This window comes from Pseudomonas frederiksbergensis (genome assembly GCF_000802155.2).
Classification (GTDB): domain Bacteria; phylum Pseudomonadota; class Gammaproteobacteria; order Pseudomonadales; family Pseudomonadaceae; genus Aquipseudomonas; species Aquipseudomonas frederiksbergensis_A.
On record NZ_JQGJ02000010.1, the window covers coordinates 173,015 to 230,685 of the forward strand.

The window sequence follows — 57,671 nt, forward strand, 5'->3', positions numbered from 1 at the left end:
ATGTCGAACATTTCCCCCTCGGCACCGAACTGGCCATCCATGGCGTGCGCTCCCTGGAAGACGACAACGGCATGGGTGTGTTCGAATGTCATATCCAGGCGCCCGGCATCCATGTCACCGCACGACTGAACGTGTTCCGTCCGCCCCATGCTGCCCAGTACCTCAATGAACCCCCTGCAACAGGAACCCAGCCATGACTGAATCCGTACTGGTCACCGGCTCCAGCCGTGGCATCGGCCGCGCCATCGCCTTGCGTTTGGCCCAGGCCGGGCACGACATTGTCTTGCACTGCCGTAGCGGACGCGCCGAGGCCGAAGCCGTCCAGGCAGAAGTCCAGGCCCTGGGCCGCAACGCCCGGGTGCTGCAATTCGACGTGTCCGACCGCGCCGCCTGCAGAGCCGCTCTGGAAGCTGATGTCGAAACCCACGGCGCTTACTACGGTGTGGTGCTCAACGCCGGCCTGACCCGCGACGGCGCCTTCCCGGCGTTGAGTGAAGACGACTGGGACAGCGTGTTGCGCACCAACCTCGACGGTTTCTACAACGTGCTGCACCCGGTGATGATGCCGATGATCCGGCGCCGCGCCGCTGGACGAATCGTCTGCATCACCTCGGTTTCCGGCCTGATCGGCAACCGTGGCCAGGTCAACTACAGCGCCTCGAAAGCGGGCCTCATCGGCGCGGCCAAGGCGTTGGCCATCGAGCTGGGCAAGCGCAAGATCACCGTGAACTGCGTCGCGCCGGGGTTGATCGACACCGCCATGCTCGATGAAAACGTGCCCGTGGAAGAATTGATGAAAATGATCCCCGCCCAGCGCATGGGCACCCCGGAAGAAGTCGCCAGCGCGGTGAACTTCCTGATGTCCGCCGAAGCTGGCTACATCACCCGGCAAGTGCTGGCCGTCAACGGAGGCTTGTGCTGATGAAGCGCGTCGTCGTCACCGGCATGGCCGGCATCACCTCCATCGGCAGCGACTGGGAGACCATCGCCGCCAACTTCGCCGCCAACCACAGCGGCATCCGGCGCATGGATGAGTGGGACCGTTTCACCGAACTGAACACCCGCCTGGCCGGGCCCATCGATGACTTCCAGGTCCCCGCCCACTGGACGCGCAAGCAACTGCGCAGCATGGGCCGGGTCTCGCGCCTTGCCGTCGCCTCGGCGGAACAGGCCCTGGCCGATGCCGGCCTGCTGGGGGACCCGTCGATCAAGGACGGGCGCATGGGCGTCTCCTGCGGCTCGTCCACCGGCAGCACCGATGAGATCAAGGCCTTCGGCAACATGCTGCTCAACAGCGTGGCCGAAGGGTTGAACGCCAACTCCTATGTACGGATGATGCCCCACACCACGGCGGCCAATATCAGCATCTTCTTCGGGCTGACCGGACGACTGATTCCCACGTCCAGCGCCTGTACCAGCGGCAGCCACGGCATCGGCTATGCCTACGAGGCAATCAAGTTCGGCCGCTTGCCGTTGATGCTCGCTGGCGGCGCGGAGGAACTGTGCCCGACCGAAGCGATGGTCTTCGACGCGCTCTACGCCACCAGCCTGAAAAACGATGCGCCGCAGACCAGCCCACGTCCTTACGACAAGGGACGCGATGGCCTGGTGATCGGCGAAGGCGCCGGCATGCTGGTGCTCGAGGAACTGGAGCATGCCCTGGCCCGTGGTGCGCGGATCCACGCCGAGATCGTCGGTTTTGGCAGCAACGCCGACGGCCAGCACGCCACTCGCCCGGAGTTGAGCACCATGCGCCGGGCCATGGAACTGGCCTTGGAAGATGCCGGCCTCGAGCCGTCCGCCATTGGCTACGTCAACGGTCACGGCACGGCCACCGAACAGGGCGACATCGCCGAGACCCTGGCTACCAGCAGCCTGTTCGGCGAGCAGATGCCCATCAGCTCGCAAAAAAGCTTCCTCGGCCACACCCTGGGCGCCTGCGGTGCGCTGGAGTCCTGGTTCAGCATCGAAATGATGAACCGCGAACTGTACGTGCACACCTGCAACCTCGATGAAGTCGACCCCGAATGCGGCAAACTCGATTACTTGCGCAACGAGTTTCGCGCGATGAGCAATGAGTACGTGATGAACAACAACTTTGCCTTCGGTGGGGTCAACACCTCGCTGATCTTCCGCCGCTGGCATTGAACCCGTTAATCCCTTGGTCAAGGAGACCATGATGCCGTTCAAGAAAATCGCCGTGACCGCCGCCCTGCTGCTCGGCACCCTGCCAAGCCTCAGCCAGGCCCGTGATACCGCGCTATTCCTGCCGTTCGACAAAGTGGTCGCCGAAGCCATCCGCACCGGCAAGATCGACGGCAGCGTGAAATTCTACCTGGCCGGCCACAAACCTGCCGGCAACGTCACGGTGGTCAGCCCGGGCGCGGTGACCAACAAGAAAACCAACGCCTTCAACAAGTCCGATGAAGCGGCCTGCGAGTGGGTGCTGCAATCAGCCCTGATCAGCCTGCACGAAGCCGCGAAGAACGCCGGCGCCAACGCCGTCACGAACATCGTCAGCTTCTACAAGCGCAACGAGCGCAAGGACCCGACGACCTACGAATGCCACGCTGGGGCGATCATGGCGGGTGTTGCGTTGAAAGGGGATTTGGCGAAGGTGCAGTAGTCGATTAATCATCAAACCATTGTGGGAGGGAGGCCGGCAATTTCCCTGTGGCGAGGGAGCTGTCTCCCGCTGGGCTGCGCAGCAGTCCCACAACAACCTAGTTGTCCCCTCCTTCGAACTCCCTCTCCAACATCGCCAAAAAGGCCTCCCTGGCCGGATGGCGTCCAGCGTTTTCATTCCAATAAAACAGATTGTCCACTCCCGCCAATTCCGGAAATTCGTACCCTGTCCAACCGGCCCCCTGGCGATACCGCTCATAAATGCCCCTGGGAACGAGCGACACACCAGCCCCGGCACTGACACACCCGACGATAGCGCCATAGCTGGCGATGCTGGTGATCGGCTGCGCCTGCCCCTGGCGCAGCAGCCACTGCTCCAGTGCCAGGCGGTACGGACAACCGACAGGCCACATGAAAATCGCCAGGCCTTGCAAATCCGCCGCACTGCGCAGCGGACCAAGCGAATCGGCAGCAATGAGCACCAGATCCTCACGGTACATCACCGCTCGCTTGAGCCCGGGCCGCTCCACGTCAACCGCGACAATTGCGCCATCGAGCCGGTGATGCGAGATATCGTCCAGCAGCTGAGCCCAGGTCCCGGTGCTCAGCTCCAATGACACCTGCGGGAACTGCGCATGATATCTGGCCAACAACTGGGGCAGGCGCCCGGTGGCGCTGGACTCGATCGCGCCAATGCGCAACGGCCCACTCGGAGCGTTGGAGGGTGCGATTGCTCGGCGAGCCTCTTCCGCCAGGCTGAGGATTCTCGTCGCATATTCCAGGAATATTTGCCCCGCCGGGCTGATTCGCAACCCACGTCCCTCGCGGAAAAACAACGACGTGCCGAGCTCTCGCTCCAACGACTTGAGGCGTGCAGTGATGTTGGACGGAACGCAGTGCAGCGTTTCAGCGGCGCGCGCGACGCTGCCGGTGTCGCAGACCGCTTTCAACATGCGCAGTTGGGACAGTTCCATTGCTCACCCAAAGTGAATGATTGGATGAGTTTAAGTCACTTGTGGTGATAGGCCACGTTTTCGATACTCCGAGGCAGGCACTTGGATGAAGACGCGGCTAATGCTCAACAAAGGTTCGAAACCATCAGCCGTAAAGGTGTCCCTGGCAGCAGCGTTCGTCATTGTGTGCTGGGCCTACTCACCGATTGGTATTCGCATCGGCCTTCAGGCATACGAACCCGGCCACCTGGCGTTGATGAGATTCCTCATCGCCTCGACGTTCATGGCCGCTGTGGCCTTGGCCAAGGGCATTTGCCTGCCTCGATTGAAGGACGTGCCGCTGCTCGCCCTGCTGGGTTTTTTCGCCGTCAGCCTGCATCACATCGCCCTCAACTACGGGCAGCGAGGTGTCAGCGCTGGCGCCGCCAGTGTCCTGGCCCAAACCACGCCGTTGTTCAGTGCGCTACTGGCGCGTTTCGTCTTCAAGAACAGTGTCAATGGTTGGCAGTGGATGTGCGTGTTGTTGGGGTTGGCGGGCGCTGCCGTAGTGGTCGCGGGAGATCGTGGTTTGGGTCAGATAAATGCCCATGGACTGCTGATCCTCCTGGCGGCATTGTCCTGGAGCTTGTATTTCGCCCTGCAAAAACGCCATTGCCATCGCTACGACGGCCTGACCATGGTCTGTTACACCGTCTGGTCGGGAACCGCGCTGTTATTCCTCTTCGCGCCCGGGCTGCTGAACGAGGCGAAACAAGCGCCCACTTCGGTGAATCTGGCCGTGCTGATGCTCGGCATCTTTCCCAGCGCGCTGGCGTACCTCGCCTGGGCATACGTCCTGGCCCACAGCGATGTGAGCCGAGCGTCCATGGCGCTTTACCTGATCCCGCCGACCGCCATGCTGATGGCCTCGATGATCCTGGCCGAACGTCCCTCGGCGATGGTCGTCGTCGGGACGGCCATCGTATTGACCAGCGTCCTTGCACTCAACCTTGCCCCCGCGAGGCAGCTAGCAAAACTCGGAAAGCGGAACACCTAATTTCCGAAACGTCCCACAACAAAGTCCTTGAAGTACGCGATACGGTCACATCCCAACCAAAAGCCGAGAATGCCAAGGATGAATGAAGTGACCAAGAAAGCCGTGATCGTTTTCAGCGGCGGCCAGGATTCCACCACCTGCCTGATCCACGCATTACCCCAGTACGACGAAATCCACTGCATCACCTTCGATTACGGCCAACGCCATCGCGCCGAGATTGAAGTGGCGAAGGACCTCGCCAAGCATTTTGGCGTGACGGCCCATAAAGTCCTGGACACCACGTTATTGAACGAACTGGCGGTCAGCAGCCTGACTCGCGCCAATATTCCGGTTCCCTCGGCGAACAGCAGCAAGGACGGCCCGCCTAATACATTCGTGCCGGGTCGCAATATTCTGTTTCTGACGTTGGCGTCGATCTATGCCTATCAAGTGGGGGCTGAAGCGGTGATCACCGGTGTGTGCGAAACGGATTTTTCAGGGTATCCGGATTGCCGGGACAGTTTTGTAAAAGCCATGAACATCGCGATCGAAACCGGCATGGATTACAAATTGCGCATCGAGACTCCGTTGATGTGGCTGAACAAGGCAGAGACCTGGGCCTTGGCGGATTATCACAACCAGCTGGAACTAGTGATGAACCGTACGCTGACTTGTTATAACGGCGTGGTGGGCAGTGGGTGCGGGGGCTGTGATGCTTGCAGTCTTCGCGCAGGAGGGCTGAAGGCTTTTACTGAAAATAGGGAAAGGGTTAGCAAGACACTAAAAAATAAAATAAATATATAAAAAACACTTAGACCGATGGCCATCAAATTGACGGCCATCCTCTTCAGGCAGGCGAGCCCCGACGATTCATCAAATAATCAACGCCAACTCAACAATCAAGAGGGTTTCGTCATGAAAAGATACAGGCCCGTCACCGGTACCGAGTGCATCATCGCTTCGTTATTGATCGACATAGAAGCACCGCTGGACGTCTTGCACGAAACCGCGTGCCGACCGCATTCGCGCCGCCACCCAGTTTCTTGAAACCTGGCATTCGAAGGGGGGCCTATAGCGAATTGGCTCGTGTGCTGGTGGTTTCATTGCGCGAAGACTGCGATTTGCTGGATGTCGTGGGGCGCCGCTTGCAGTCGCAGGTTGCAACTTGACAAAGAAAAAGGCGCCTTGCGGCGCCCTTCGGAAACGCGGCTCCTATATCAGGGGAACATAGCAGTGTCGTTATACTTGCGAAGAATTACCTAAACTTGATCAGCACAGCTGCAATTATCATCCAGACCAAGCTAAAGATCATAAGTGTAAAATCAACGATCAAAAGACGTTTCAAGCCTGCCGGAAAGATTGCGTAATCGGATGAGTCCAAGTCGCCGAGGCGAATGTGCGTTTTGGGCATCATAATCATCGCCGTGTTTTTCGTTATTTCCATGACAGACCAAATCCAACCGCGCCTCCCCAGACACGGCCCCCAGAGATAAATATAACCACTGTTTTTCAGTGCATCTTTTAAAGCATTCAAACGACAATGACCGAGATACACACAGCATATAACTCCCGCAACTACAAAAAGCGCCCAGCCACCGGCAATAACTAGGGCAAGCCATGGAGGCCAAGTATCGATACTGTTCATGGATGTGTAACCTCATAAAATTTATCGCCTGTATATTCGCCAGCCTTACCGCCGTAAGTTGCCCCCATCCATCCACCCGTACCTACCAATGCTGCGACACAGATAACGCCTCCGACGCCTGTCGAGACGCCAAGAGCCAGGCACATCGAAGCGCCGGCAACTTTGCCGATCCTTCCTCCCACCGCGCCACCCGCAGTGGACAAGCAGAATTTTCCGCTCTCGGTAACCTGACCCGCTCACAAGCCTCCTCTGCCCCCCCATTGCACACAGCCTGAACCGCCAACACCGAAGACACCCCACCAATCCCAATCCCGACATACCCGCCCATCTGCATATATCTCGCAGCACGACTGGTGCTTTCCACATGCGTGGCGTACCCCGGTATCTGCCCCGGCGCACCGCGCGTTGTTTCAGTGGTGCACCAAGCTGCCGCTGGAGATGTCAATGGCTGGAAGTCATCTAAGCTTTACCAATAGCGCTCCGAACTTCGCGGACGAGCTGTCCGTTATTCATCTAGCGTTGATGGATTATTCGAACTGGATCAACACGGCTACGACTGCCATCCAGGCGAGGCCGATATAGATTATCGTCATCTCAATTAATAGGAGGCGTTTCAAATAACGAGGGAAGTTCTCGATATCAACAGGGTCTACCTCCCCGATAGCGATTGATGCTCTAGGCCAAAGCACCATTCCGGCAATTTTTCCTATCTCTAAGAGCGACCAAACCACCCCCCGCCTCCCCAGGCTCGGCCCCCAGAGATAAATATAGTGGCTGTTCTTCAAGGCCTCCTTTATCGCATCCAGATGGCGTTGGCTCAGGTATAGACCGAATACCGCCCCTACAAAGCTCAATAGGATCGGGCCCCCATTCAAAATGAGGAGGCCCCATACAGGCCACCCGCTGATCAAGGCTCTATAACGTCATACAATAACTCACCGATGGCCTCCCCCCTTTGACCGCCCACCGTTGTGCCTGCCCATGAGCCGGCTGCCACCACAGTCGCAATACAAATAACGCCTCCAACACCGGTAGTAACTCCAAGCGCCAAGCAAACAGCGCCACTCGCCGCACAAGCGCCTATCCCCCCAGCTACCCCGCGGAAAGTAGACCCAACAAATTTCCCTCCCTCAGTAAACCTGGCCCGCTCACAAGCTTTCTCTGAACCCCCGTTGCAAACAGCCTGAACCGCCAGTACCGAAGAAACCCCACCAATCCCAATCCCGACATACCCACCCATCTGCATATATTTCGCTGCACGACTGATGCTCTCCACATGCGAGGCATACCCCGGTATCTGCCCCGGCGCGCCAGCCTTGTTCCAGTGATGAACCAGACAACGGCTGGAGACGCCAATGGCTGGAATCATCTAAGCCTTACCAATAGTGCCCCGAGCATTATCCCAATCGACGCAACAAGCATCATCGCCACATAAATGTTCAGAAGTCGTTTCAGATGGAGCGGAAAGTTCTCGATATCGCCAGCGCTTACATCCCCAAGTTGAACGTATGCCCCTGGCCAAGTGACCATTCCGGCAATTTTGTTGACCAGCACCCATCCTCCGAACCGACCCTGTCTCCGCCATGCGGCCCCCCAAGTAGAGACATAACTGCCGTTGCGCAAAGCCTGCATCATAGAGTCCAGATGTCGATGACCTAGGTACAGGTTGAATACGACACAAAAAAAGGCCAGCAGATGCGGACTGCCAACAACAATGACAACAACCCAGGGCGACCAACTATCAATGCGAATCACGGTTGGGTACTCTCAAAAATAATCTCACCTATTGCCTCGCCCCCTATTCCGCCACCAGTCGTCCCTGCCCATGCGCCGGCCGCAACCACCGCCGCAACACAAACAACTCCCCCAATCCCCGTAGAAACACCAAGTGCAAGGCAAACGGGAGCACTCGCCCAAGAAGCAAGCCCCCCTATAGCTATTCCTCCCGTAGTCGATCCAACAAACTTCCCTCCCTCGGTAAACCTGACCCGCTCACAAGCCTCCTCAGAGCCCCCGTTACACACAGCCTGAACCGCCAGCAACGAAGACACCCCACCAATCCCAATCCCGACATACCCGCCCATCTGCATATATTTCGCAGCACGACTGGTGCTTTCCACATGCGAGGCATACCCCGGTATCTGCCCCGGCGCGCCAGCCTTGTTCCAGTGATGAACCAGACTGCGATTCGAAATGCCGAGGGCAGTCTTCAGCTTGGGGTGGTCGCCCAGTGTCGTATGGCCGCGCAGGCGGGTGGAGTTCAGCAAATGAGCATCCAATTGGGCGAGCAGAAGTTTGCGCTCGGTAAAAAACTGCGTTGACTTGAGATGGCCGTGCTGGCGATAGCTGTCCTGATGCAAGCGCTCCATGGCTTGCAGGGTGTCGCGCAGGCTGGTCAGGTGTTTTTCCATCACCACGGCGCTGACACCGAGCCAGGTCGAGGTCTGGCCGGTGAAGCTGGCAATCTCGGCCGCGTAGCGGTGCATGAAGTCGGCTTGTTCGGCTGTCAGGTCTTCGAGCGCAGCATTCACCGTTTCCGCTGCCGCCATCACCTGAGCTTCTTCGCGGGTGCATTGCAGATTGTTCGGGTCGCTCAGCACGATCATCGAACCGGCTTTTACAACATCGCGGTGAGGGTTCAACGCTCGGAATTTGCGCATCACCTGCGGGTCGGGCGCGGGGAATAACGTGGCTTCCAAGGCTTCACGGCTCACGCTTTTAGGGACGACGAAGAAGCCCGGTTCCTGAGGCTCCAGGCGGGTGGATGCTCCGAACGGCAGTTGGCTTGAGGGGGTGAAGCTCGAATGCCGCGGTGCAATCGACGCGTCCACGGCGTGTTGAGAAGCCGGTTGAGCGGCGCGACTGGCTTGCGGTGCAGGGCTTCCGTTCTTGTAGCTGGCCGTGAATACGGAAGGTAGCAGGCGTGCGTTGCAGGGGCAGCCACTTTGGCTTTCCAGCGTACCTGCCATGAGCCGGCCATTGCTGGTCATGTGGGTTATACCGCCGATGATCCGATACGTTTTGCCATCCTTGCCGCACGTTACGCGGTCACCTTCACAGGCATGAAGGAGCCCGCCCAGGCTGAAGCTTGCGTCCCCATCCAGAACCTTCCCACCACAGGTGGTTTGGTCACCTAGCCCAATGTAGTAACCCCGGTTCATTGGATGGCATCCTTCGCCCCATCTGACCGCAGGCCGGCTCCCTGCGCCTGTTCAGTCCCGGGCAGGAAGTCATCCGCCAACGGCACGCCCTCACGGGCAATGAGCAACAACGCGCCTTGTGGCGTATTGATAATTTCATCGCCATTGCTCAGGACGCTGCCCACCAGCGCAACATGACAGTTGCCCTCGCCCGCGCCAGTGACGATCCGCGCAGTGCGGCCATCGGCATACACAACCTGATCGCCCTTGCACGCTGCGCTGACTTGGCGTCCGTCCGCCAACGGCAGTTCAAACGACGCCGAACCTCGCTGGATAACCCCGCCATCGCGAGTCTGGCTGCCTTCGGTGGCGACTCGGTAAATGGCGATCGGTGGATGAACCTGGGCGTACGCCTGTCGTCGGTGGACGATCGCTAACCCGTGTTCGTCGAAACCGGCAAGTTGCTGATCCGTGAAAGGTGAGTCGTCCAGGCGACGAAGATACTCAGCGGATGCTTCGTTGGTATAGGCGAGTTGCAGAGATGCGTGCATTTTTTCAAGGCTCCTACCCAGGGGTCGCTGTTCGCTTGGCCTCTGCCAAGTCGAACGAATTCAGAGCTATGAATAAAACGTTGTGGCGCGGGTAAGCCGCAATTACGAAGAAGAGGCATTTGGAGCGAAAAAGACGTTTCGCACAGGGAAGTATTCGTCTTCCTACATGCTTTGCGGTTCTGCTGCGCGATTTGCTCGAAAACGAGGCACTTACTGATACACCGCCTTCGGAGCAGGCTCGCACCCACATGGGTCTATAGAGTCTGCAAAGGTCATTTGCTTTTCGGATAACAGTCGCATCAGGAACCAATAGGGAACGCCCCAACGGAATGCGTGTTTTCCTAAAGTAAGAGGCGTTTTCCTTGCCGCTTGTCGGGACTGTCATCTTTGACAGTATCGCTGGAGTTCTCGATAGCTTCAGGCTCTCAGTGTCTGAAGCAGCGCCTTCATTTGGACGAGGCGCCGCCACTCATGCTTTTCATGAACACAAGCCGGCCCAAAGTGGATAAGAAACTGCAAAACACCATCGCTTGGTCGGGAACAGCTACAACGGGTTCCCAACCTTGTCCCCAGTTCACAGTGGACCCAGGCACAGTCCTCGTGGATGGCGTGTTGTTCAGGCATGAATCTGCAGATGTGAAGGGCAGATGTCTTCACTATCTGATTGGCGGAGACGGTGAATACCCGGTCTTGCTGGCGCATGGTTTCTCCAACAGGCGGCTTGACTGGAAAATACTGCTGCAGCCATTGGTGCGGGTTGGATTTACGCCCATCGTTCTAGACTACAGTGGGGCTGGCGAAACTGCGGTTTGGGAAAGTGGCGATGGCAAAAAAGACATGATCTGCGAGCTACACGAACTCGTAACTCTTCTAAATATCAAGCAGGTCAATATCGTTGCTCATACAAACACAGGCGACCGGCGAGGCAATTCTGGCGCGCTCGACGAAACGAAATAACGGAGGTCCATGTTCAATCTCCCCCGCCCATGCAGATGCGGTATAGGAACCAAAAGCTGGAGAGGCTAACGAGGCCTGAACGAAGAAGGGCGCCTTTCGGCGCCCTTCTTGAGCGACTCGGCAGGAGGCTCCCATGCTGTCCCGTTCAGGTACTGGCATGCAATTTCAAACCCAACGCTTTTACTGCTTTCAAAATGCTACCAAATTCAGGGTTTTCCTTCGCCCGACAAGGCTCGGTAAAGATTCTCCCTGGACAACCGGGCGTCACGGGCCACTTGCGACATTCCACGAGCCCGCGCAGTGGCCAGCCGGAAAAGGTAGAACTTCGAATAATCTCCGTCATGCGCGCGGTGTAGCTTTTGCGCTACACACGCAAAGCTCTGCATCACCTCAAGCGTCATCCCAACCAAGCCCCTACACCGCCACCCCACCCGTCAACAACGCCACAAACGCCTTCGCCATGGGCGACCGCTGGTCCTTGCGCTGTACCAGCCACACCGCCGAAACCGCCGCCGGATCGAGCAGCGGTCGGTACACCACACCATCGATACGCATCCGCTGATACGACGCCGGCAGTACCGAGACGCCCAGCCCTGCCGCGACCAAACCAATAATGGTCATGGCTTCGCCGGCTTCCTGGGCGAAATGCGGGCTGAAGCCGGCGTCGCGGGCCAGGTTGAGGAGTTGCGCGTAGAGGCCGCTGCCGTAGCTGCGAGGGAAAAACACGAATGGCTCCTGGGCCAAGGCCGAGAGAAACAGGCCGTCTTCGTTGCCTTGGGCCAAGGGATGCTTGGCGCTGAGCACGGCCACCAGCGGTTCGCGGCTGAGTTCGATTTCGGTCAAGGTGTCGGGCAGCGGCAACGGTCGCATAATGCCCACCTCGATCACTTCGTCCATCAACGCGTCCGCGACTTGGGTACTGCTCATTTCTCGGAGGTTCAGGTGAACGGCGGGAAAGCGCTGGCGAAAGGTAAAAATCGCCTGGGGGATCGTGGAGTTGAAAGGCGCCGATGAGGTGAATCCGATCTTCAGCTCACCCAACTCTCCCAATTGCGCACGGCGGGCTACGTCGGCGGCTTTGTCGACCTGGGCCAATACCCGTCGCGCCTCTTCCAGGAACAACCGCCCGGCCTCGCTCAGTTCGACCCGACGGTTGGTGCGATCGAACAGCCGTGCGCCGATCTCTTGTTCCAACGCCTGGATCTGCTGGCTCAAGGGCGGCTGGGAAATGCCCAGCGCCAGCGCGGCGCGGCCGAAGTGCAATTCTTCGGCGACGGCGATGAAGTAGCGCAAATGCCGCAGTTCCATGGGAAAGCCTATAGGTCGTATAACGTCTTAAATAGGTCGAACAATATATTGGATAGAATCATTAGCTGGCTATATGCTTTTTCCCATTGCCTGCCTGGCCGTGCTCCTCCGAGGTCCATCGTGAAAACTGCTGCCGCCCCACTCGCCCATGAAATTCCTCCCCGTGCCCAGGATGATGTCGCCGCCGGATTGAAGGACATCTACATCGAGAAGGGCACGCCGATGTTCATGCGTACGGTGCTGGCGCTGTTCTGCGGAGGCTTTGCGACGTTTGCCCTGCTCTATTGCGTACAACCGATGATGCCGCTGCTGTCCAAGGAGTTTTCCATCAATGCGGCGCAGAGCAGCCTGATCCTTTCGGTGGCGACCGGACTGCTCGCCGTCGGCCTGTTGATCACCGGCCCGATTTCCGACCGAATCGGCCGTAAATCGGTGATGGTCGCGGCACTGTTCGCCGCGTCGGTGTGCACGATCGCCAGCGCGATGATGCCGACCTGGCAAGGCGTATTGCTGCTGCGCGCCTTGGTGGGGTTGTCGCTGAGCGGGTTGGCCGCGGTCGCAATGACCTACCTGAGCGAAGAGATTCACCCCAAGCACATCGGCCTGGCGATGGGCCTGTATATCGCCGGCAATGCCATCGGCGGCATGAGTGGTCGCCTGATCACGGGCGTATTGATCGACTTCGTCAGCTGGCACACAGCGATGTTGGTAATTGGTGGCCTGGCGCTGATCGCGGCGGCAGTGTTCTGGCGGATCCTCCCCGAATCACGCAATTTCCGTCCCCGCTCGCTGCACCCGCGCAGCTTGCTGGACGGGTTCATCATGCACTTTCGCGACGCCGGGTTGCCGTTGCTGTTTCTCGAAGCCTTCGTATTGATGGGCGCGTTCGTGACGCTGTTCAACTACATCGGCTACCGCCTGCTGGCCGCGCCTTATCAGTTGGATCAGGCATTTGTCGGACTGCTTTCGGTGGTTTATCTGTCGGGGATCTACAGTTCGGCGAAAGTCGGTGCCATGGCTGACAAGCTCGGGCGCCGGAAAATGCTCTGGGCAACCATCGCGCTCATGTTGGCGGGGCTTGTCCTGACCCTGTTCACGCCGCTATGGCTGGTGATCATCGGCATGCTGGTGTTCACCTTCGGCTTCTTCGGCGCTCACTCAGTCGCCAGCAGCTGGATTGGCCGGCGTGCGCTCAAGGCAAAGGGGCAGGCTTCGTCGTTGTACTTGTTCAGCTACTACGCCGGTTCGAGTGTCGCCGGTACGGCGGGGGGCGTGGCGTGGCACCTGGGTGGTTGGAACGGAACCGGACTGTTCATCGGCTCGCTGCTGATCATCGCCCTATTGATCGCACTGAAGTTGGCCAAGTTGCCACCACTGGGCGAGATAAAAGCCTGAGATGCGTGGGCCAGTGGCGGGAGCGAGTCGGCTCGCTCCCGCTACGAGTCAGTCGTGGTATTGCGCCGACAACTCATGCACCGCCCGCAGGAATGCACCGGCGTGTTCCGGGTCGACTTCCGGCGTGATGCCATGGCCAAGGTTGAACACATGGCCGCTGCCCTTGCCGTAACTGGCCAGGATGCGCCCGACTTCAGCGCGAATGGCTTCAGGCTTGGCGTAGAGCACCGTTGGGTCCATGTTGCCTTGCAGGGCGACCTTGTGACCGACGCGCTCGCGAGCGTTGCCGATGTCGCAGGTCCAGTCCAGGCCCAGGGCGTCGGCACCGGACTCGGCGATGCTTTCCAGCCACAGCCCGCCGTTCTTGGTGAACAGGATCACCGGGACTTTGCGACCTTCCTGCTCGCGGATCAGGCCACTGACGATCTTGCGCATGTAGGCCAGGGAAAATTCCTGGTACGCCGCCGCCGACAGGTTGCCGCCCCAGGTATCAAAAATCTGCACCGCTTGGGCACCGGCCATGATCTGGCCGTTGAGATAGGACGTGACCGACTGCGCCAGCTTGTCCAACAACAGGTGCATGGCTTGCGGGTTGTCGTAGAGCATCGCCTTGGTCTTGCGGAAGTCCTTCGACGAGCCACCTTCGACCATGTAGGTCGCGAGCGTCCATGGGCTGCCGGAGAAGCCAATCAGCGGCACACGACCGTTGAGTTCACGGCGGATAGTGCTGACCGCGTCCATGACGTAGCCCAGGTCCTTCTGCGGATCGGGAATCGGCAGGGCCTCGATGTCGGCCAGGGTGCTGACGACTTTCTTGAAGCGCGGGCCTTCGCCGGTCTCGAAGTACAGGCCTTGGCCCATGGCGTCGGGGATGGTGAGGATGTCGGAGAACAGGATCGCCGCGTCCAGTTGCGGGTAGCGGTCCAGCGGCTGCATCGTGACTTCGCAGGCGAACTGCGGGTTCATGCACAGGCTCATGAAGTCACCGGCCTTGGCGCGGCTGGCGCGGTACTCCGGCAGATAGCGACCGGCCTGGCGCATCATCCACACGGGGGTGACGTCCACGGGTTGCTTGAGCAGGGCGCGAAGGAAGCGGTCGTTCTTCAGGGCAGTCATGTCGGCATCCGGAAAAAAAGTGCGGGCATTTTCTCAGAGCGCGACGCAAAAGGCACGGCAAGAGCCGTGCCTTTTATCTATCGGGGCAATTTGTCGCGGGGGAACGCAGTCTTCTAACACCTCAATGCAACTGTGGGAGCGGGCGTGCTCCCACCTGTTGGACTGCATTTCAGCTCGGGACCGCGGTCAGACCCCCAGGTAATCCAGGATCCCTTCCGCCGCATTGCGGCCTTCGAAGATCGCCGTCACCACCAGGTCGGAACCGCGGACCATGTCGCCACCGGCGAAGATCTTCGGGTTGCTGGTCTGGTGCTTGTACTGGCCCTGTTCCGGCGCCACGACGCGGCCCTGGCTGTCGGTCTGGATGCTGAATTGCTCGAACCACGGCGCCGGGCTCGGGCGGAAGCCGAAGGCGATGACCACGGCGTCGGCCGGGATGATCTCTTCGGAGCCCGGGATCGGCTCAGGGCTGCGGCGACCGCGGGCATCCGGTTCGCCGAGACGGGTCTCGACCACCTTCACACCTTCGACCTTGTCTTCACCGACGATGGCGATCGGCTGGCGGTTGTAGAGGAATTTAACGCCTTCTTCCTTGGCGTTCTTCACCTCTTTGCGCGAGCCGGGCATGTTCGCTTCGTCACGACGGTAGGCACAGGTCACCGACTTGGCGCCCTGGCGAATCGACGTGCGGTTGCAGTCCATCGCCGTGTCGCCACCGCCGAGCACCACGACCTTTTTACCCTTCATGTCGACGAAATCTTCCGGCGACTTTTCAAAGCCCAGGTTGCGGTTGACGTTGGCAATCAGGAAGTCCAGCGCGTCATAGACGCCCGGCAGGTCCTCGCCGGCAAAGCCGCCCTTCATGTAGGTGTAGGTGCCCATGCCCATGAATACGGCATCGTATTCTTCGAGCAGTTGCTCCATGGTCACGTCCTTGCCCACCTCGGTGTTCAGGCGGAACTCGATGCCCATGCCGGTGAAGACTTCGCGACGATTGCTCAGCACGGTCTTTTCCAGCTTGAACTCGGGGATGCCGAACGTCAGCAGGCCGCCGATCTCGGGGTTCTTGTCGAACACCACCGGGGTCACGCCACCACGTACCAGCACGTCGGCGCAGCCCAGGCCCGCCGGACCCGCGCCGATGATCGCCACGCGCTTACCGGTCGGCTTGACCTTGGACATGTCCGGGCGCCAGCCCATGGCAAACGCGGTGTCGGTGATGTATTTCTCCACCGAACCGATGGTGACCGCGCCGAAACCGTCGTTAAGGGTGCAAGCGCCTTCGCACAGGCGATCCTGCGGGCACACTCGACCGCAGACTTCCGGCAGGGTGTTGGTCTGGTGGGACAGCTCGGCGGCCTGGAGGATGTTGCCCTCGGCCACCAGCTTCAACCAGTTGGGAATGAAGTTGTGCACCGGGCACTTCCATTCGCAGTACGGGTTACCACAACCCAGGCAGCGGTGGGCCTGGTCGGCCGACTGCTGGGGTTTGAACGGCTCGTAGATTTCCACGAACTCTTTCTTGCGTTGACGCAACAGTTTCTTCTTCGGATCCTTGCGCCCGACATCGATGAACTGGAAGTCGTTATTCAGACGTTCAGCCATTGTTAAAACCTCATCAAACTCTTCAGGCGCATATCACTGCGGGTTGGCACGGGTGCTGGAAAGCAACGACTTCAGGTTGGCCGCCTTTGGCTTGACCAGCCAGAAACGACGCACGTAGTCATCGAGGTTCTCGGCGAGTTCACGACCCCACTCGCTGTCGGTTTCCTCGACGTACTCGTTCAGCACGCGTTGCAAGTGGCTGCGGTAGGCTTCCATCGCCTCGCCGCTGATCCGCTGGATTTCCACCAGTTCGTGGTTGACCCGGTCAACGAAGGTGTTGTCCTGGTCGAGCACGTAGGCGAAACCGCCCGTCATGCCGGAACCAAAGTTATAACCGGTCTTGCCCAATACGCAGACGAAACCACCGGTCATGTATTCGCAGCAGTGATCGCCGGTGCCTTCCACTACCGTGTGGGCGCCGGAGTTACGCACCGCAAAACGCTCGCCCGCAGTGCCGGCGGCGAACAACTTGCCGCCCGTGGCGCCGTAGAGGCAGGTGTTGCCGATGATGGCACTGTCCTGGGTCCGGTAGACACTGCCCTTGGGCGGAACGATAACCAGCTTGCCGCCGGTCATGCCCTTGCCCACGTAGTCGTTCGCGTCGCCTTCCAGGTACATGTTCAGGCCGCCAGCGTTCCAGACGCCGAAGCTCTGCCCGGCCGTGCCCTTGAAGCGGAAGGTGATCGGTGCATGGGCCATGCCTTGGTTGCCATGCTTGCGGGCGATTTCACCGGAGATCCGCGCGCCGATGGAACGGTCGCAGTTGCAGATATCCAGGGTGAACTCGGCCCCGCTCAGGTCGTTGATCGCCGCAGCGGCCATGTCGACCATCTTCTCGGCCAACTCACCCTTGTCGAACGGCGGGTTGCGGTCGACATGGCAGAACTGAGGCTTGTCCGCCGGAATCAGATCGCTGCCCAGCAACGGGGTCAGGTCCAAGTGATGCTGCTTGGCGGTCTGGCCTTCGATCACTTCCAGCAGGTCGGTACGGCCGATCAGTTCTTCGAGCGAGCGCACGCCCAGCTTCGCCAGCCACTCACGGGTTTCTTCGGCCACGTAGGTGAAGAAGTTCACCACCATGTCGACGGTACCGATGTAATGATCCTTGCGCAGCTTGTCGTTCTGGGTCGCCACGCCGGTGGCGCAGTTGTTCAGGTGGCAGATGCGCAGGTATTTGCAGCCCAGGGCGATCATCGGCGCGGTGCCGAAACCGAAGCTCTCGGCGCCGAGGATGGCAGCCTTGATCACGTCCAGGCCGGTCTTCAGGCCACCGTCGGTCTGCACCCGGACTTTGCCGCGCAAGTCGTTGCCGCGCAGAGTCTGGTGGGTTTCGGCCAGGCCCAATTCCCACGGTGCGCCGGCGTACTTGATCGAGGTCAGCGGCGATGCACCTGTGCCGCCGTCGTAGCCGGAGATGGTGATCAGGTCGGCATAGGCCTTGGCCACGCCAGCGGCAATGGTACCAACGCCGGCTTCCGCCACCAGTTTCACCGAGACCAGCGCCTGGGGGTTGACCTGCTTGAGGTCGAAGATCAGTTGCGACAAATCTTCGATCGAGTAGATGTCATGGTGTGGCGGTGGCGAGATCAGGGTCACGCCGGGCACCGCATAACGAAGCTTGGCGATCAGGCCGTTGACCTTGCCACCAGGCAGCTGCCCACCTTCGCCGGGCTTGGCGCCCTGGGCCACCTTGATCTGCAGCACCTCGGCGTTGACCAGGTATTCCGGCGTCACACCGAAGCGGCCGGTTGCCACCTGCTTGATTTTCGAACTCTTGATGGTGCCGTAGCGCGCCGGGTCTTCGCCGCCTTCGCCGGAGTTGGAACGCGCACCGAGGCGGTTCATGGCTTCGGCCAGGGCTTCGTGGGCTTCCGGGGACAACGCACCGAGGGAAATACCGGCCGAATCGAAGCGCTTGAGCACCGATTCCAACGGCTCCACTTCATTGATGTCCAGCGGCGTGTCGAGGATCTTGACCTTGAGCAGGTCGCGGATCATCGACACCGGACGGTTGTCCACCAGCGCGGTGTATTCCTTGAACTTGCTGTAGTCCCCCTGCTGCACGGCGGCCTGCAAGGTATTGACCACGTCCGGGTTGTAGGCGTGATATTCGCCACCGTGGACGAACTTCAGCAGGCCGCCCTGCTGGATCGGCTTTCGCGGGCTCCAGGCTTCGGCGGCGAGGGCTTTCTGCTCGGCTTCGATGTCGACGAAACGGGCACCCTTGATACGGCTCGGCACGCCACGGAAGCTCAGCTCGCAGACTTCCTCGGACAGGCCGATGGCTTCGAACAATTGCGCGCCACGGTACGAGGCGATGGTCGAGATGCCCATCTTCGACAGGATCTTGAGCAGGCCCTTGGTGATGCCCTTGCGGTAGTTCTTGAACACCTCGTAGAGGTCGCCCAGCACTTCACCGGTACGGATCAGGTCGCCCAGCACTTCGTAGGCCAGGAACGGATAGACCGCCGAAGCACCGAAGCCGATCAGCACCGCAAAATGATGCGGATCGCGTGCGGTAGCGGTTTCCACCAGGATGTTGGAGTCGCAGCGCAGGCCTTTTTCGGTCAGGCGATGGTGTACCGCGCCAGTGGCAAGCGAGGCGTGGACCGGCAGCTTGCCCGGGGCGATGTGACGGTCGGTCAGGACGATCTGGGTACGACCGGCGCGCGCCGCTTCTTCAGCCTGGTCGGCAATGTTACGGATCGCCGCTTCCAGGCCGACGCTTTCGTCGTAGTTAAGGTCGATGACCTGACGCTCGAAACCGGGACGATCGAGATTGGTCAGCGAGCGCCACTTGGCCGGGGAAATGACCGGTGAGCTGAGGATCACCCGCGAGGCGTGCTCCGGCGACTCCTGGAAAATGTTGCGCTCGGCACCGAGGCAGATTTCCAGGGACATCACGATCGCTTCGCGCAGCGGGTCGATAGGCGGGTTGGTCACCTGGGCGAACTGCTGGCGGAAATAGTCGTACGGCGTGCGCACGCGCTGGGACAGCACGGCCATCGGGGTGTCGTCGCCCATGGAGCCGACCGCTTCGTAGCCCTGCTCGCCCAACGGACGCAGCACCTGGTCACGCTCTTCGAACGTCACCTGGTACATCTTCATGTACTGCTTGAGTTGGTCGACGTCGTAGAAAGCCGAACCGTGGTCGTTGTCTTCCATGGTCGCCTGGATGCGCAGGGCATTCTTGCGCAGCCATTGCTTATACGGATGGCGGGACTTGAGGCGGTTGTCGATGGCGTCGGTGTCGAGGATCTGGCCGGTCTCGGTGTCTACGGCAAAGATCTGCCCCGGACCTACGCGGCCCTTGGCGATGACGTCCTGGGGCTGGTAGTTCCAGACACCGATTTCCGAGGCCAGGGTGATGAACCCATTGGTCGTGGTGACCCAGCGCGCCGGACGCAGGCCGTTACGGTCCAGCAGGCACACGGCGTAGCGACCGTCGGTCATGACGATACCGGCCGGGCCGTCCCACGGTTCCATGTGCATGGAGTTGTATTCGTAGAAGGCGCGCAGGTCCGGGTCCATGGTCTCGACGTTCTGCCAGGCTGGCGGAACGAGCATGCGCACGCCACGGAACAGGTCGATGCCACCGGTCACCATCAGCTCGAGCATGTTGTCCATGCTCGAAGAGTCCGAGCCGACGCGGTTGACCAGCGGGCCGAGTTCTTCGAGGTCCGGCATCAAGTCATTGGCGAACTTGGTGCGGCGGGCCAGGGCCCAGTTGCGGTTGCCGGTGATGGTGTTGATCTCGCCGTTGTGGGCGAGGAAGCGGAATGGCTGGGCCAGCGGCCATTTCGGCAAAGTGTTGGTGGAAAAGCGCTGGTGGAAGACGCAGATTGCGGTCTTCAGGCGCTCGTCGCTCAGGTCCGGATAGAAGGCGGTGAGGTCCGCCGGCATCATCAGGCCTTTATAGATGATGGTCTTGTGGGAAAAGCTGCAGATGTAGTGGTCGGTGTCGGCGGCGTTGGCCACCGACGAACGACGACGGGAGCTGAACAGCTTGATCGACATGTCCTGGTCGCTCAGGCCTTCGCCTGCGATGAACACCTGCTCGATCAGCGGCAGGCGCTCAAGGGCCAGGCGGCCGAGGACGCTGGTGTCGATCGGCACTTTGCGCCAGCCGACGAGCTGCAGGCCGGCGGCCAGGATCTCGCGGTTCATGTTCTCGCGAGCGGCTTGTGCCTTTACCGGGTCCTGATTGAAAAACACCATGCCCACGGCGTACTGCTTGGGCAAGGTCACGCCAAACGTTTCCTGGGCAATGGCACGCAGGAACTCGTCAGGCTTTTGAATCAGCAAGCCACAACCGTCACCGGTCTTGCCGTCGGCGTTGATCCCACCACGGTGGGTCATGCAGGTCAGGGCCTCAATGGCCGTTTGCAAAAGGGTATGGCTGGGCTCGCCCTGCATATGGGCTATCAGGCCGAAACCGCAGTTATCCTTGAATTCATCTGGTTGGTACAGACCTGCTTTCATAGACACTTTCTCACCAGGCTGCCTCTTGACGAGGCAAATTTCTTTTCAATTCAACCAGTTGCATTCCGCGCCGAACGTACGCCAGCTTTGCGGGGGCAAAAGGGAGGTCATTGTACACACCGACACAGGGGCTCACAAATTTGACGACGAACTGTCGCAAATCCATGTCGCATTTGTGAAAGGTTTAAAGCTATATGCTGTGCTAGTCAAAACTTTTTTGGGTTCGACCGCTACGACTCAAACGCTACTGTGACGCAGACACCACAAGGCGCGCGGCCTGAAAGGTCGCCCGCCCTTGCGGAAATTTTGAGGTTGCCGGGAGAGGCGGCCTGGGTAAGGCCGCCGAATCATCAGCGAGTTGCTGCCAGTTCCTGTTGGACGCTGGCGACAGTGCGAGGCCAAGGTTTACCAGCCTGAACCTTCGCTGGCAAGGTTTTGATGGCGGAAACGGCTGCATCACGGTTGGCAAAGCTGCCATAGGTGATCACATACAGCGGCTTGCCGTTGAGCACCTTCTTGAAATAACGGTACTCGCCGCCCTGTTCCTTGACGAAGTTCTGCGCTGCGGTTTCGGAGCTGGTGCCGAGGATCTGCACCACGTAGTTGCCTGGCGCCTGGCCGGCGTACCAGCTACTGCCAGCGGCCTTGGCCGGGGTAGCGGCAGGCTTGCTCGCCGGTGCGGGTGCCGTCGGCTTGGCCGCAGGTGCGGGAACCGGGGCAGGCTTGGCGGTGGCAACTTGAGTGGGCGCCGGGGTCGGCTTGGCGGCCGGAGCCGGTGCAGGTGTCGGCGCAGGACCGGCCGGAACGCCCGCAGGCGGTGCGGTGGTGGTCACGGTAGGCGGCACGTCGCTGGTGTCTTCGATCGGAGGCGGTGCACCGTCATCACCTTCTGTGATGCCCCCTGCGGCTTCGGCCAGGGGACCCCGCATGACCGGTTGCGAGTTGCCGACCAGCGGCAGCGGCATCGGCTGGGTATTGCCGGCGAATTCCACTGCCGGGGCGCCGCCGTTGGGTTGCGGCGTGCCCTGGCCGAGAGGCAACTGTGCCTGTTCGTTGGCAGGTGCGCCAGTGGTTGGTGCCTTGCTGCGACCCGGCATCAGCCAGGCGGCAGCCACCGCGACCACGACCACGGCGGAAATCGCCAATACGTGCTTCTTCGGCATCTTGAACCCCATACTTGGACGCTTCACCGCTGAGCGGCTGGCGATCATGATTTCGATCAGAGCATCCCGGGCGACCTGGTTGATGTTTCCTGGCCAGCCGTCGGAGCTTTCGTGAATCTCAGATATCTGATCCGCGGTGAAAAGTTCGATACCCCGGCCGGCGCCCTCAAGACGCTGGGCCAGGTATTCCCGGGTTTCTTCCTCGGTATAGGGCGCCAGTTCGATGACGTGGAAACGCTCTTCCTCAAGGTTCAGTTGCTCAAGGTCGGCGATCAGCGAAGACTCGCCGAACAAGAACACATGGGGACGGCCTTCGGGCGCACCGGCAGCCAGGGCCAACAGGGCTTCCAAGGCTGATTCGTCGAGTTGCTCGGCATCGTCCACCAACAGATAGACTTCCTGCCCCGTCAACGCCAACTGCACGATCTGGTCGAGAATCGCACCGATTTCCGCCTGGTCGACATTCAGCGCCTGGGCGACCTGACGCAATACGCCGGCTGCGTCGCCAGCGCCACGGGCCGATACCACCACGCTTTGCACGGATTGCTTGTTGGTGCTGGCCACCAGGGCCTGGCGCAGCAAGGTCTTGCCGCTGCCCTGGGGGCCAGTGACGACCAACAGCAACTGGCTGTAGCGCGCCAGGTGATGCAACTGCCCCAGCACCGGCTTGCGTTGGGCGGGGAAAAACTTGAAGCCCGGGACCCGCGGTGCAAAAGGGTCATGACTCAATTGGAAATGGCCGAGGAAAGCCTCGTCGGCATGCAAACTAGTCATCGGAATCTTATTAACCTTTAAGCTGAGCCAGGGCGCGATAATCCGCTCCCAGCGTGGCCTGTAGAACTTCTTTCGGATAATCGTCGGTCACCACCGCTTCGCCCATGTGGCGCAGCAGCACCAGGCGCAGGCGACCGTCGATCACTTTTTTGTCGATTGCCATGTGTTCAAGGAAATCCGCCTCGCTCATTTCTTCAGGCGGCACCACCGGCAACCCGGCACGCTGGAACAGGCGGATCCCACGATCGCGCTCCTGCTCACTGATCCAGCCCAGGCGCGCAGACATCTCCAGGGCCATGACCGTACCTGCCGCAACCGCCTCGCCATGCAGCCAGACACCATAGCCCATGTGGGTTTCGATGGCATGGCCAAAGGTGTGGCCCAGGTTCAGCGTGGCACGTACACCTGACTCCCGTTCATCGGCACCGACCACGGCGGCCTTGGCGGCGCAGGAACGTTCGATGGCGTAGGTCAGGGCCGCCTGATCCAGCGCACGCAGGCGGTCGACGTTGTCTTCGAGCCAGCCCAGGAACGGCTCGTCGCAGATCAGGCCGTACTTGATGACCTCGGCCAGCCCTGCGGACAGCTCGCGCGCCGGCAGGGTCTTGAGCGTCGCAGTGTCGATCAGCACCACGTTGGGCTGGTAGAACGCGCCCACCATGTTCTTGCCCAACGGATGGTTGATACCGGTCTTGCCGCCTACCGACGAGTCGACCTGAGAGAGCAGCGTGGTGGGTATCTGAATGAAATCGACACCGCGCTGATAGCAAGCCGCGGCAAAGCCGGCCATGTCGCCGATCACGCCGCCACCCAGGGCAACCACGGTGGTGCGGCGGTCGTGCCGGGCGGTCAGCAGACCGTCGAAAATCAACTGCAGGGTTTCCCAGTTCTTGAAGGCCTCGCCGTCCGGCAACACGACGGAAATGACCGAATAAGCCGACAGGCTACGAGCCAGGCGTTCCAGATACAAAGGGGCGACGGTTTCGTTGGAGATGATTGCGACTTGCCGCCCGGCGATGTGCGGTGCCAGCAGTTCGGGCTGGTCCAGCAAGCCCTCGCCAATATGAATCGGGTAGCTGCGCTCGCCCAGGTCGACCTTAAGTGTCTGCATGTGTCCCCACGGTGAAGATGAAATCAGGCGTCCTGCCTGCAATTGACAAAATTCCACGGTGCCTGCTGTGGCGCCAGTTAATGGCCATCCGCCACGCCCATACGGGCCAAGGCGGGACGCCGAGGATAGCGCATTTCGCGCCGCGCATTAACGGGGGGGCAATTGTTGCAGTCGATCGAGGATTTCCAGCACCACCATCCGTGGCGGCCGCTCGTCGGTTTCGATGACCAGGTCGGCGATTTCCCGATACAAAGGGTCACGCACCTCCAGCAGATCCCGCAGGGTCTTGGCCGGATCGGCGGTTCGCAGCAGTGGCCGGTTGCGATCGCGGGCGGTACGGCCGACCTGCTGTTCGACCGAAGCATGCAGGTAGACCACTCGTCCGCCGGCGTGCAGTGCCCGACGATTGGCTTCGCGCATCACCGCGCCGCCGCCGGTCGCCAACACCACGCCGTCGAAACCGCACAGCTCGGCAATCATCGCCTGCTCACGGTCCCGAAAGCCCGGCTCGCCTTCCTTATCGAAGATCCATGGGATATTGGCACCCGTGCGCAATTCAATTTCCTTGTCGGAATCTTTGAAAGGCAGGCGCAGCTCTTTGGCCAGCAAACGACCGATGGTGCTTTTTCCAGCCCCCATCGGTCCAACAAGAATCAAATTTCGCACAGAATCAACGACTCACAGCAATCGCCTGGTTGTTCATGATACGCGGAGTGAGAAACACCAGCAGCTCGGATTTTTTCTCCGAGACTACATCACGCCGGAAAAGGCGGCCAAGATACGGCACATCGCCAAGAAATGGCACCTTATCTACAACCTTGCTCTGAGTATTTGAGAAAACGCCACCAATCACAATGGTCTCGCCGTCATTGACCAGCACCTTGGCGTTGACCTCGTTTTTCTTGATCGGCGGTACATCCTGGACCTTGTTCAGGTAATCCGGCTCATCCTTGGTGACCTTGACCTCCATGATGATGCGGTTGTCCGGGGTGATCTGCGGCGTAACCTCCAGCGACAACGAGGCTTCCTTGAACGACACCGAGGTGGCGCCGCTGGAGCTGGCTTCCTGGTAGGGAATCTCCGTGCCCTTGAGGATTTTCGCGGTCTCCTTGTCGGAGGTCACCACCTTGGGCTGGGAAACGATCTCGCCATTGCCGGTTTTTTCCATGGCCGTCAGTTCAAGGTCCAGCAGCACGTTGTCGGTGATGAAGGCGATGCCGATCCCGGACGTATTGCCTGATGCACCGAGGTCGACAAACGGTTGGTTGGTGCTGGTGCTGCCTGGCGTACCAATCGTAGTGGAGTCTCCAGTGGTCACACCGGAAGAATTCCAGTTGCCCTTGTTCTGTATCGAGCCACCCCAGCGCACGCCCAGGCTCTTGTCATAATCGACGTTGGCCTCGACGATCCGCGCCTCGATCATCACTTGGCGCACCGGGATGTCCAATTGCGCAACGATTCGGCGCAGCTCGTCGAGCCGGTCCTGGGTCTGGTAGGCGATGATATTGTTGGTTCGCTCATCAACCGTGATCGTGCCCCGTTCGTCCGCCTTCGCCTCGGCACTGGTGACCGACTGGAACAGCTTGGCGATGTCGGCGGCCTTGGCATAGTTGACCTGCAACAGCTCGCGCCTCAGCGGTGCCAGGTCGGCAATCTGCTTCTGGGATTCGAGCTCCTGGCGTTCGCGTGCCGCAATCTCGTCGGCGGGTGCTACCAGCAGGACATTGCCGACCTTGCGCTTGTCGAGCCCCTTGGTCTTGAGCACCAGATCCAGTGCCTGGTCCCACGGCACGTTCTGCAACCGCAGGGTGATGCCACCCTGCACGGTGTCGCTGGCCACCAGGTTCAGGTTGGTGAAATCGGCGATGAGTTGCAGCACCGAACGCACTTCGATGTCCTGGAAGTTGAGCGACAACTTCTCGCCGCTGTAGGCGGCGCGATCGCTGTTGCGTTTCTGCAAGTCCTCGACCGTCATCGGCCGGACGCTCACGGTCAACTTGTTGTCGGTCTGGTAGGTGGAATAGTCGAAGGTGCCGCTGGGTTCGATGCTGATGGTTGCGCGGTCGGAGCCGGCGCTGCCATTGACGAATTGCACCGGGGTGGCGAAATCCTTGACGTCCAGGCGTACCCGCAGGGGTTCGGGCAACTGGGTCCTGGGGAAATCAAGGATGATCTTGCCTTCGCGTTCCTGAATGTCCGGCGCAATGGACGGATCGGACAAGTCGATGACCACGTTGCCTTCGCCTTGTGTCCCGCGCTGGAAGTCCACCCCACGGATCGCCTTGCCTGCCGGCGCACTGGACCTGGTGAAGGACGGGGCGGATCCCGCCGGCTGCGGTGCCAGCGCGGCGGACCTGGCGGTCGCGCCCTTGCCCACTATCACGAAGAGGTTGTTGCCTTCGATCCGGGTGTCATAGGGCGCCAATTGGGTCAGGCCAATGATCAGCCGGGTACGATCGCCCGCCTCGACCACGGTGGCGCTGCGTGCATTGCCTCCTCCAAGATCGTGACTCTTGCGGGCCAGTTGGTTGGTTACCCCGGGCAGATCCAGCGCGATTCGGGCCGGCTGTTCAGTGGTATAGCCCCGGGGCGTGGGTGGCGGCCCATCGAAGCTGAGCTTCAGTTCCACGCGGTCCCCCGGCAACGCCGCAACGTCGAGTGTCTTCAGGCTGGCCCCAAGAACCATCGGCGACAACAGCGCTGTCCATAGCGAAATACCGAGGGCTGAAAAAATCCTGTTCATTATTCGAATTCCACTATGAATGCTCTTTCAAAGGAATGGTCCGCGGCCGCTCCAGCCACGCCCCCTCGCCATCGGGGACGATTTCGACCACGTCGACCTGCGTGGCGCTGATGGCGACGATCCGCCCATCGTTGCGTCCCAGGTAGTCACCCACCTTCAGCCGATGTACGCCTCCCGCGCCGCGCAGCAGTGCGAAGGATCCGCCGGCATTGGAGATCGTCCCGACCATCTCGAACTGTTCGATATTGAAGCCTTCCAGGTACTGCTTGACCCGGTTGGGGTCGGGCCGGACGTTGCGCGAGCCCTGCTGCCGACCCGCCTGGTCCACGCGCACCTGCCTGGAGAACGGACTGCGCAGGTTGGCCGCGCTGTAAGTAAAGGTTTCGTTAGGCTTGAAGGTCGGCGTGGGTTCGATCTTGCCGGGCGGGCGCAAGCGCACCTCGTTCATGTAGGCGTCCAGGTCGCTGAAACCGTCATCGCTGTTGCAGCCGGCCAACGCGACCAAACCGGCCAGCAGGCCCATGCGCCACGCCGGCATCATGGCTGCGCCTCCTGCTCGTTGTACCGGTAGGTCTTGGCCTGGATGCTCATGCGCAGCTTTGCCCCCGCCTCGGGCTCCATCGGCCCGATCTCGAAATCGTGCAAGGTCACGATCCGCGGCAACCCGGCCACGCCGCTGACGAATGTCGCCAGGTCATGGTAGCCACCCGTCACGGTGATCTGGATCGGTAACTCGATATAGAACGGCTGGGTGACCTCCGGCAGTAGTTTGATTTCCTCGAATTCCAGGCCGCTACCCAGCCCCGTGCGGGTGATGTCTTCCAACAGGCCAGGCACCTCCGTATCGCTGGGCAACTGCCGCAACAACACGCCGAACGACGTTTCCATCTGTTTCATCTGCTCGGTGTAGCGCTCCAGGTTCGCCGCCATGTGGGCCTTGCCCGCAAATTGGGCCTTGAGGGTGTTCTCCTCTTCCTGAACCTGGTGCAGCTGGTTTTGCAGGTCACTCAAGGTGAAGTTATAACCCAGCCCCAGCACGAGTATGACCAGCAGAATGCCGGCCAGCCATTTGATCGGCCCCGGCCACGAGCCGACATTGTTGGTGTCCAGGTCGCTGAGGTCGATCTTGCGCAGCGCGTCCAACCATTCTCCCGGCTTCATTGGGCGTCCTCCACGTTGGCCGGGCGGGTCTGGCGAACCGTCAGCTGGAAGACGTTCGCCTGGTCGAGCTGGCCCGCCGTGGTGGCCTTCACTTCCGTCAGGCTCGGGGCGTCGAACAAATCCGACGAATCCAGGTTTCGCATCAGGTCAGAGACCCGGTTGTTCGATTCCGCCGCTCCCGTGATGGACAGCGTACCCTCCTCCATCTTGACGTCGGTGAAGTACACGCCGTCGGGCAGGGTCCGCGCCAATTGGTCGAAAATGCGCGCGCTGACCGGTCGATTGCCCTGCAAGTCCTGGATGATGCGCATGCGCTCCAGCAACTGCTGTCGACGAGCCTTCAACTCGCTGATTTGCTGGATGCGCTCGTCCAGGACGGCAATCTGCTGGCGGATGTGGCTGTTGCGCGCCGTTTGATAGTCGATGGCACTGTTGAGGTATTGCACCGCAATCAAGATCAGGCCCACCGCGCCGACCAGCGCGCCGGCCAATCCCAGCAGAAAGCGCTTGCGGCGCTCTTCGCGCAGCTCTTCGCGCCAGGGAAGCAGGTTGATCCGCGCCATCAGTCGAAACTCCTGAGGGCCAGCCCGCAGGCAATCATCAGCGCCGGCGCGTCACTGGCCAGGGCGCCCGCGTTGACCTTGCTGCTCAAGGCCATGCTGGCGAACGGATTGGCCACTTGGGTCGGCGTGCCCAGGCGCTGCTCGATCAACCGATCCAGGCCCGCGACCGAAGCCGTACCGCCGGCCAGCAGGATGTGATCCACCGCGCTGTACTGGCCGGAAGCGAAGAAAAACTGCAGCGAGCGCGACACCTGTTGCACCAGTGCTTCGCGAAACGGCTGCAACACTTCGCCAAGATAGTCGTCCGGCAGGCCACCTTGCTTTTTCGCCAGGCCGGCCTGCTCCGGCGTCAGGCCGTAGCGACGCTGGATTTCCTCGGTAAGCTGGCGTCCACCGAACAACTGCTCGCGGGTATAGATGATGCGCCCGTTATGCAACACGCTGAGGGTCGTCATCGTGGCGCCAATGTCGACGACCGCCACGGTCAACCGTTCCTGGGACGCGGCCAATTGGGTGGAAAGCAGGCCGAAGGCACGCTCCAGGGCGTAGGCCTCCACATCGACCACGCGGGCGGTCAATCCGGCGAGCGCCAGCGCCGCCTCGCGGACCTCGACATTTTCCTTGCGACACGCTGCCAACAACACCTCGACCCGCTCGGCGCTGCGAGGCGAAACGCCAACGACTTCGAAATCAATCGCCACCTCATCCAGCGGGTACGGAATGTATTGGTCGGCTTCGATCTTGAGCTGGTTCTCCATGTCGTCATCGGACAGCCCGGCATCCATTTCGATGGTCTTGGTGATGACCGCCGAGCCGGCGACGGCCACCGCCACGTTGCGCAAGGGCGTCTTCGCCTTGGCGAGCACCCGCGACAATGCCTGCCCCACCCCTTCGAGCTCGGCAATGTTCTTCTCGACCACCGCATTGGCCGGCAGCGGTTCGACCGCATAGGACTCGACGCGATAACGATCACCCTGGCGACTCAATTCGAGCAGCTTCACCGACGTCGAGCTGATGTCGATCCCCAGAAGCGCATGGGCTTTTTTATTGAAGAGTCGTAGCACTACCAATTCCCTATGACTATCCGTGAGTTACGGACTCTCTAATAAGCGTTGCGTTCAATCCCCCCGGTCCGACGAACGTCCGGATGGCGTTACCGACGAAAAAAAATGCTTATAATGCCCAGCGTTTTTTTCGCTTTGCTGCAAGCACGGGTCCTTCCCTGCACCTGGCGTCTTTTTCATTCTTTGCCTGGATATCCAAAAGCCTTGATTCGTCTGCTGAAATTTTTCGGATGGTCCATCGTCGCCGTTTTCTGCGGACTGCTCTTGGGCCTGAGCGGTGCCTTTCTTTACCTTAGTCCGGGATTGCCGTCCGTGGAGGCGCTGAGAAGTATTCAGTTGCAGATTCCCCTGCGGGTGTACAGCAGCGACGACAAGTTGATCGCCGAATTTGGCGAAATGCGCCGCACGCCGATCCGTTTCGCCGACATTCCCCCCAATTTCATCAATGCGTTACTAAGTGCTGAAGACGACAATTTCGCCAACCACTATGGCGTCGATCCGGGCAGCCTGATGCGCGCCGCCAGCCAGCTGGTCAAGAGCGGCCACATCCAGTCCGGCGGCAGCACCATCACCATGCAGGTAGCGAAGAACTTCTTCCTGACCAGCGAGCGCAGCTTCTCGCGCAAGACCACCGAGATTCTCCTGGCCCTGCAGATCGAGCGGCAGCTGACCAAGGACGAGATCCTCGAGCTGTACGTGAACAAGATTTACCTGGGCAACCGCGCCTACGGGATCGAGGCGGCGGCGCAGGTGTATTACGGCAAGTCGATCCGCGATGTGAGCCTGGCGCAGATGGCGATGATCGCCGGCCTGCCCAAGGCACCTTCGCGCTTCAACCCATTGGCCAACCCGGCACGCAGCAAGGAACGTCGCGACTGGATCCTGGGGCGCATGTACAAGCTCGGCAAGATCAGCGAAGCCGAGTACACCGCCGCAATCAACGAGCCGCTGAACGCCAGCTATCACGTGCCGACCCCGGAAGTGAACGCCCCGTATATCGCCGAGATGGCCCGCGCCGAGATGGTCGGACGTTATGGCAGCGACGCCTACACCGAAGGTTTCCGCGTCACCACCACGGTGCCGAGCAACTTGCAGGAAATGGCCAACACCGCGCTGCACGAAGGCCTGATGACCTACGACCAGCGCCACGGCTACCGGGGCCCAGAATCGCGCCTGCCAGGCAAGACCAAGGAAGCCTGGGCCCAGGAACTGACCAAGCAACGCACCATCAGCAGCCTGGAACCGGCGATCGTCACCCAGGTGGACAAGGACGGCATCAAGGTCCTGACCCGCAATGGCGAGCAGGAAGAGCATGTGGCCTGGGACACCATGAAATGGGCCCGACCGTTTCTCAACACCAACAGCATGGGCGCCAACCCACGGCAGCCGTCGGACGTGGCGCAGGTCGGCGACCTGATCCGAGTGCAGCGCCAGCCGGACAACTCCCTCAAGTTCAGCCAGATCCCGGCCGCCCAGGGCGCACTGGTATCCCTCGACCCACAGAACGGCGCGATCCGCTCGTTGGTGGGCGGCTTCGCCTTCGAGCAGAGCAATTACAACCGAGCCTTGCAGGCCAAGCGCCAACCAGGCTCCAGCTTCAAGCCATTCGTCTACAGCGCCGCCCTGGACAACGGCTACACCGCCGCCAGCCTGGTGAACGATGCGCCGATCGTGTTTGTCGATGAGTACCTGGACAAGGTCTGGCGGCCGAAGAACGACACCAATACGTTCCTGGGCCCGATTCGCCTGCGCGAGGCGCTGTACAAATCCCGCAACCTGGTCTCGATCCGCCTGCTGCAGGCGCTGGGCGTGGACCGCACCATCGACTACATCAGCAAGTTCGGCTTCAACAAGCAGGACTTGCCGCGCAACCTGTCCCTGGCACTGGGCACCGCGACCTTGACGCCGATGGAAATCGCGACGGGCTGGAGCACCTTCGCCAACGGCGGCTACAAGATCACCCCGTACATCATCGACAGGATCGAAAGCCGCAACGGTGAAACGCTGTTCGTCGCCAACCCGCCACGAGTGCCTACGGGCGAGCAGGCCAGCGACGGCGTCGCCGCGCCTGCCACCGAGACCTTCACGGTGAACGCGACTGGCGGCGAAGCCACCACCGCCCCTGCCGTACCGCAAGCGCCAGCCATCGCCGAACGCATCGTCGACGGTCGCACCACCTACATCCTCAACAGCATGTTGCAGGACGTGATCAAGCTCGGCACCGGTCGCCGCGCCCTGGCCCTGGGTCGCACGGACCTGGCGGGCAAGACCGGTACCACCAACGAATCCAAGGACGCCTGGTTCTCCGGCTACAACGCCGATTACGTGACCACCGTCTGGACCGGTTTCGACCAGCCCGAAAGCCTGGGCCGTCGCGAGTTCGGCGGCACCGTGGCGCTGCCGATCTGGATGAGCTACATGGGCGCTGCCCTCAAGGACAAGCCACCGCACACCCAGCCTGAACCGGAAGGCATCCTCAGCCTGCGGGTCGACCCGGTCAGCGGCCGTGCGGCCACGCCAGGCACGCCGGGTGCGTACTTCGAGCTGTTCAAGAGCGAAGACACCCCGCCGTCCGTCAACGAGCTGGGCAACGGCGTCGCACCGGGCAGCCCGCTGCCGGCGGATGAGGCGGCACCGATCGATCTGTTCTGACCGGGCCCACACCCCTGTGGGAGCCGAGCTTGCTCGCGATGGCGTCAGCCCTGGCAAACCAAAACCCGTGGCGAGGGAGCTTGCTCCCTCGCCACGGGGTTTGGATTGAGGCTCAAGCGTTGGGCTGAGAGACCTGGGGTATTGACCGCTTCCTGTTTGTCAGGCCATCATTTTACCTCGGTCTTCCTTCAGATTCGCAGTCACTGCGACACTCTTGCCTCTGCTAACACTTCCCTTGCCGAGTGTGTAGAGGACTTTCACTTCCAAGTCACCAGCGTGGCCACTACAGCCAAGCTGGTTACGCTTACGCGTAACGCGCCTTGCCTGGCGCACCCAATAAAAAGCCCCGACTCATAAGAGCGGGGCTTTTGTTGAAGCGCTACAAACGGCTTAGCCATTGAGCACATCATCACGTCCTTTGGCGGCTAGTTCTTCGGATAAGGCAGGGTGGTCACGCCGTCGGAACTAGAAATGATTTAATCAACAAGCGTGCCTTAAATGCTATAAAAAATAAAACTCATCAGAATTTATTATAAAAAACTGTCAGATCTGACAGTTCCCGTCTATCAATCCCTTAAAGATAATCAGAGCTCACCAATGATTCAGGGGATCTGATCATGAATGACGATGTCGTTGCACGAATCAAGAGCATCGCGCCAAATACCTGGCTGCGCATCGAGTATATCAACTCTAGAGGCGAAGTTTCAAATATGGACCAAGGTTGGTTAAAAGCAGTCGATTTCGATGAAGGAACCCTTACCTTGAAGAGCGATTATATAACTACAACAGTTTGGATCAACAACATAAAAAGTGCCGATAGTATTAAGGATAACGTTACCGGAACCGGCACCGCTGGCCCCGCAGTAGAAGAAAATAAAAGTTGGAGATGGATCGGCGATGGATGGAAAAAGGATTGAAAAGCGCGAAATTTCTGCGACGTAAATCTATCGAAAGATAAAATTAACTGTATTAGGAGAAATATTATTTCAACTCCGAACCACTTACCAAACACAAACCAACATGTCCGTGCTGCGGTTCCTATCTGGAATACGAAAAGCCCCGACTCACAGGAGCCGGGGCTTTTTGTTGAAGCGCTACAACGGCTTAGCCGTTGAACACGTCATCCACGCTCTTGAGCGGGTAGTTCTTCGGGTACGGCAGGGTTGCTACGCCCGTCTCGATGGCGGCCTTGGCCACGGCGTCGGAGATCAGGGTGATCAGGCGGGCATCCATTGGTTTCGGGATGATGTACTCACGACCGAATTCCAGCTTGATGCCGCCGTAGGCGTCGCACACTTCCTGAGGCACCGGCAGCTTGGCCAGTTCGCGCAGGGCGTTGGCGGCCGCGACCTTCATTTCTTCGTTGATGCGCTTGGCACGAACGTCCAGGGCACCACGGAAGATGAACGGGAAGCCCAGAACGTTGTTGACCTGGTTCGGGTAGTCCGAACGACCGGTGGCCATGATCACGTCGCTGCGGGTCGCGTGAGCCAGCTCCGGGGAGATTTCCGGGTCCGGGTTCGAGCAGGCGAACACGATCGGATTCGGCGCCATGCGCAGCAGGTTTTCCGCGCTCAACAGGTTCGGGCCCGACAGGCCGACGAACACGTCGGCACCGTCCAGCGCATCCGCCAGGGAGCGCTTGTCGGTCGCGTGGGCGAAGACAGCCTTGTACTGGTTCAGATCGTCACGGCCGGAGTGGATCACGCCGGTACGGTCGACCATGAAGATGTTTTCGATCTTGGCGCCCATGCTCACCAGCAACTTCATGCAGGAGATGGCCGCAGCGCCGGCGCCCAGGCAGACGATCTTGGCTTCCGGCAGGGTTTTGCCAGCGATTTCCAAGGCGTTGATCATGCCGGCCGCAGTCACGATTGCGGTGCCGTGCTGGTCATCGTGGAATACCGGAATGTCGCACTGTTCGATCAGGGCGCGCTCGATCTCGAAGCACTCAGGTGCCTTGATGTCTTCCAGGTTGATGCCGCCGAAGGTGATGGAAATGCGCTTGACGGTGTCGATGAAGGCTTGCGGGCTCTCGGAATCGACTTCGATGTCGAACACGTCGATGCCGGCGAAGCGCTTGAACAGAACACCCTTGCCTTCCATGACCGGCTTGGAAGCCAATGGACCTAGGTTACCCAGGCCGAGAATCGCGGTGCCATCGGAAATGACTGCAACCAGGTTGCCCTTGCCGGTGTATTTGTAGGCCAGCTCAGGGTCGCGAGCGATTTCACGCACTGGTTCGGCTACGCCGGGGCTGTAGGCCAGCGACAGGTCGCGGGCAGTAGCGGTGGCCTTGGTGAGCTCGACACTCAGCTTACCCGGACGAGGATTAGCGTGATATTCGAGAGCGGCAGTTTTCAGATCAGACATGTGGGCATTCCGCTTTTTACTGTGTTGGACAGACGGACCGCCGAGGATACGCGCCTCGCAAAGTCCCTACAAGACTGACCAGTCACTCCTGTCAAGCGCCCTGCCCTACGACTTTGGGCCAAGAGCTACGAAACACAAGGGCCTGATGCATACAATCCAAAGTAAAAATGTCTACAATTATTTTCTCAAAGCACCGGCTGTAACATCGCCGGATCGGTCAGCGGCAACATCCAACGCGCCTGCCCAGGCTTGGTTTCCCCACGGCGGGCGCGATCGACGACCCAACCGCGAGCCTCGATCGTCCGGCCTTCAAGACGCTTCAACGCAGAGGCGTCGAAATTTCGCTGCGAGTTGGGCGCGATGTGCAGGACAACCGCCCCTTGTAGTTCGATCCAGATACCACCGCGATTGCGTTGCACACTGTCTACACGGCCGCTGATCAGGGCAAAGCCGGGCGCCTTGATTTGTTCCGCTCGCGTGACCGGGGACTTCTTCCAGACCCCGAGCCTCGCTTGCCGCGCCTGGCGCTCGGCGGCCTGTTGGCACTCGACCAGGTCGACGTTCGGCGCGACCGCCACCACGAAGCCCAGCCCCTCGGCAATCAGTTGCTCCTCCAGGTTGCGACCCTGGCGGTCGTAGACGTGGGCGAGCGTGCGCCCGTAATCGTCGCGATCATCACGGCCGGGCGACATCTTGACCCGCCCGGCACTGGCGGCCACCAGCGCTTCGAGTCGCTGGCGCGCCGCCACGGCAAAAGGTTCGTCGGCACGCCCGCGCTTACCCAGCTCCGGACTGTTGAGGCCGATCATGCGGACACGACGACCGTCCTCAAGGTACAAGGTGTCGCCGTCCACCACCCGCTGTACGGCCGCTTCGGGCAGCTCACCCGGCAGGGGGCAAGACGCCTGGGCACCACAAAGCCAAATCGCAGGCACAAAAAAGGCGCCCACCAGGGACGCCTTTTTCATTAGCCTGGAATAGCCGGAACGACTTTCCAAGATAATCAGCCTTAGGCTTTCTTGGCGCCGAAAGCACCGAAACGATCGGCGAACTTCTGAACGCGGCCGCCGGTATCCAGAGTCTTTTGCTTACCGGTGTAGAACGGGTGGCATTCGTTGCAAACGTCGATCGCCAGGGCTTTGCCGTAGGTCGAACGGGTTTCGAACTTGTTGCCGCAGCTGCAGGTTACTGCAACGACTGGGTAGTCCGGATGGATATCGGTTTTCATGGTGTTTTCCTCAGGCTAGCGTGCCGCCACCCAACACTATTGTTGAATACCGCACGTAATTAGGCCGCGGATTCTACCAGACAACATTAATCGCGCAAGCTACAACTTGTACCAACCGTCTGCTAGGCTCGCGACCTTTCGTGCGCAAACTCCCACAAGGATCGCGCCAAGTTTTCTGAATCTGCTGTTTACCGAGACCCTCCCGCGTGCCCGACGCCATCCTGCGCCTCGCCTTGCCATCGCCCCTGCGCCGCCTGTTCGATTATCGGGCTCCGGCCGGCGTGCCACGTGCCCAGTTGCAACCGGGCATGCGCCTGCGGGTGCCGTTCGGTCGTCGGGAAATGATCGGCATCCTGGTGGAAGTCACCGACCACAGCGAGGTGCCGGTCGACAAGCTCAAGCCGGCCCTGGCCCTGCTCGATGCCACGCCTGCGCTACCGGCGCCGCTGCTCAAGCTGTGCTTGTGGACCGCCCAGTATTACCAGCACAGCCTGGGCGACACCCTGAGTTGGGCCCTGCCGACCTTGTTGCGCCAGGGCGAGCCGGCCGAGGCGCGCCAGGAACGCTTCTGGTCGGTGGCGCCGGGCGCTTCGCTGGACGATCCGCGCATTGCCCGCGCCCCGCGCCAGCGCGAAGCCCTGGCAACCCTGGCCCAACATCCCCACGGCGTAGCGCACCAGCTGTTGAGCAAGTTGATGCTCAGCAAGGACAGCCTCGACCTGCTGCTGGCCAAAGATCTGGTCCAGGTGGAGGTCCGCCGGCATGCCCCGGGGGCACGCCATGAACATTGGCTGGCCCAGCCGGAACTGCCGCTCAATACTGAGCAACGGGCGGCTTGCGAGGCGATTCGCGCGGGCTTCGACAGCTACCACGCTTTTCTTTTGGCAGGCGTCACGGGCAGCGGCAAGACCGAGGTCTACCTGCAACTGATCCGCCAGACCCTGGAAGCCGGCAAGCAGGCCCTGGTGCTGATTCCGGAAATCAACCTGGGCCCGCAAACCCTGGCGCGCTTCGAGCAGCGCTTCAATGCGCGGATCGCCCTGGTGCACTCGGCCGTCAACGACCGCGAGCGCCTGGAATCCTGGCTCGCCGCCCGGGACGGGGAGGCCGACATCATCATCGGCACCCGCTCGGCACTGTTCACCCCGATGAAAAACCCCGGTCTGATCATCATCGACGAAGAGCACGACGGCTCCTATAAACAGCAGGAAGGCCTGCGCTACCACGCCCGCGACCTGGCGCTGGTGCGCGCCCGCCAGGAGAACATCCCGATTGTGCTCGGCTCGGCCACGCCGTCCCTCGAAAGCCTGCACAACGCCTACACCGGTCGCTACGGCCTGCTGCGCCTCAACGAACGGGCCGGTGGCGCCAAGCAACCCCGTTTCTTGCGCCTTGATGTGAAAAGCCGTCCGCTGGACAGCGGTATTTCCGGGCCGATGCAGCAAGCCATCGGTCAGACGCTGGCCGCCGGGCAGCAGGTCCTGGTGTTCCTCAACCGCAGGGGGTTTGCCCCGACGCTGTTGTGCCATGACTGTGGCTGGATGTCCGGCTGCGAACGCTGCGACGCCCGGATGACGGTGCATCAGCGCTACGGCGAATTGCGCTGCCATCATTGCGGGCACTCCGAGCGGGTACCGCGCAACTGCCCGCAATGCGGGAAAGTCGACCTGCGTCCCGTGGGCGCCGGCACCGAGCGCGCCGAAGAACGGCTGGGAATTTTGTTTCCCGACTATCCCGTGCTCAGGGTGGATCGCGACAGCACCTCGCGAAAGGATGCGATGAACAATCTGTTCGCCACCATCCAGAAAGGCCAGCCATGCATCCTGGTGGGCACGCAGATGCTCGCCAAGGGCCATCACTTCCCCCGGGTGACGCTGGTGTCGATCCTGGATGCCGACGGCGGGCTGTTTTCCGGTGATTTCCGGGCCAGCGAGCGCATGGCACAGCTGATCGTCCAGGTCGCAGGCCGCGCGGGGCGCGCCGAAGAGCCGGGCAAAGTGATCATCCAGACCCACCTGGCGGATCATCCGCTGCTGATACAGTTGACCGAACAGGGCTATTTCGCGTTTGCCGAACAGGCCTTGAGCGAACGCCGTGGCGCCGGCCTGCCACCTTTCGCCCATCTGGCACTGTTGCGGGCCGAGGCTCACAAGCCGGGCCAGGCCGAAGGTTTCCTGGACGAAGCGTGCAGCGAGGCGGAACGCCTGTTGGCAGAACAGAATCTCACCGGCATCGAACTCCTGGGCCCGGTCCCGGCGCCGATGGAGCGGCGCGCCGGACGCTATCGCGCCCAGCTTCTATTGCAGGCCAATGCCCGGGCACCACTGCATCGGTTGCTGAGCGCCTGGCTGCTGTTGCTGGAACAGATGCCCAGCGCGCGCGCGGTGCGCTGGTCGCTGGATGTGGACCCGGTGGATTTGTACTGACCCAGGCGCCCGAATAATCACCACACATCCCCAACCGACCCGCTACAGTTGGCAAGCTCGCCCGCGCCACGGATAATGCCCAGTTTTTCCACCAGCGCATCGAAGCGCCGCCGCGCCTGCGGTTGAAAGAGAAGACCATGAAAGACACCATTCGCCAGCTTATCCAGCAAGCCATCACCCAACTCGTCACTGAAGGTGTGCTGCCAGAAGGCGTGTCGCCGGCGATTCAGGTCGAGAACACCCGTGACAAGACCCACGGCGACTTCGCCAGCAACATCGCGATGATGCTCGCCAAGCCGGCCGGCATGAAACCTCGCGACCTGGCAGAAAAAATCATCGCCGCGCTGCCGTCCGACGAAAACGTCACCAAGGCCGAGATTGCCGGCCCCGGCTTCATCAATTTCTTCCAGAACACCCAGGCCCTGGCCTCGCGCCTCGACGCCGCCCTGACCGACGAACGCCTCGGCGTGCGCAAGGCCGGCCCGCTGCAGCGCACCGTAGTCGACCTCTCGGCCCCTAACCTCGCCAAGGAAATGCACGTCGGCCACCTGCGTTCGACCATCATTGGCGATGGCGTGGCGCGCGTGCTGGAGTTTCTCGGCGACACCGTGATCCGCCAGAACCACGTGGGCGACTGGGGCACCCAGTTCGGCATGTTGATGGCCTACCTGCAGGAAAACCCCATCACCAGCGACGAGCTGTCGGACCTGGAAAATTTCTACCGCGCCGCCAAGCAACGCTTTGACGAGTCACCCGAATTCGCCGACCGCGCCCGTGGCCTGGTGGTCAAGTTGCAGGCCGGCGACGCCGAGTGCCTGGCGTTGTGGACCAAGTTCAAGGACATCTCGCTGTCCCACTGCCAGAAAATCTACGAGCTGCTGAACGTCAAGCTGACCATGGCCGACGTGATGGGCGAAAGCGCCTACAACGATGACCTGGTCAACGTGGTCAACGATCTCCGCGCCAAGGGCATGCTGGTGGAAAGCAACGGCGCCCAGTGCGTGTTCCTCGACCAGTTCAAGACCGCCGATGGCGAGCCGCTGCCGGTGATCATCGTCAAGGCCGATGGCGGCTATCTCTACGCCACCACCGACCTGGCGGCCGTGCGCTACCGCAACCGCGTGCTCAAGGCTGATCGCGTCCTGTATTTCGTCGACCAGCGCCAGGCACTGCATTTCCAGCAGGTGTTTGAAGTCGCTCGACTGGCCGGTTTCGTGACCCATCCGATGGAAATGGAGCACATGGGCTTCGGCACCATGAACGGCGCCGACGGTCGCCCATTCAAGACCCGCGACGGTGGCACCGTAAAGTTGATCGACCTGCTGACCGAAGCCCAGGACCGCGCCTACACCCTGGTCAAGGGCAAGAACCCGGACCTGGCCGAAGACGAACTGCGCAACATTGCCAAGGTCGTGGGCATCGACGCGGTGAAATACGCCGACCTGTCCAAGCACCGCACCAGCGACTACAGCTTCAACTTCGACCTGATGCTCAATTTCGAAGGCAACACCGCGCCGTACCTGCTGTACGCCTACACCCGCGTGGCGGGCGTGTTCCGCAAGCTTGGCAAGCGCTTCGACGAAGTGGATGGCCAGATCGTCCTCGAGGCCGCCCATGAGCAGGAGCTGGCGGCCAGGCTGGCCCAGTTCGGTGAAGTACTGAACAACGTCGCCGAAAAAGGCACGCCGCATACCTTGTGCGTATACCTGTACGACGTTGCCGGCCTGTTCTCCAGTTTCTACGAAAACTGCCCAATCCTCAGCGCCGAGACACCGGCACAGATGCAAAGCCGCCTGCGCCTCGCCGCACTGACCGGGCGTACGCTCAAGCAAGGCCTGGAATTGCTGGGCCTGGAAACGCTGGAGCGCATGTAAGTTGGCCGCCAAGAAGAAACCAGCCCCCAAACGCGGTGCCAGTCGTTACCAGCCCCCGGCCAAACAGCCGATTCCGGGCTGGTTGTGGATGGCGATCGGCCTGACCGTCGGCGCTTTCATTGTATTTCTGATGAAGCTGGAGCCGGGCCAGGGCGACGACGTCAAGCGCGTGCGCCAGGAGCAGCAAAAGGCCACCCGGATCGCCGAGGCCAACAAGACTCCGCCGAGCCCGACGCAACCGGTGAAACCGAAATACGACTTCTATACCCTGTTGCCGGAATCGGAAGTCATCGTGCCGCCCGAGGCCGTGCCGGAGAAAACCCTGCCGACGCCGCAAGTACCCCAGGTGCCGACCACGCCGGTGACCCCGGCCGAAGCAGCGAAGATCGACACCGCCCGCGCCCAGGCGGCATTGGCCGGCATCACGCCGCCACCCGCGCCGCCCGTACAGAAGGCTGCGCCAGTGACGAAGTTTTTCTTGCAGGCCGGCTCGTTCCGCAAGGAAGCCGATGCCGACAAGGTGCGGGCGCAGATCATTCTGCTGGGCCAGTCGGTGTCGGTGGAGTCCGGGACGGTGAAGGAAGAAACCTGGTACCGAGTATTGGTCGGGCCGTTCAGCAACCGCGAGGAACTGACCAAGGCCCAGAAACTATTGGCGGGCAGCGGCTTCAGCAACCTGTTGTTACAACAACGTCAGAGCCGCTGAAGCCAGACGCCCTTAACCCTTGTGGCGAGGGGATTTATCCCCGCTGGGGCGCGCAGCGCCCCTAAGATCTGCGACGCGGTATGGCAGGTCTATCGCATCAAGCCTTTAGGGGCTGCTGCGCAGCCCAGCGGGGATAAATCCCCTCGCCACAGGGACGCGATCAGCCAAGCCACTCGTCCCCTGCCCCACCCCGTGGTTGAAAAAACCCACGCCACCCCCATATGAGTTCCATCCGGGCATTTTCGCCCCGCTGCGTGGAGACTCTTCCCTTGACCACCATCGTTTCAGTCCGCCGTCACGGCAAAGTCGTCATGGGCGGCGACGGCCAGGTTTCACTGGGCAACACCGTGATGAAAGGCAACGCGAAGAAAGTCCGCCGCCTGTACCACGGCCAGGTCATTGCCGGTTTCGCCGGGGCCACCGCCGACGCCTTCACCCTGTTCGAGCGTTTCGAAGGCCAACTTGAAAAACACCAGGGCCACCTGGTTCGCGCCGCCGTCGAGCTGGCGAAGGAATGGCGTACCGACCGCTCACTGAGCCGCCTCGAAGCCATGCTCGCAGTCGCCAACAAGGACGCCTCCCTGATCATCACCGGCAACGGCGACGTCGTCGAGCCCGAGGATGGCCTGATCGCCATGGGTTCCGGTGGCGCCTACGCCCAGGCCGCCGCCAGCGCACTGCTGAAGAAGACCGATCTGTCGGCCCGCGAAATCGTCGAGACAGCCCTGGGCATTGCCGGCGATATCTGCGTATTTACCAACCACACCCAGACCATTGAGGAGCAGGACCTCGCCGAGTAAGCCCTTCCAGGCCCAGACTCCCGCTTGAGGACCGCCAATTATTATGTCCATGACTCCCCGCGAAATCGTCCACGAACTCAACCGCCATATCATCGGCCAGGACGATGCCAAGCGCGCCGTCGCCATCGCCCTGCGTAACCGCTGGCGCCGGATGCAGTTGCCCGAAGAGCTGCGCGTCGAAGTGACCCCCAAGAACATCCTGATGATCGGCCCGACCGGTGTCGGCAAGACCGAAATCGCCCGCCGCCTGGCCAAGCTCGCCAACGCGCCGTTCATCAAGGTCGAAGCCACCAAGTTCACCGAAGTCGGTTATGTCGGCCGCGACGTCGAGTCGATCATCCGTGACCTGGCCGACGCCGCGATCAAGCTGCTGCGCGAACAGGAAATCACCAAGGTCCGCCATCGCGCCGAAGACGCCGCCGAAGAACGCATCCTCGACGCGCTTTTGCCGCCAGCGCGCATGGGCTTCAACGCCGACTCCGCCGCGACCCAGGATTCCAACACCCGCCAACTGTTCCGCAAGCGCCTGCGCGAAGGCCAGCTGGACGACAAGGAGATCGAGATCGAAGTGGCCGAGATGGCCGGCGTCGACATCTCCGCGCCGCCGGGCATGGAAGAAATGACCAACCAGTTGCAGAGCCTGTTCGCCAACATGGGCAAGGGCAAGAAGAAAAGCCGCAAGCTCAAGGTCAAGGAAGCGCTGAAACTGGTACGCGATGAAGAGGCGAGTCGCCTGGTCAACGAAGAAGAGTTGAAGGCCAAGGCCCTGGAAGCGGTCGAGCAGCACGGCATCGTGTTCATCGACGAGATCGACAAGGTCGCCAAGCGCGGCAATGTCGGCGGCGCCGATGTGTCCCGCGAAGGCGTGCAACGTGACCTGCTGCCGCTGATCGAAGGCTGCACCGTCAATACCAAGCTGGGCATGGTCAAGACCGACCACATCCTGTTCATCGCTTCCGGCGCATTCCACCTGAGCAAGCCGAGCGACCTGGTGCCGGAGCTGCAGGGCCGCTTGCCGATCCGTGTCGAACTCAAGGCGTTGTCGCCAGAGGATTTCGAACGCATCCTGAGCGAGCCCCACGCGTCGCTGACCGAGCAGTATTGCGCGCTGCTCAAGACCGAAGGCTTGAACATCGAGTTCGCGCCCGAAGGCATCAAGCGCCTGGCGCAGATTGCCTGGCAGGTCAACGAGAAGACCGAGAACATCGGTGCCCGCCGCCTGCACACGCTGCTTGAGCGTTTGCTTGAGGAAGTCTCGTTCAGCGCCGGCGACCTGGCGAGCGCCCATAACGAAGCGCCGATCCGCATCGATGCCGAGTACGTCAACAGTCACCTGGGCGAGTTGGCGCAGAACGAAGACCTGTCGCGGTATATTCTGTAAGCCACACGACGTGTGAGCGAGCTCCCGTGGCGAGGGGATTCATCCCCGCGCCACGGGCTTCACGAGACTGACGACCCCCATGATCAAACTCCCCACCGCCATCAACCTGCACAAAGCCTCCAAGACCCTGACGCTCAAATACGCGCCAGACGAGGAATACCACCTGCCCGCGGAATTCCTGCGGGTGCACTCGCCCTCCGCCGAGGTCCAGGGCCACGGCAAACCCATCCTGCAATACGGCAAGCTCGGCGTCGGCCTGACCAAGGTTGAACCCGCCGGCCAGTACGCACTGAAACTGACCTTCGACGACGGCCATGACAGCGGACTGTTCACCTGGGACTACCTGTACCAGTTGGCGGTACGCCAGGAAGACCTGTGGAACGATTATCTCGCCGAACTCAAGGCCGCCGGAAAAACCCGCGACCCGAACGAGTCCGTCGTCAAGCTGATGCTCTAGCTCAAGGGCTGGCGCTTTAGGGCGAATTTTCTAGACTCATCTGCTTGAATGCCCGCGCAGCAACGTCAATGACTGGCCTGCTTGCGAAAAAAATTAAACTCGGGTAACCAATGGAGCTGGCAAGTTCCCTGCAAAGGAACCGGCGAGTTCCTGGCACACGTTTCCTCATTGCCCTCGATGCGGAATTTATGGTCACCCCGAGCAGCGTACCTGGTATTGGCCTTGCGGCTTCACGGCACGATCCCGGTACTCGTCTGAAGGACAATGGAGCGTCGTAGATGAGCAACAAGAACAACGATGAGTTGAAGTACCAAGCCTCGGAAAACACCCTTGGCTTGAATCCCGTCGTCGGCTTGCGCAGGAAAGACCTGCTGGCCTCTGCCCGGATGGTGCTGACCCAGACCATCAGACAACCGCTGCACAGCGTCAAGCACGTGGCCCACTTCGGCGCTGAGCTGAGGAAAGTTTTGTTCGGCAAGTCCGAGTTGCAGCCCGCCAGCGATGATCGTCGCTTCGCCGACCCGGCCTGGAGCCAGAACCCACTCTACAAACGTTACCTGCAAACCTACCTGGCGTGGCGCAAGGAGCTGCACGAATGGATCGATGACAGCAGCCTTTCGCCCCAGGACATCAGTCGCGGGCACTTCGTCATCAACTTGATGACCGAGGCCATGGCCCCGACGAATTCGGCGGCCAACCCGGCAGCGGTCAAACGTTTCTTCGAAACCGGCGGCAAGAGCCTGCTCGACGGTTTGTCGCACCTGGCAAAAGACTTGGTGAACAACGGCGGGATGCCGAGCCAGGTAGACATGGGTGCGTTCGAAGTCGGCAAGAGCCTGGGCGTGACGGAAGGCGCCGTGGTCTTTCGCAATGACGTGCTGGAATTGATCCAGTATCGCCCCATCACCGAGCAGGTCCATGAGCGACCGCTGCTGGTGGTGCCGCCGCAAATCAATAAGTTCTATGTGTTTGACCTGAGCCCGGACAAGAGCCTGGCGCGCTTCTGCCTGCGCAGCAACGTGCAAACGTTCATCGTCAGTTGGCGCAACCCCACCAAGGCGCAGCGCGAGTGGGGCCTGTCGACTTACATCGAAGCGCTCAAGGAAGCGGTGGACGTGGTCACGGCCATTACCGGCAGCAAGGACGTCAACATGCTGGGTGCCTGCTCGGGCGGCATCACCTGCACCGCGTTGCTCGGCCATTACGCTGCGCTGGGGGAAAAGAAGGTCAATGCACTGACCTTGCTGGTGAGCGTGCTGGACACCACCCTGGACACCGACGTGGCCCTGTTCGTCGACGAGCAGACCCTGGAAGCGGCCAAGCGCCATTCCTACCAGGCCGGCGTGCTGGAAGGCCGCGACATGGCCAAGGTCTTCGCCTGGATGCGCCCCAATGACCTGATCTGGAATTACTGGGTCAACAATTACCTGCTGGGCAACGAGCCACCGGTGTTCGACATCCTGTTCTGGAACAACGACACCACGCGGCTGCCGGCGGCGTTCCATGGCGACCTCATCGAGATGTTCAAGAACAACCCGCTGACACGCCCCAATGCACTGGAAGTGTGCGGCACGCCGATCGACCTCAAGCAGGTCACTGCGGACATCTTTTCCCTGGCCGGCACCAACGACCACATCACGCCGTGGAAGTCTTGCTACAAGTCGGCGCAGTTGTTCGGCGGCAAGGTTGATTTCGTGTTGTCGAGCAGCGGCCACATCCAGAGCATCCTCAACCCGCCGGGCAACCCCAAGTCGCGCTACATGACCAGCGAGGACATGCCGGCCAAGGCCGAAGACTGGATGGAGAACTCCACCAAGCACACCGACTCCTGGTGGCTGCACTGGCAGGCCTGGCAGGCCGAGCGCTCGGGCAAGCTGAAAAAGGCGCCGACGGTGCTGGGCAACAAGACCTACGTGGCCGGTGAAGCGGCGCCGGGCACTTATGTGCATGAGCGGTAACGGATGCAACTCGTCTGCTGCGGGGGTGAGCTTGCTCACGAATACATCCCGCCAGCCGACACTGAGTGCAAGGCCCACAGCGTTGGCGAACATCAAACTCATGTTCACAGCGGATCCAATGTGGCAGCGAGCTTGGTCCCACGAGGATCGGGGAAAAATGAAAGACAGCGACCCAACCCACAGGGCTTGAAGCATGCCGCAACCGTACATCTTCCGTACCGTCGACCTGGATGGCCAGACCTTGCGCACCGCGGTACGCCCCGGCAAGCCCCATTTGACGCCGCTGCTGATCTTCAATGGCATCGGCGCCAACCTGGAGTTGGTCTTCCCGTTCATCGAGGCCCTGGACCCGGACCTGGAAGTGATCGCCTTCGATGTGCCCGGCGTCGGCGGTTCGTCGACACCGAGCCGACCGTATCGCTTTCCTGGCTTGGCCAAGCTCACCGCGCGGATGCTCGATTACCTGGACTATGGGCAGGTCAACGTGATCGGCGTGTCCTGGGGCGGCGCCCTGGCGCAGCAGTTCGCCCATGACTATCCCGAGCGCTGCAAGAAGCTGGTGCTCGCCGCGACGGCCGCCGGCGCGGTGATGGTCCCTGGCAAGCCGAAGGTGTTGTGGATGATGGCCAGCCCCCGGCGCTACGTGCAGCCATCCCATGTGATGCGCATCGCGCCGCTGATCTATGGCGGCTCCTTCCGCCGCGACCCTAGCCTGGCAGCCCGTCACGCGGCCAAGGTGCGTTCGGCTGGCAAGCTCGGTTATTACTGGCAACTCTTCGCGGGACTTGGCTGGACCAGCATCCATTGGCTGCACAAGATCCACCAGCCGACCCTGATCCTGGCCGGCGACGACGACCCGCTCATTCCCTTGATCAACATGCGTATGCTGGCCTGGCGCATCCCCAACTCGCAGTTGCACATCATCGATGACGGTCATCTGTTCCTGATCACCCGGGCCGAGGCCGTGGCACCGATCATCATGAAATTCCTGGAGGAAGAACGTCAGCGCGCGGTCATGCACCCGCATCCCGCGCCGCTGGGTGGCGGCTGACACCGCCAATTGCGCCTGGCAGGACGCCGGATCACGCAACTACCCGAAACAGCGACTATGTTGTCTGGTTCGGTGTGTTTGTTTTTAGCCTGATGACGAAGGAGTTGACTCATGCGCGACAAACCGGCGAAGGATTCCATGCCCGCCCCTGCCAGTTTCATCAATGCACAAAGCGCCGTCACCGGTCTGCGTGGCAGGGACCTGCTATCGACTTTGCGCAATGTCGCCGCCCATGGCTTGCGCAACCCGGTGCACAGCGCCCGGCATGCGTTGCGCCTGGGCAGTCAATTGGGGCGTGTGCTGCTGGGGGAAACGCTGCACCCCACCAACCCCAACGACAAGCGCTTCGCCGACCCCACGTGGCAGCTCAACCCGTTCTATCGCCGTAGCTTGCAGGCCTACCTGAGCTGGCAAAAACAGGTCAAGAGCTGGATCGATGAAAGCGACATGACCCCGGATGATCGCGCCCGCGCCCATTTCACTTTTTCCTTGCTCAACGACGCGGTGTCGCCCTCGAACACCTTGCTCAACCCGTTGGCGATCAAGGAACTGTTCAACTCCGGCGGCACCAGCCTGATCCGAGGCATCAGCCACTTGGTGGACGACCTGCTGCACAACGACGGACTGCCGCGACAAGTCACGCCCCAGGCCTTCGAAGTCGGCAAGACACTGGCAACCACGCCCGGTGCGGTGGTGTTTCGCAACGAGATGCTGGAACTGATCCAGTACAAGCCAATGAGCGAAAAACAGTACGCCACGCCGTTGCTGATCGTGCCGCCGCAGATCAACAAGTTCTACATCTTCGACCTCAGCCCTTCCAACAGCTTCGTCCAATATGCCCTGAAGAACGGCTTGCAGGTCTTCATCATCAGTTGGCGCAACCCCGACGTTCGCCATCGTGAATGGGGCCTGTCCAGCTATGTCGAGGCAACGGAAGAAGCCATGAACGTGTGCCGGGCAATCACTGGCGCGCGCGAAGTCAACCTGATGGGCGCCTGCGCCGGCGGCATGACCATCGCCGCCCTGCAAGGCCACCTGCAGGCCAAGCGCCAACTGCGCCGCGTCGCCAGCGCAACGTATCTGGTGAGCCTGCTGGACAGCGAGATCGAAAGCCCGGCCACGCTACTGATCGACGAACAGACCCTCGAGGCTGCCAAGCGGCGCTCCTACCAGAGAGGCATCCTCGACGGCCGCGACATGGCGCGCGTATTCGCCTGGATGCGTCCCAACGACCTGATCTGGACCTACTTCGTCAACAACTACCTGCTGGGCAAGGAGCCACCGGCGTTCGACATCCTCTACTGGAATAACGACTGCACCCGGCTTCCGGCCGCCTACCACGGCGACCTGCTGGACTTTTTCAAGCACAACCCGCTGACCCGCCCAGGCGCGCTGGAAGTGTGCGGCACGCCAATCGACTTGCAAAAAGTCACGGTGGACAGCTTCAGCGTGGCCGGCATCAACGACCACATCACGCCCTGGGACGCGGTCTATCGATCGACCTTGCTGCTGGGCGGTGATCGACGCTTCGTCTTGTCCAACAGCGGCCATGTCCAGAGCATTCTCAATCCCCCCGGCAACCCCAAGGCCAACTACATCGAGAACCCGAAACTGAGCAGCGACCCCAGGGCCTGGTACTACGACGCCAAGCACGTCGAGGGCAGCTGGTGGACCCAATGGCTGGGCTGGATCCAGGAACGCTCCGGTGCCCAGCGCGAAACGGTCATGGCGCTGGGCAACAGCAAATACCCGCCCCTGGAAGCCGCGCCTGGGAACTATGTTCGAGTGCGCTGAACGCCTCACCACGGTCGTATGTGGGCCGTGGCACGACTCCACCATTAAGAAGACCGGATGAAGACCCGCGACCGTATCCTTGAATGTGCCCTGCAGTTGTTCAACGAAAAGGGCGAGCCGAACGTTTCCACCATGGAAGTTGCCAACGAAATGGGCATCAGCCCCGGCAACCTCTACTACCACTTCCATGGCAAGGAACCGTTGATACTCGGATTGTTCGAGCGATTCCAGGCCGAGCTGGCGCCACTGCTGGACCCACCCGCCGATGCGCAGCTGGCGCCGGAGGACTACTGGCTGTTCCTGCACCTGATCGTCGAACGCCTGGCCCAGTACCGATTCCTCTTCCAGGACCTGTCGAACCTGGCCGGGCGCCTGCCGAAGCTGGCCAAGGGTATTCGCCAATTGCTCAACGCGCTGAAACGCACCCTGGCCTCGTTGCTGGCGCAACTCAAGGCCCAGGGGCTGCTGGTCAGCGACACCCAGGCGCTGGGGCAGTTGGTGGAACAGATCACCATGACCCTATTGTTCTCGCTGGACTACCAGCGAATCCTGGATCGCGAAGGCGAAGTTCGCCTGGTGGTCTATCAGATCATGATGCTGGTGGCGCCACACCTGCCACCGGCGATCAAGGTTGCGACCGAGCGAATGGCGTTGCGGTATCTGGAAGAGCACGACTAACGAACGGCAGTGCTCCCACCGCTCGGAATCTATCGCACAAATAAAATCGCCCGACCTATGCAGGCCGGGCGTTTCTGTCAGCGCTGGAGATCAGGACTGAGTAGGAGGCGTCGATGGAATCGGCGCGGTTGCTGGGGTGGCAACCGGAGCCGGAGCCGCGGCGGAATTAGTCGTGCTCGCCGAGGTTGCCGGCTTGGCGACTGCGGCTGGCGCCTTCGGTGCGGCTGCTTTGGGTGCGGCCGGTTTTTTCACGGCAGGCTTCTTCGCCGCAGCGGGTTTTGCTGCGGCTTTTGCAGCAGGTTTTGCCGCTGGCTTGGCTGCGGGTTTCGCGGTGGCCGGTTTGGCTGCCGCGGTTTTGGCCGCAGGTTTAGCGGCAGGTTTGGCTGCTGCTTTTGCCGCTACCGGTTTGGCGGCTGCCTTCGCAGCGGGTTTCGCCGCTGCGGTTTTGGCGGCAGGCTTGGCCACTGCTTTTGCCGCTGGTTTGGCCGCAGCCTTGACCAGTGGCTTGGCTGCCGTCTTCGGCGCAGGCTTGGCCGCCGCCGTCTTGGTTGTGGCTGCCTTGGTTGTGGCTGCTTTGGTCGCGACCGGCGTAACCTTGGCCCCGGTGAGTTTCTCGATCTGCTTGGTCAGGGTGTCGACCTTGTTGTGCAGTTCCTTGACTTCATTGCGACTAGGCACGCCCAGACGGGAAATCGCACTGTTGAGGCGCTTGTCGAAAGCCCCTTCCAGCTCGTCCCATTTGCCCAGTGCGCGATCTTTCACACCGCCCATGCGCGACTTGGCGGACTCGGCGGAGTCCTTGGCTGCTTCGACTTGTTTGCCGACCGCCGTCTTGGTGAGCTTCTCGGCTTTCTCGCCGTCCTTAACCAGGGACTCGAAGAGTTTGCTGCCGTCAGTGTCGATCTTCGAGTACACGCCTAAACCAGCCAGCCAGATTTTGCGGGAGTACTTTTCAATCTTCCCGGCCCACGAGCTGCCTTCTTTTTCGGTGATTTTTTTGCCAGCCATCCCGTTCTCCTTAATGTTTACGCGCGACACGTTCGAGCAATGCCGTCAGCTCATCGAGCTTAGCAGAGAGTGTCTCAACGTCATGTTTAGACGGAATGCCGATACGATTCAAGGCGCTTGCAACACGCGCGTCGAATACCTTCTCGACTTTATCGAGTTGAACTTCGACCCTGGCCTTGAAGGTATTGACGTCGGTCTTGGCTTCGATCAGTTCGCTATTGGCCGCTTCAAGTTTTCCGGCGATCTTCTTTTTGCCTTTTGTTTCAATAACTTCGCCGGCCTTTACGAGTTCCTGGAAGTACTCGCTGCCCTCCTGGCCAACCTTGGTGTAGGCGCCCAGGCCCGCCAGCCAGATCTTGCGCGCGTACGTTTTCACGTCGCTCAGCGTGGAAGATTCAACGTCGGTTTTTTTCTTCAGGATAACTTTGGCCATGGTGCACCTCACTCGAAAAAAGGTTTGAGGAACTGCCCGCACACGGGCGGGCTCAGGCACAAAGTAGTGAGAATAATTAGAAAGGGCACCCTAACAACTGACACAAAACCCGAGGGAGATGATCTCGCACACAGGGAATTGTTGCTCAACTTGAGTGCTGCACACTTTCAATCAATCAAGCCAACGCCTTATCCAGCGCCTTCTCGATTTCAGTCTTGATCGTGCCGCTCATGGCCGACATCAACATGCCCAGTTCCACGTCGACGCGAATCGAATCCTCGCCCACGTGCACCTCGCCCTTGACCCCGGAGCGCTTGAGCTTGAGCGTGTCGCCTTCCCAGGTAGGCTCCAGGCCATAACTGCTGGACAACTTTGCGGCCAACTTGTCAGCCTTTTCGCGGGCTGCTTCCTTGCCCAAGCCATGGGCACGTTCAACAGTAATACGGGCCATCTGATAACTCCTGCTAGATCGAGACTTGCCTGAACGTTCGGACCCTGCCTGCGTCAAAACGTCCGGGCGATCGCTCATCTTACCTGCAGCCTTGCCAAGACAAAGCCCTCCACCGGGATTAGAATGTCCCGCATTCTTTTTTGGTGACAGCGATATGACTGATCAGCGCAAAGGCAGCGATGCCGAACCCACCACTCACTTCGGCTTCAAGAACGTGCCGGAAAGCCAGAAGGCGGAAAAAGTCGCTGAGGTTTTCCACTCGGTGGCCGCCAAGTACGACTTGATGAACGACTTGCTATCGGGCGGCATGCATCGCCTCTGGAAGCGTTTCGCGATCGAGCTGTCAGGCGTGCGTAGCGGCAATCGTGTACTGGACATTGCTGGCGGCACGGGCGACCTGACCAAGAAGTTCTCCCACATTGTCGGCCCGACCGGCCACGTGGTGCTCGCCGACATCAACGAATCGATGCTCAAGGTCGGCCGTGACCGCCTCTTGGACCTGGGCGTGGCGGGCAACGTCGAGTTCGTCCAGGCCGATGCCGAAAAGCTTCCGTTCCCCGATAACCACTTCGACTGCGTGACCATCGCCTTCGGCCTGCGCAACGTCACCCACAAGGAAGACGCCCTGCGCTCGATGCTGCGCGTACTCAAGCCCGGTGGCCGGCTGCTCGTGCTGGAATTCTCCAAGCCGACCAACGCGCTGATGTCCAAGGCCTATGACGCCTATTCGTTCGCGTTCATGCCGCTGATGGGCAAGCTGATCACCAACGATGCGGAAAGTTATCGCTACCTGGCCGAATCGATCCGCATGCATCCGGACCAGGAGACACTGAAGTCGATGATGGTCGAGGCCGGTTTCGACCGGGTGACCTACCACAACATGACGTCAGGCATCGTCGCCCTGCACCGCGGTATCAAGCCCTGATGCTGCTCACCGGCCTGCTCGCCAGCGTCGAACTCGGTATCAACCGGGTCTTGCGCCTGGACAGTACGGCGCCGATGCGCCTGGCGCACTTGAGTGGCAAGGTGATCGCCGTCGACTGCCGCAGCCCCGCGTTGCAGCTCTTCATCCTGCCCAGCGATGAAGGCCTGTTGCTCGCCGCACACTGGGAAGCCGAAGCCGATTGCACGCTGCGTGCCCCGGCGTCGAGCCTGCTGGAACTGGCGCTGAGCAAGAACAAGACCGCCGTGCTGCACGGACCGGACGTCGAGCTTGACGGTGACAGCGGCGTGCTGCTGGAACTGGCGGCGATCCTCCAGGACCTGGAGCTGGACTGGGAATACGAAGTGTCCCGCTGGATCGGTCCGGTGGCGACGCAATTGCTCAGCGGTCACCTGCGCAGCCGCAGCCGCTGGTATCGCCAGGGCTTCGCGAGCCTGGGGCAGAATCTGAGTGAATACCTGGCCGAAGAATCGCGTACCCTCGTGGGCCAACGCGAGGCACAGGCCCGTTTTGATGAACTGGACCAGGTCAAGCTTGACCTGGAACGTCTCGAGGCGCGTTTCGAGCGCCTTTCCCGATCCCTTGAAACCAAGCGATAACGCATGAAGCTGCTTGCCGTCCGCCGTCTGTTGCGCATCCAGCGCGTCGTGATCCGCTACCGCCTCGATGACCTGCTGTTCGCCTTGCCGCTGCCCTGGTTTCTCCTGGCGCTGCGCTTCGTGTTGCCGTGGCGCTGGTTTCCCCGGCGAACCCTGGACCTGAGTCGCGGCGCACGCCTGCGCCTGGCCTTGCAGGACCTCGGGCCGATCTTCATCAAGTTCGGGCAGATCCTCTCGACCCGTCGCGACTTGTTGCCCGAAGACATCGCCGATCAATTGATGTTGCTGCAAGACCGCGTGCCGCCCTTCGACTCGAAAGTGTCGGTGGCATTGATCGAAGAGCAACTGGGCAAGAAGATCAGCGAAGTCTTCAGCCGTTTCGATGTCGAGCCCCTGGCTTCGGCGTCAGTCGCCCAAGTCCACGCGGCCCAGCTCAAGACGGGCGAAGAAGTGGTGGTCAAGGTGATTCGCCCCGGCCTCAAGCCGATCATCGCCCAAGACCTGGCCTGGCTGTTCATCCTTGCCCGCGCCGCCGAGCGGGTGTCCGCCGACGCGCGCCTGCTGCACCCGGTGGACGTGGTCCAGGACTACGAGAAAACCATCTTCGATGAACTCGACCTGCTGCGCGAGGCAGCCAACGCCAGCCAGCTGCGCCGCAACTTCGAAGGTTCGCCACTGCTCTATGTGCCACAAGTCTATTGGGACTGGTGCCGGCCGAAAGTCCTGGTGATGGAGCGCATATATGGCATCCAGGTCACCGACCTGGCCACCCTCGCCGACCAGCGTACCGACATGAAACTGCTGGCCGAGCGCGGCGTGGAGATCTTTTTCACCCAGGTGTTTCGCGACAGTTTCTTCCACGCCGACATGCACCCGGGCAACATTTTCGTCAGCACGGTGCAGCCGTGGAGCCCGCAATACATTGCCATCGATTGCGGCATCGTCGGCAGCCTCACTCCCGAGGACCAGGACTACCTGGCGCGCAACCTGTTCGCTTTCTTCAAGCGTGATTACCGTCGCGTCGCCCAACTGCACATTGATTCGGGTTGGGTGCCGGCCGAAACCAAGCTCAACGAATTCGAAGCAGCGATCCGCACCGTGTGCGAACCGATCTTCGAAAAACCGTTAAAGGATATTTCCTTCGGCCAGGTGCTGATGCGCCTGTTCCAGACCGCGCGCCGCTTCAACATGGAGGTCCAGCCGCAGCTGGTGCTGCTGCAAAAGACCTTGTTGAACATCGAAGGCCTCGGCCGCCAGCTGTACCCGGACCTGGATTTGTGGAACACCGCCCAGCCCTTCCTCGAACGCTGGATGCGCGAGCGGATGAGCCCGAAAGCCTTGCTGGGCAACGTCCAGAGCCAGTTCGAACAAATCCCGCACCTGGCCAACATGACCCGCGATCTGCTCGAACGCATGTCCCAACCCCACGCCAACGACCCTGCCCCGCCGTGGAAACGTCGTCGGGACGACTGGTTCCTGCGCCTGCTCGGCGCGGCCCACCTGGGCGGCGGCGCGGTGCTGGCCGCCGGTGGGCCGTTGAGCCAACTGGGCCATTGGCCCGCCGGTGTCATGGTGGTCGTTGGTTTGTATCTGGTCGTTCGCCGATAGCCAGCACCGGTTCTCACTGGCACACTGTTTCAACGCTGGGCCCGCCGATTCGAAGCGCGCGGCCCATGGTCGGAGTCGAAGATGAAAAACTGGCAGGACGAGATCAAATGGGACGCCGACGGCCTGGTGCCGGCCATCGCCCAGGATCACAAGACCGGGCGCGTGCTGATGATGGCCTGGATGAACCGCGAAGCGTTGGCCCTGACCGCCGCCGAGAATCGCGCCATCTATTGGTCACGTTCCCGTGGCAAGCTGTGGCGCAAAGGTGAAGAGTCCGGGCATGTGCAGCACCTGCATGAGATGCGCCTGGACTGCGACGGCGACGTCATCATCCTGATGGTCGAGCAGGTCGGCGAGATTGCCTGCCACACCGGCCGTCAAAGCTGCTTTTATCGTGTCTTCGAGAACGGCGACTGGAAAACGGTCGACCCGGTGCTCAAGGACCCGCATGCCATTTATTCAGGACATACCCATGAGTGACACCCTGACCCGCCTGGCCCAGGTGCTGGAAGAGCGCAAGGGCGCCGCGGCCGACAGTTCCTATGTCGCCAGCCTGTACCACAAGGGCTTGAACAAGATTCTGGAGAAAGTCGGCGAAGAGTCGGTCGAGACCATCATCGCCGCCAAGGACGCCGCCATCAGCGGCGACTGCAGCGACGTGATCTACGAGACCGCCGACCTGTGGTTTCACAGCCTGGTGATGCTGGCCCAACTGGGACAGCATCCGCAGGCCGTACTGGATGAACTGGACCGTCGCTTCGGTCTGTCCGGGCACGTTGAGAAAGCCTCGCGCCCGTCCGCCTGATCAACTTCTTAGAGGAATAGCCACATGGGTATCTTTGACTGGAAACACTGGGTCGTCATTCTGGTGGTCGTGGTGCTGGTGTTCGGTACCAAGAAACTGAAGAACCTCGGCACCGATGTCGGTGAGTCGATCAAGGGCTTCCGCAAGGCCATGAACGATGATGAGAAACCGGCCGAACCGACGACCAACCAGGCTCAACCCGTGCAGCCGGCCCAACCGGTACATCCGCAGGCCACACAGCCTGTGAACGCGCCGAATACCATCGACGTGCAGGCCCAGAAAGTCGAAGAGCCAACCCGCAAAGACTCGTGAGCACTGACTAATGTTTGGGATCAGCTTCACTGAACTGCTGCTCGTCGGCCTCGTCGCCCTGCTGGTGCTGGGCCCTGAGCGCCTGCCGGGCGCTGCGCGTACCGCCGGCCTGTGGATCGGCCGCCTGAAGCGCAGCTTCAATGCGATCAAACAGGAAGTTGAACGTGAAATCGGCGCCGACGACATCCGTCGGCAGCTGCACAACGAACACATCCTGTCGCTGGAACAGGAAGCTAGGAAAATCTTCACGCCGACCCAGCATGAGCCGACGCCGGTGCAGCCAGTGGCCGAGCCGACGATCGCACCCCAGGCACCGGCCGTCGAAGCTGCGCCAACAGTGGCCGAACCGGCGAAACCGGTCGATCCGGCGCCTGCGACGACACCGACTCCCAACGATCCCACTTTGCCGCCGCGAGCCCCATGAGCGATATCCCTGAAAACGACCAGCCGATGCCGCTGGTATCGCACCTCACCGAGTTGCGCACCCGTCTGCTGCGTTGCGTCGCGGCGGTTTTCATTATCTTCGCCGGGCTGTTCTCGTTCACCCAGCAGATCTACACCTTCGTCTCCACGCCGCTGCGCGAGTACCTGCCGGTGGGCGCGACGATGATCGCCACCGACGTCTCGTCGCCGTTCCTGACGCCACTGAAACTGACGATGATGGTCTCGCTGTTCCTGGCGATCCCGGTGATCCTGCACCAGATCTGGGGCTTCATTGCACCGGGCCTGTACAAGCACGAAAAACGCATCGCCGTGCCGCTGCTGGTGTCGAGCATCATGCTGTTCTACACCGGCATGGCCTTCGCGTATTTCCTGGTATTTCCGCTGATCTTCAAATTCTTCGCCGCCGCCACTCCGGCGGGCGTGGAGATGATGACCGACATCACCAGCTATCTGGATTTCGTCATGACGCTGTTCTTCGCCTTCGGCGTGGCGTTCGAAATCCCGGTGGCGGTGGTGTTGCTCGTGTGGATCGGCGTGGTCGACGTCGCCTATCTGAAGAAGATCCGCCCGTACGTGATCATCGGTTGCTTCGTGGTCGGCATGATCCTGACCCCGCCGGACATTTTCTCCCAGACGTTGCTGGCCGTGCCGATGTGGCTGCTGTTCGAAGTCGGCATCCTGTTCGGTGGCCTGGTGCGCAAGCGCCGGGAAGAAGAGCCCGCGGACCAGCCGGTCGATGACCACAACGACCAGCCACCAGCGACCCAAGCGTGAACCTGCTGCTGCTCGAAGAGGCCGACTTCATCGGGCCTGACCGCGTCGTCCTGAGCGATCGCCGCTTGACCCATATGCAGGAAGTCCACCGCAGCGCCGTCGGCGACAGCCTGCGGGTCGGGCGCATCGGCGGGTTGATGGGCTCGGCCCAGGTGCTGCGCCTGGATCCTCGCGAGGCCGAACTGCAAGTGACCCTCGACCAGCCGCCACCGGCCAAGCTGCCGTTGACCCTGGTGCTCGCCCTGCCGCGTCCTAAAATGCTCAGGCGAGTGTTCCAGACCGTGGCGACCATGGGCGTGCCGCGCGTGGTGCTGGTCAATAGCTATCGCGTGGAAAAGAGCTTCTGGCAGACGCCGTTCCTGGAGCCCGAGGCGATTCGAGAGCAGTTGATCCTTGGCCTGGAGCAGGCCCGGGACAGCGTGCTGCCGGAAATCGTCATCGAAAAACGCTTCAAACCCTTCGTCGAAGACCGCCTGCCGGCTATCGTGGACGGCACCCTCGGGCTGGTCGGCCACCCGGGCAACCACCCGCCCTGCCCCCGGGCCCTGACGGAACCCGTAACCCTGGCAATCGGCCCCGAAGGCGGCTGGATCCCCTACGAGATCGACCTGCTGGCCAAGGCCGGCCTGCAACCGGTGCAGCTTGGCGAGCGGATCCTGCGGGTGGAAACCGCGGTTACGGCGCTGCTTGCACGGCTGTTCTGACCCCTCGCGACGAAATCTCCAGCAGTTCCTACAGATCCCACCAAAGCCGCCGATACAGTCCCTATAAAACCAAAATCAGCGCTCCAAGGGAGTATCAGCATGTTCCGGTGGCTTGCCCAAGGTCTGGGAAATGTAAGCGTTAACCGCAAACTCGGTGCAGGCTTCGGCCTGGTGCTGTTCCTTACCTTGATGATTGCGTTCACCGGTTGGTCCGGCCTGGGCAATGTCATCAGCCGGGGCGACAAGCTGGGGTTCATTGCCAGTCTCAACGACCTGAGCAAGGACTTGAACCTGGCAAGCATCGACTACAACACCACCCGGGGCGAGAAAGGGCCGCAACAGGTCAACGACCTGCTCGGCAAACTCGAAGCAGGGCTCAAGACCGCTCGCGAGCTGATTGAACAGCCAGCCGACGTTGCGTTGATCGACCAGCAACTGGCCGCCGTCGCCGAATACAAAAGCGCCTTCGCCCAGATGACCAGCGCCACCGTCAGCCGCGAAGATGCCCGCAGCAAGCTGGGCGCCAGTGCCGACAACACCGTGGCCCGCGTCGCCGAAGTGGAAAAAGCGCTGCTGCAAGGCGGCGACATCACCCAGTTCAACAACATAGTGACCCTGAGCAGGGCGATCCAGCAGGCACGCTATCAAGTTCGCGGCTACACCTACAGCGGCAAAAGCGAGGCCCAGCAGCCGGCCATCGATGCAATCACCGATGTCTTGAAACTGCTGGCACGCTTGCCGGCGCAGTTGCCCGAGGAGCACGCCGACAAACTCCAGCAGGCCAGCGACTCGATGAACATCTATCGGGCGGCGGTCAGCCAGTTCCGCGACTCCCAACTCG

At 60.9% G+C, this 57,671-nt stretch carries 52 protein-coding genes and 3 pseudogenes (2 of these 55 running past the window's edge); 31 read left to right on the forward strand and 24 right to left on the reverse strand.

The features are described 5' to 3' along the window. The 4 genes in view from JZ00_RS19185 to JZ00_RS19200 are tightly spaced (at most 31 nt apart) and all read left to right on the forward strand, a layout consistent with a single transcriptional unit that may run on beyond the window. Window positions 1-197: the 3' portion of a hotdog family protein gene (locus tag JZ00_RS19185; protein ID WP_039592447.1), read on the forward strand. The gene continues 271 nt to the left of window position 1, outside the view; 197 of the gene's 468 nt are visible here — the last part of the coding sequence; its start codon lies off the left edge, out of view; the stop codon is at window positions 195-197. Beyond that, entirely contained in the window at window positions 194-922 is a 729-nt protein-coding gene (gene fabG / locus JZ00_RS19190) for a 3-oxoacyl-ACP reductase FabG (RefSeq protein ID WP_039592446.1), read from the forward strand. The genes JZ00_RS19185 and fabG overlap by 4 nt, the downstream gene beginning before the upstream one ends. Beyond that, the gene (locus JZ00_RS19195) at window positions 922-2,148 is read left to right on the forward strand and encodes a beta-ketoacyl-ACP synthase (RefSeq protein ID WP_039592445.1); all 1,227 of its coding nucleotides are present in this window, start codon (window positions 922-924) and stop codon (window positions 2,146-2,148) included. Before fabG ends, JZ00_RS19195 begins: the two co-directional genes overlap by 1 nt. A gap of 31 nt (window positions 2,149-2,179) precedes the next feature. Next, window positions 2,180-2,626: a hypothetical protein gene (locus JZ00_RS19200; protein WP_039592444.1), complete on the forward strand. Its 447-nt coding sequence runs from the start codon at window positions 2,180-2,182 to the stop codon at window positions 2,624-2,626. Between the two features lie 97 nt (window positions 2,627-2,723). On the opposite strand, the gene JZ00_RS19205 is transcribed toward JZ00_RS19200, so the two are convergent. Beyond that, window positions 2,724-3,599 carry a LysR family transcriptional regulator gene (locus tag JZ00_RS19205; RefSeq protein WP_039592443.1) on the reverse strand — a complete coding sequence of 292 codons (876 nt, stop codon included), beginning with the start codon at window positions 3,597-3,599 and terminating at the stop codon, window positions 2,724-2,726. An 85-nt stretch (window positions 3,600-3,684) separates the two neighbouring features. Between JZ00_RS19205 and JZ00_RS19210 the strand changes: the two genes are divergently transcribed. The 3 genes and pseudogenes from JZ00_RS19210 to JZ00_RS31545 all read left to right on the forward strand — a co-directional run bounded on the left by JZ00_RS19210 (window position 3,685) and on the right by JZ00_RS31545 (window position 5,762). Beyond that, window positions 3,685-4,614: a DMT family transporter gene (locus JZ00_RS19210; protein ID WP_039592442.1), complete on the forward strand. Its 930-nt coding sequence runs from the start codon at window positions 3,685-3,687 to the stop codon at window positions 4,612-4,614. Between the two features lie 87 nt (window positions 4,615-4,701). After that, a complete protein-coding gene (gene queC, locus JZ00_RS19215) occupies window positions 4,702-5,397 on the forward strand; it encodes a 7-cyano-7-deazaguanine synthase QueC (RefSeq protein WP_039592577.1) in 696 nt (231 codons plus the stop codon). A gap of 111 nt (window positions 5,398-5,508) precedes the next feature. Next, a pseudogene (locus tag JZ00_RS31545) lies at window positions 5,509-5,762 on the forward strand (hypothetical protein). 86 nt (window positions 5,763-5,848) lie between these two features. Here JZ00_RS31545 and JZ00_RS19220 read toward each other — a convergent pair. From JZ00_RS19220 to JZ00_RS19240, 4 genes are all read right to left on the reverse strand, one after another. Beyond that, window positions 5,849-6,238, reverse strand: coding sequence for a hypothetical protein (locus tag JZ00_RS19220; RefSeq protein WP_039592441.1), 390 nt, complete (start codon window positions 6,236-6,238; stop codon window positions 5,849-5,851). A gap of 1,365 nt (window positions 6,239-7,603) precedes the next feature. Next, a complete protein-coding gene (locus JZ00_RS19230; RefSeq protein WP_039592440.1) occupies window positions 7,604-7,993 on the reverse strand; it encodes a hypothetical protein in 390 nt (129 codons plus the stop codon). Further along, entirely contained in the window at window positions 7,990-9,399 is a 1,410-nt protein-coding gene (locus tag JZ00_RS19235) for a PAAR domain-containing protein (RefSeq protein ID WP_039592439.1), read from the reverse strand. Before JZ00_RS19235 ends, JZ00_RS19230 begins: the two co-directional genes overlap by 4 nt. Further along, window positions 9,396-9,929 carry a hypothetical protein gene (locus JZ00_RS19240; protein ID WP_039592438.1) on the reverse strand — a complete coding sequence of 178 codons (534 nt, stop codon included), beginning with the start codon at window positions 9,927-9,929 and terminating at the stop codon, window positions 9,396-9,398. Before JZ00_RS19240 ends, JZ00_RS19235 begins: the two co-directional genes overlap by 4 nt. A 471-nt stretch (window positions 9,930-10,400) precedes the next feature. Between JZ00_RS19240 and JZ00_RS19245 the strand changes: the two genes are divergently transcribed. After that, window positions 10,401-10,886, forward strand: a complete 486-nt coding sequence (locus JZ00_RS19245) for an alpha/beta fold hydrolase (protein WP_052742359.1) — start codon at window positions 10,401-10,403, stop codon at window positions 10,884-10,886. Between the two features lie 145 nt (window positions 10,887-11,031). On the opposite strand, the pseudogene JZ00_RS31555 reads toward JZ00_RS19245, so the two are convergent. Both JZ00_RS31555 and JZ00_RS19250 read right to left on the reverse strand, forming a co-directional pair. Next, window positions 11,032-11,272: pseudogene (locus tag JZ00_RS31555) on the reverse strand (addiction module antidote protein). 28 nt (window positions 11,273-11,300) lie between these two features. Further along, window positions 11,301-12,194, reverse strand: a complete 894-nt coding sequence (locus tag JZ00_RS19250; RefSeq protein ID WP_039592437.1) for a LysR family transcriptional regulator — start codon at window positions 12,192-12,194, stop codon at window positions 11,301-11,303. A 153-nt stretch (window positions 12,195-12,347) separates the two neighbouring features. Here JZ00_RS19250 and JZ00_RS19255 point away from each other — a divergent pair, with 153 nt between their 5' ends. Beyond that, the gene (locus JZ00_RS19255) at window positions 12,348-13,589 is read left to right on the forward strand and encodes an MFS transporter (RefSeq protein ID WP_411829959.1); all 1,242 of its coding nucleotides are present in this window, start codon (window positions 12,348-12,350) and stop codon (window positions 13,587-13,589) included. 48 nt (window positions 13,590-13,637) lie between these two features. Here JZ00_RS19255 and hemE read toward each other — a convergent pair whose 3' ends face one another. From hemE to JZ00_RS19310, 11 genes are all read right to left on the reverse strand, one after another. Next, window positions 13,638-14,705, reverse strand: a complete 1,068-nt coding sequence (hemE, locus tag JZ00_RS19260; RefSeq protein WP_039592435.1) for a uroporphyrinogen decarboxylase — start codon at window positions 14,703-14,705, stop codon at window positions 13,638-13,640. A 186-nt stretch (window positions 14,706-14,891) separates the two neighbouring features. Beyond that, entirely contained in the window at window positions 14,892-16,310 is a 1,419-nt protein-coding gene (locus JZ00_RS19265; protein ID WP_039592434.1) for an FAD-dependent oxidoreductase, read from the reverse strand. Window positions 16,311-16,343: 33 nt separating this feature from the next. Then, window positions 16,344-20,792 (reverse strand): glutamate synthase large subunit, encoded by a 4,449-nt coding sequence (gene gltB, locus JZ00_RS19270; RefSeq protein WP_039592433.1) that lies wholly within the window; start codon window positions 20,790-20,792, stop codon window positions 16,344-16,346. 350 nt (window positions 20,793-21,142) lie between these two features. Next, entirely contained in the window at window positions 21,143-22,729 is a 1,587-nt protein-coding gene (locus tag JZ00_RS19275; protein WP_039592432.1) for an AAA family ATPase, read from the reverse strand. 10 nt (window positions 22,730-22,739) lie between these two features. Then, window positions 22,740-23,840, reverse strand: coding sequence for a 3-dehydroquinate synthase (gene aroB / locus JZ00_RS19280; protein ID WP_039592431.1), 1,101 nt, complete (start codon window positions 23,838-23,840; stop codon window positions 22,740-22,742). Window positions 23,841-23,987: 147 nt separating this feature from the next. Beyond that, window positions 23,988-24,506, reverse strand: a complete 519-nt coding sequence (gene aroK / locus JZ00_RS19285) for a shikimate kinase AroK (RefSeq protein ID WP_039592430.1) — start codon at window positions 24,504-24,506, stop codon at window positions 23,988-23,990. A gap of 4 nt (window positions 24,507-24,510) precedes the next feature. Next, window positions 24,511-26,583, reverse strand: coding sequence for a type IV pilus secretin PilQ (pilQ, locus tag JZ00_RS19290; protein WP_039592429.1), 2,073 nt, complete (start codon window positions 26,581-26,583; stop codon window positions 24,511-24,513). A 13-nt stretch (window positions 26,584-26,596) separates the two neighbouring features. Then, window positions 26,597-27,124, reverse strand: a complete 528-nt coding sequence (locus tag JZ00_RS19295) for a pilus assembly protein PilP (RefSeq protein ID WP_039592428.1) — start codon at window positions 27,122-27,124, stop codon at window positions 26,597-26,599. Next, entirely contained in the window at window positions 27,121-27,744 is a 624-nt protein-coding gene (gene pilO, locus JZ00_RS19300; RefSeq protein WP_039592427.1) for a type 4a pilus biogenesis protein PilO, read from the reverse strand. Before pilO ends, JZ00_RS19295 begins: the two co-directional genes overlap by 4 nt. After that, entirely contained in the window at window positions 27,741-28,307 is a 567-nt protein-coding gene (locus JZ00_RS19305) for a PilN domain-containing protein (protein ID WP_039592426.1), read from the reverse strand. Before JZ00_RS19305 ends, pilO begins: the two co-directional genes overlap by 4 nt. Beyond that, window positions 28,307-29,371, reverse strand: coding sequence for a pilus assembly protein PilM (locus JZ00_RS19310; protein ID WP_039592425.1), 1,065 nt, complete (start codon window positions 29,369-29,371; stop codon window positions 28,307-28,309). Before JZ00_RS19310 ends, JZ00_RS19305 begins: the two co-directional genes overlap by 1 nt. 207 nt (window positions 29,372-29,578) lie before the next feature. On the opposite strand from JZ00_RS19310, the gene JZ00_RS19315 reads away from it, so the two are divergent. Beyond that, entirely contained in the window at window positions 29,579-32,023 is a 2,445-nt protein-coding gene (locus JZ00_RS19315; protein WP_196304738.1) for a penicillin-binding protein 1A, read from the forward strand. 617 nt (window positions 32,024-32,640) lie between these two features. Continuing rightward, complete coding sequence (locus tag JZ00_RS19320; protein ID WP_039592423.1) at window positions 32,641-32,940, forward strand: hypothetical protein; 300 nt, start codon at window positions 32,641-32,643, stop codon at window positions 32,938-32,940. A 187-nt stretch (window positions 32,941-33,127) separates the two neighbouring features. On the opposite strand, the gene JZ00_RS19325 is transcribed toward JZ00_RS19320, so the two are convergent. The 3 genes from JZ00_RS19325 to rpmE all read right to left on the reverse strand — a co-directional run bounded on the left by JZ00_RS19325 (window position 33,128) and on the right by rpmE (window position 35,624). After that, a complete protein-coding gene (locus JZ00_RS19325) occupies window positions 33,128-34,396 on the reverse strand; it encodes a malic enzyme-like NAD(P)-binding protein (RefSeq protein WP_039592422.1) in 1,269 nt (422 codons plus the stop codon). 185 nt (window positions 34,397-34,581) lie between these two features. Continuing rightward, window positions 34,582-35,364 carry a thermonuclease family protein gene (locus tag JZ00_RS19330; protein ID WP_039592421.1) on the reverse strand — a complete coding sequence of 261 codons (783 nt, stop codon included), beginning with the start codon at window positions 35,362-35,364 and terminating at the stop codon, window positions 34,582-34,584. Between the two features lie 41 nt (window positions 35,365-35,405). Continuing rightward, window positions 35,406-35,624 carry a 50S ribosomal protein L31 gene (gene rpmE, locus JZ00_RS19335; RefSeq protein ID WP_030140995.1) on the reverse strand — a complete coding sequence of 73 codons (219 nt, stop codon included), beginning with the start codon at window positions 35,622-35,624 and terminating at the stop codon, window positions 35,406-35,408. A 206-nt stretch (window positions 35,625-35,830) separates the two neighbouring features. Between rpmE and JZ00_RS19340 the strand changes: the two genes are divergently transcribed. The 10 genes from JZ00_RS19340 to JZ00_RS19385 all read left to right on the forward strand — a co-directional run bounded on the left by JZ00_RS19340 (window position 35,831) and on the right by JZ00_RS19385 (window position 48,749). After that, window positions 35,831-38,050, forward strand: coding sequence for a primosomal protein N' (locus tag JZ00_RS19340; RefSeq protein ID WP_039592420.1), 2,220 nt, complete (start codon window positions 35,831-35,833; stop codon window positions 38,048-38,050). A gap of 137 nt (window positions 38,051-38,187) precedes the next feature. Further along, window positions 38,188-39,924, forward strand: coding sequence for an arginine--tRNA ligase (gene argS, locus JZ00_RS19345; protein WP_039592419.1), 1,737 nt, complete (start codon window positions 38,188-38,190; stop codon window positions 39,922-39,924). A gap of 1 nt (window position 39,925) precedes the next feature. Beyond that, window positions 39,926-40,630 carry an SPOR domain-containing protein gene (locus JZ00_RS19350; RefSeq protein WP_039592418.1) on the forward strand — a complete coding sequence of 235 codons (705 nt, stop codon included), beginning with the start codon at window positions 39,926-39,928 and terminating at the stop codon, window positions 40,628-40,630. A 269-nt stretch (window positions 40,631-40,899) separates the two neighbouring features. Further along, a complete protein-coding gene (gene hslV / locus JZ00_RS19355) occupies window positions 40,900-41,430 on the forward strand; it encodes an ATP-dependent protease subunit HslV (protein WP_003186641.1) in 531 nt (176 codons plus the stop codon). A 43-nt stretch (window positions 41,431-41,473) separates the two neighbouring features. Then, window positions 41,474-42,811, forward strand: coding sequence for an ATP-dependent protease ATPase subunit HslU (gene hslU / locus JZ00_RS19360; protein ID WP_039592417.1), 1,338 nt, complete (start codon window positions 41,474-41,476; stop codon window positions 42,809-42,811). An 82-nt stretch (window positions 42,812-42,893) separates the two neighbouring features. Then, the gene (locus JZ00_RS19365; RefSeq protein WP_198726578.1) at window positions 42,894-43,268 is read left to right on the forward strand and encodes a gamma-butyrobetaine hydroxylase family protein; all 375 of its coding nucleotides are present in this window, start codon (window positions 42,894-42,896) and stop codon (window positions 43,266-43,268) included. Window positions 43,269-43,546: 278 nt separating this feature from the next. Then, window positions 43,547-45,226 carry a class II poly(R)-hydroxyalkanoic acid synthase gene (gene phaC, locus JZ00_RS19370; protein WP_039592415.1) on the forward strand — a complete coding sequence of 560 codons (1,680 nt, stop codon included), beginning with the start codon at window positions 43,547-43,549 and terminating at the stop codon, window positions 45,224-45,226. A 193-nt stretch (window positions 45,227-45,419) separates the two neighbouring features. Further along, window positions 45,420-46,277: a poly(3-hydroxyalkanoate) depolymerase gene (gene phaZ / locus JZ00_RS19375; RefSeq protein WP_039592414.1), complete on the forward strand. Its 858-nt coding sequence runs from the start codon at window positions 45,420-45,422 to the stop codon at window positions 46,275-46,277. A gap of 111 nt (window positions 46,278-46,388) precedes the next feature. Beyond that, window positions 46,389-48,071, forward strand: a complete 1,683-nt coding sequence (phaC, locus tag JZ00_RS19380; RefSeq protein ID WP_039592413.1) for a class II poly(R)-hydroxyalkanoic acid synthase — start codon at window positions 46,389-46,391, stop codon at window positions 48,069-48,071. A gap of 57 nt (window positions 48,072-48,128) precedes the next feature. Further along, window positions 48,129-48,749 (forward strand): TetR/AcrR family transcriptional regulator, encoded by a 621-nt coding sequence (locus JZ00_RS19385; RefSeq protein ID WP_039592412.1) that lies wholly within the window; start codon window positions 48,129-48,131, stop codon window positions 48,747-48,749. Between the two features lie 90 nt (window positions 48,750-48,839). Here the strand turns inward: JZ00_RS19385 and JZ00_RS19390 are convergent, their stop codons facing one another. The 3 genes from JZ00_RS19390 to JZ00_RS19400 all read right to left on the reverse strand — a co-directional run bounded on the left by JZ00_RS19390 (window position 48,840) and on the right by JZ00_RS19400 (window position 50,641). Then, a complete protein-coding gene (locus tag JZ00_RS19390) occupies window positions 48,840-49,757 on the reverse strand; it encodes a phasin family protein (protein ID WP_039592411.1) in 918 nt (305 codons plus the stop codon). 10 nt (window positions 49,758-49,767) lie between these two features. Continuing rightward, entirely contained in the window at window positions 49,768-50,190 is a 423-nt protein-coding gene (locus JZ00_RS19395; RefSeq protein WP_039592410.1) for a phasin family protein, read from the reverse strand. 175 nt (window positions 50,191-50,365) lie between these two features. Next, the gene (locus JZ00_RS19400) at window positions 50,366-50,641 is read right to left on the reverse strand and encodes a polyhydroxyalkanoic acid system family protein (protein ID WP_039592409.1); all 276 of its coding nucleotides are present in this window, start codon (window positions 50,639-50,641) and stop codon (window positions 50,366-50,368) included. 154 nt (window positions 50,642-50,795) lie between these two features. On the opposite strand from JZ00_RS19400, the gene ubiE reads away from it, so the two are divergent. The 10 genes and pseudogenes from ubiE to JZ00_RS19450 form a co-directional block, all read left to right on the forward strand. After that, window positions 50,796-51,566, forward strand: coding sequence for a bifunctional demethylmenaquinone methyltransferase/2-methoxy-6-polyprenyl-1,4-benzoquinol methylase UbiE (ubiE, locus tag JZ00_RS19405; RefSeq protein ID WP_024779926.1), 771 nt, complete (start codon window positions 50,796-50,798; stop codon window positions 51,564-51,566). Further along, window positions 51,566-52,190 (forward strand): annotated as a pseudogene (locus JZ00_RS19410) (ubiquinone biosynthesis accessory factor UbiJ). The gene ubiE and the pseudogene JZ00_RS19410 overlap by 1 nt, the downstream one beginning before the upstream one ends. Next, complete coding sequence (ubiB, locus tag JZ00_RS19415) at window positions 52,187-53,791, forward strand: ubiquinone biosynthesis regulatory protein kinase UbiB (protein WP_039592408.1); 1,605 nt, start codon at window positions 52,187-52,189, stop codon at window positions 53,789-53,791. The pseudogene JZ00_RS19410 and the gene ubiB overlap by 4 nt, the downstream one beginning before the upstream one ends. Window positions 53,792-53,872: 81 nt before the next feature. Beyond that, window positions 53,873-54,271, forward strand: coding sequence for a phosphoribosyl-AMP cyclohydrolase (gene hisI / locus JZ00_RS19420; RefSeq protein WP_003196931.1), 399 nt, complete (start codon window positions 53,873-53,875; stop codon window positions 54,269-54,271). Then, on the forward strand, window positions 54,264-54,596 hold the full coding sequence (locus tag JZ00_RS19425; protein ID WP_003186671.1) for a phosphoribosyl-ATP diphosphatase: 333 nt from the start codon (window positions 54,264-54,266) through the stop codon (window positions 54,594-54,596). The genes hisI and JZ00_RS19425 overlap by 8 nt, the downstream gene beginning before the upstream one ends. Window positions 54,597-54,620: 24 nt before the next feature. After that, window positions 54,621-54,908, forward strand: coding sequence for a twin-arginine translocase TatA/TatE family subunit (locus JZ00_RS19430; protein ID WP_039592407.1), 288 nt, complete (start codon window positions 54,621-54,623; stop codon window positions 54,906-54,908). Window positions 54,909-54,918: 10 nt separating this feature from the next. Continuing rightward, window positions 54,919-55,332 carry a Sec-independent protein translocase protein TatB gene (gene tatB / locus JZ00_RS19435; protein ID WP_039592406.1) on the forward strand — a complete coding sequence of 138 codons (414 nt, stop codon included), beginning with the start codon at window positions 54,919-54,921 and terminating at the stop codon, window positions 55,330-55,332. After that, window positions 55,329-56,126: a twin-arginine translocase subunit TatC gene (tatC, locus tag JZ00_RS19440; protein WP_039592405.1), complete on the forward strand. Its 798-nt coding sequence runs from the start codon at window positions 55,329-55,331 to the stop codon at window positions 56,124-56,126. The genes tatB and tatC overlap by 4 nt, the downstream gene beginning before the upstream one ends. Beyond that, on the forward strand, window positions 56,123-56,830 hold the full coding sequence (locus tag JZ00_RS19445; RefSeq protein WP_039592404.1) for a 16S rRNA (uracil(1498)-N(3))-methyltransferase: 708 nt from the start codon (window positions 56,123-56,125) through the stop codon (window positions 56,828-56,830). The genes tatC and JZ00_RS19445 overlap by 4 nt, the downstream gene beginning before the upstream one ends. Window positions 56,831-56,929: 99 nt before the next feature. Continuing rightward, window positions 56,930-57,671, forward strand: partial view of a methyl-accepting chemotaxis protein gene (locus JZ00_RS19450; protein ID WP_039592403.1) — the 5' portion only. Its footprint extends 1,175 nt past the window's final position; the window shows 742 of its 1,917 coding nt (coding positions 1-742); its start codon is at window positions 56,930-56,932; the stop codon falls past the right edge of the window.

Coding starts and splice junctions, on each gene's coding strand:
- fabG (WP_039592446.1), top strand. CDS start 194: ATGACTGAATCCGTACTGGTCACCGGCTCCAGCCGTGGCATCGGCCGC.
- JZ00_RS19195 (WP_039592445.1), top strand. CDS start 922: ATGAAGCGCGTCGTCGTCACCGGCATGGCCGGCATCACCTCCATCGGC.
- JZ00_RS19200 (WP_039592444.1), top strand. CDS start 2,180: ATGCCGTTCAAGAAAATCGCCGTGACCGCCGCCCTGCTGCTCGGCACC.
- JZ00_RS19205 (WP_039592443.1), bottom strand. CDS start 3,599: ATGGAACTGTCCCAACTGCGCATGTTGAAAGCGGTCTGCGACACCGGC.
- JZ00_RS19210 (WP_039592442.1), top strand. CDS start 3,685: ATGAAGACGCGGCTAATGCTCAACAAAGGTTCGAAACCATCAGCCGTA.
- JZ00_RS19220 (WP_039592441.1), bottom strand. CDS start 6,238: ATGAACAGTATCGATACTTGGCCTCCATGGCTTGCCCTAGTTATTGCC.
- JZ00_RS19235 (WP_039592439.1), bottom strand. CDS start 9,399: ATGAACCGGGGTTACTACATTGGGCTAGGTGACCAAACCACCTGTGGT.
- JZ00_RS19240 (WP_039592438.1), bottom strand. CDS start 9,929: ATGCACGCATCTCTGCAACTCGCCTATACCAACGAAGCATCCGCTGAG.
- JZ00_RS19245 (WP_052742359.1), top strand. CDS start 10,401: ATGCTTTTCATGAACACAAGCCGGCCCAAAGTGGATAAGAAACTGCAA.
- JZ00_RS19250 (WP_039592437.1), bottom strand. CDS start 12,194: ATGGAACTGCGGCATTTGCGCTACTTCATCGCCGTCGCCGAAGAATTG.
- hemE (WP_039592435.1), bottom strand. CDS start 14,705: ATGACTGCCCTGAAGAACGACCGCTTCCTTCGCGCCCTGCTCAAGCAA.
- JZ00_RS19265 (WP_039592434.1), bottom strand. CDS start 16,310: ATGGCTGAACGTCTGAATAACGACTTCCAGTTCATCGATGTCGGGCGC.
- gltB (WP_039592433.1), bottom strand. CDS start 20,792: ATGAAAGCAGGTCTGTACCAACCAGATGAATTCAAGGATAACTGCGGT.
- JZ00_RS19275 (WP_039592432.1), bottom strand. CDS start 22,729: ATGACTAGTTTGCATGCCGACGAGGCTTTCCTCGGCCATTTCCAATTG.
- aroB (WP_039592431.1), bottom strand. CDS start 23,840: ATGCAGACACTTAAGGTCGACCTGGGCGAGCGCAGCTACCCGATTCAT.
- pilQ (WP_039592429.1), bottom strand. CDS start 26,583: ATGAACAGGATTTTTTCAGCCCTCGGTATTTCGCTATGGACAGCGCTG.
- JZ00_RS19295 (WP_039592428.1), bottom strand. CDS start 27,124: ATGATGCCGGCGTGGCGCATGGGCCTGCTGGCCGGTTTGGTCGCGTTG.
- pilO (WP_039592427.1), bottom strand. CDS start 27,744: ATGAAGCCGGGAGAATGGTTGGACGCGCTGCGCAAGATCGACCTCAGC.
- JZ00_RS19305 (WP_039592426.1), bottom strand. CDS start 28,307: ATGGCGCGGATCAACCTGCTTCCCTGGCGCGAAGAGCTGCGCGAAGAG.
- JZ00_RS19320 (WP_039592423.1), top strand. CDS start 32,641: ATGAATGACGATGTCGTTGCACGAATCAAGAGCATCGCGCCAAATACC.
- JZ00_RS19325 (WP_039592422.1), bottom strand. CDS start 34,396: ATGTCTGATCTGAAAACTGCCGCTCTCGAATATCACGCTAATCCTCGT.
- JZ00_RS19330 (WP_039592421.1), bottom strand. CDS start 35,364: ATGAAAAAGGCGTCCCTGGTGGGCGCCTTTTTTGTGCCTGCGATTTGG.
- rpmE (WP_030140995.1), bottom strand. CDS start 35,624: ATGAAAACCGATATCCATCCGGACTACCCAGTCGTTGCAGTAACCTGC.
- argS (WP_039592419.1), top strand. CDS start 38,188: ATGAAAGACACCATTCGCCAGCTTATCCAGCAAGCCATCACCCAACTC.
- hslU (WP_039592417.1), top strand. CDS start 41,474: ATGTCCATGACTCCCCGCGAAATCGTCCACGAACTCAACCGCCATATC.
- phaC (WP_039592415.1), top strand. CDS start 43,547: ATGAGCAACAAGAACAACGATGAGTTGAAGTACCAAGCCTCGGAAAAC.
- phaZ (WP_039592414.1), top strand. CDS start 45,420: ATGCCGCAACCGTACATCTTCCGTACCGTCGACCTGGATGGCCAGACC.
- phaC (WP_039592413.1), top strand. CDS start 46,389: ATGCGCGACAAACCGGCGAAGGATTCCATGCCCGCCCCTGCCAGTTTC.
- JZ00_RS19385 (WP_039592412.1), top strand. CDS start 48,129: ATGAAGACCCGCGACCGTATCCTTGAATGTGCCCTGCAGTTGTTCAAC.
- JZ00_RS19390 (WP_039592411.1), bottom strand. CDS start 49,757: ATGGCTGGCAAAAAAATCACCGAAAAAGAAGGCAGCTCGTGGGCCGGG.
- JZ00_RS19395 (WP_039592410.1), bottom strand. CDS start 50,190: ATGGCCAAAGTTATCCTGAAGAAAAAAACCGACGTTGAATCTTCCACG.
- JZ00_RS19400 (WP_039592409.1), bottom strand. CDS start 50,641: ATGGCCCGTATTACTGTTGAACGTGCCCATGGCTTGGGCAAGGAAGCA.
- ubiE (WP_024779926.1), top strand. CDS start 50,796: ATGACTGATCAGCGCAAAGGCAGCGATGCCGAACCCACCACTCACTTC.
- ubiB (WP_039592408.1), top strand. CDS start 52,187: ATGAAGCTGCTTGCCGTCCGCCGTCTGTTGCGCATCCAGCGCGTCGTG.
- hisI (WP_003196931.1), top strand. CDS start 53,873: ATGAAAAACTGGCAGGACGAGATCAAATGGGACGCCGACGGCCTGGTG.
- JZ00_RS19425 (WP_003186671.1), top strand. CDS start 54,264: ATGAGTGACACCCTGACCCGCCTGGCCCAGGTGCTGGAAGAGCGCAAG.
- JZ00_RS19430 (WP_039592407.1), top strand. CDS start 54,621: ATGGGTATCTTTGACTGGAAACACTGGGTCGTCATTCTGGTGGTCGTG.
- tatB (WP_039592406.1), top strand. CDS start 54,919: ATGTTTGGGATCAGCTTCACTGAACTGCTGCTCGTCGGCCTCGTCGCC.
- tatC (WP_039592405.1), top strand. CDS start 55,329: ATGAGCGATATCCCTGAAAACGACCAGCCGATGCCGCTGGTATCGCAC.